The 56,665-nt window shown below is 64.6% G+C and carries 53 protein-coding genes, 1 tRNA gene and 4 pseudogenes (1 of these 58 cut by a window edge); 31 read left to right on the top strand and 27 right to left on the bottom strand.

Translation table 11 applies throughout. The annotated features are described in order from the left end of the window. Window positions 1-52 carry the 5' portion of an amidohydrolase gene (locus tag WS69_RS00260; RefSeq protein WP_059468847.1) on the bottom strand. The gene continues 1,847 nt to the left of window position 1, outside the view, so only the first 52 of its 1,899 coding nucleotides appear in the window; the start codon lies at window positions 50-52; its stop codon lies beyond the left edge, outside the window. Further along, a pseudogene (locus WS69_RS34395) lies at window positions 45-293 on the bottom strand (DUF1427 family protein); the annotation flags it as partial. The gene WS69_RS00260 and the pseudogene WS69_RS34395, both read right to left, overlap by 8 nt. Here WS69_RS34395 and WS69_RS34390 point away from each other — a divergent pair. Next, window positions 253-1,413 carry an FAD binding domain-containing protein gene (locus WS69_RS34390; protein ID WP_059468846.1) on the top strand — a complete coding sequence of 387 codons (1,161 nt, stop codon included), beginning with the start codon at window positions 253-255 and terminating at the stop codon, window positions 1,411-1,413. The pseudogene WS69_RS34395 and the gene WS69_RS34390 sit on opposite strands and share 41 nt — an antisense overlap. Before the next feature lie 314 nt (window positions 1,414-1,727). Here the strand turns inward: WS69_RS34390 and WS69_RS00245 are convergent, their stop codons facing one another. Then, window positions 1,728-2,840, bottom strand: coding sequence for an alkene reductase (locus WS69_RS00245; protein WP_059468845.1), 1,113 nt, complete (start codon window positions 2,838-2,840; stop codon window positions 1,728-1,730). A gap of 402 nt (window positions 2,841-3,242) precedes the next feature. On the opposite strand from WS69_RS00245, the gene WS69_RS00240 reads away from it, so the two are divergent. Continuing rightward, entirely contained in the window at window positions 3,243-4,445 is a 1,203-nt protein-coding gene (locus WS69_RS00240; RefSeq protein ID WP_059468844.1) for an MFS transporter, read from the top strand. A gap of 526 nt (window positions 4,446-4,971) precedes the next feature. Next, window positions 4,972-5,874, top strand: a complete 903-nt coding sequence (locus tag WS69_RS00235; protein WP_059468843.1) for a helix-turn-helix domain-containing protein — start codon at window positions 4,972-4,974, stop codon at window positions 5,872-5,874. Window positions 5,875-5,925: 51 nt separating this feature from the next. On the opposite strand, the gene WS69_RS00230 is transcribed toward WS69_RS00235, so the two are convergent. Next, a complete protein-coding gene (locus WS69_RS00230) occupies window positions 5,926-6,831 on the bottom strand; it encodes a helix-turn-helix domain-containing protein (protein WP_059468842.1) in 906 nt (301 codons plus the stop codon). A gap of 337 nt (window positions 6,832-7,168) precedes the next feature. On the opposite strand from WS69_RS00230, the gene WS69_RS00225 reads away from it, so the two are divergent. Next, on the top strand, window positions 7,169-8,221 hold the full coding sequence (locus WS69_RS00225; protein WP_059468841.1) for a cyclic nucleotide-binding domain-containing protein: 1,053 nt from the start codon (window positions 7,169-7,171) through the stop codon (window positions 8,219-8,221). Between the two features lie 29 nt (window positions 8,222-8,250). On the opposite strand, the gene WS69_RS00220 is transcribed toward WS69_RS00225, so the two are convergent. Both WS69_RS00220 and WS69_RS00215 read right to left on the bottom strand, forming a co-directional pair. Beyond that, the gene (locus tag WS69_RS00220; protein ID WP_059468881.1) at window positions 8,251-8,931 is read right to left on the bottom strand and encodes a YoaK family protein; all 681 of its coding nucleotides are present in this window, start codon (window positions 8,929-8,931) and stop codon (window positions 8,251-8,253) included. A gap of 161 nt (window positions 8,932-9,092) precedes the next feature. Continuing rightward, a complete protein-coding gene (locus WS69_RS00215; RefSeq protein ID WP_059468840.1) occupies window positions 9,093-9,818 on the bottom strand; it encodes a pirin family protein in 726 nt (241 codons plus the stop codon). A 129-nt stretch (window positions 9,819-9,947) separates the two neighbouring features. On the opposite strand from WS69_RS00215, the gene WS69_RS00210 reads away from it, so the two are divergent. The 5 genes from WS69_RS00210 to WS69_RS00190 all read left to right on the top strand — a co-directional run bounded on the left by WS69_RS00210 (window position 9,948) and on the right by WS69_RS00190 (window position 18,915). Then, the gene (locus WS69_RS00210; RefSeq protein ID WP_059468839.1) at window positions 9,948-10,838 is read left to right on the top strand and encodes a LysR family transcriptional regulator; all 891 of its coding nucleotides are present in this window, start codon (window positions 9,948-9,950) and stop codon (window positions 10,836-10,838) included. Window positions 10,839-11,498: 660 nt separating this feature from the next. Next, complete coding sequence (locus tag WS69_RS00205; RefSeq protein ID WP_059468838.1) at window positions 11,499-13,643, top strand: hydantoinase/oxoprolinase family protein; 2,145 nt, start codon at window positions 11,499-11,501, stop codon at window positions 13,641-13,643. An 11-nt stretch (window positions 13,644-13,654) separates the two neighbouring features. After that, window positions 13,655-15,979 carry a hydantoinase B/oxoprolinase family protein gene (locus tag WS69_RS00200; protein WP_059468837.1) on the top strand — a complete coding sequence of 775 codons (2,325 nt, stop codon included), beginning with the start codon at window positions 13,655-13,657 and terminating at the stop codon, window positions 15,977-15,979. 40 nt (window positions 15,980-16,019) lie between these two features. Continuing rightward, entirely contained in the window at window positions 16,020-16,526 is a 507-nt protein-coding gene (locus tag WS69_RS00195) for an acetone carboxylase subunit gamma (protein WP_059468836.1), read from the top strand. A 355-nt stretch (window positions 16,527-16,881) separates the two neighbouring features. Continuing rightward, complete coding sequence (locus WS69_RS00190) at window positions 16,882-18,915, top strand: sigma-54-dependent Fis family transcriptional regulator (protein ID WP_231747039.1); 2,034 nt, start codon at window positions 16,882-16,884, stop codon at window positions 18,913-18,915. Window positions 18,916-19,051: 136 nt separating this feature from the next. On the opposite strand, the gene WS69_RS00185 is transcribed toward WS69_RS00190, so the two are convergent. Both WS69_RS00185 and plcR read right to left on the bottom strand, forming a co-directional pair. Continuing rightward, window positions 19,052-20,428 carry a pectin acetylesterase-family hydrolase gene (locus WS69_RS00185; RefSeq protein ID WP_059468834.1) on the bottom strand — a complete coding sequence of 459 codons (1,377 nt, stop codon included), beginning with the start codon at window positions 20,426-20,428 and terminating at the stop codon, window positions 19,052-19,054. 67 nt (window positions 20,429-20,495) lie between these two features. Further along, complete coding sequence (gene plcR / locus WS69_RS00180; RefSeq protein ID WP_162498994.1) at window positions 20,496-21,215, bottom strand: phospholipase C accessory protein PlcR; 720 nt, start codon at window positions 21,213-21,215, stop codon at window positions 20,496-20,498. A 328-nt stretch (window positions 21,216-21,543) separates the two neighbouring features. On the opposite strand from plcR, the pseudogene WS69_RS29690 reads away from it, so the two are divergent. After that, a pseudogene (locus WS69_RS29690) lies at window positions 21,544-22,175 on the top strand (LysR family transcriptional regulator); the annotation flags it as partial. An 18-nt stretch (window positions 22,176-22,193) separates the two neighbouring features. On the opposite strand, the gene WS69_RS00175 reads toward WS69_RS29690, so the two are convergent. Next, window positions 22,194-22,655, bottom strand: a complete 462-nt coding sequence (locus tag WS69_RS00175) for an SRPBCC family protein (RefSeq protein WP_059468832.1) — start codon at window positions 22,653-22,655, stop codon at window positions 22,194-22,196. 253 nt (window positions 22,656-22,908) lie between these two features. Between WS69_RS00175 and WS69_RS00170 the strand changes: the two genes are divergently transcribed. Then, a complete protein-coding gene (locus tag WS69_RS00170) occupies window positions 22,909-23,508 on the top strand; it encodes a recombinase family protein (RefSeq protein WP_059468831.1) in 600 nt (199 codons plus the stop codon). 93 nt (window positions 23,509-23,601) lie between these two features. Here the strand turns inward: WS69_RS00170 and WS69_RS00165 are convergent, their stop codons facing one another. From WS69_RS00165 to acs, 6 genes are all read right to left on the bottom strand, one after another. Then, window positions 23,602-24,258: a hypothetical protein gene (locus tag WS69_RS00165; RefSeq protein ID WP_059468830.1), complete on the bottom strand. Its 657-nt coding sequence runs from the start codon at window positions 24,256-24,258 to the stop codon at window positions 23,602-23,604. An 89-nt stretch (window positions 24,259-24,347) separates the two neighbouring features. Continuing rightward, window positions 24,348-25,826: a site-specific integrase gene (locus WS69_RS00160; RefSeq protein ID WP_059468829.1), complete on the bottom strand. Its 1,479-nt coding sequence runs from the start codon at window positions 25,824-25,826 to the stop codon at window positions 24,348-24,350. Between the two features lie 55 nt (window positions 25,827-25,881). Beyond that, window positions 25,882-25,972: transfer RNA gene (locus WS69_RS00155), tRNA-Ser, on the bottom strand. 62 nt (window positions 25,973-26,034) lie between these two features. Continuing rightward, a complete protein-coding gene (locus WS69_RS00150) occupies window positions 26,035-28,050 on the bottom strand; it encodes a sodium:solute symporter family protein (protein WP_059468828.1) in 2,016 nt (671 codons plus the stop codon). After that, complete coding sequence (locus WS69_RS00145) at window positions 28,044-28,364, bottom strand: DUF4212 domain-containing protein (RefSeq protein WP_197419186.1); 321 nt, start codon at window positions 28,362-28,364, stop codon at window positions 28,044-28,046. The genes WS69_RS00150 and WS69_RS00145 overlap by 7 nt, the downstream gene beginning before the upstream one ends. A gap of 149 nt (window positions 28,365-28,513) precedes the next feature. Continuing rightward, on the bottom strand, window positions 28,514-30,496 hold the full coding sequence (gene acs / locus WS69_RS00140) for an acetate--CoA ligase (protein ID WP_059468826.1): 1,983 nt from the start codon (window positions 30,494-30,496) through the stop codon (window positions 28,514-28,516). Window positions 30,497-30,785: 289 nt separating this feature from the next. Here acs and WS69_RS00135 point away from each other — a divergent pair, with 289 nt between their 5' ends. The 9 genes from WS69_RS00135 to WS69_RS00095 all read left to right on the top strand — a co-directional run bounded on the left by WS69_RS00135 (window position 30,786) and on the right by WS69_RS00095 (window position 38,124). Continuing rightward, window positions 30,786-31,688, top strand: a complete 903-nt coding sequence (locus WS69_RS00135; RefSeq protein WP_059468825.1) for a DMT family transporter — start codon at window positions 30,786-30,788, stop codon at window positions 31,686-31,688. 157 nt (window positions 31,689-31,845) lie between these two features. After that, window positions 31,846-32,454: a TIGR00645 family protein gene (locus WS69_RS00130; protein ID WP_059468824.1), complete on the top strand. Its 609-nt coding sequence runs from the start codon at window positions 31,846-31,848 to the stop codon at window positions 32,452-32,454. 39 nt (window positions 32,455-32,493) lie between these two features. Then, window positions 32,494-34,017: a fumarate hydratase gene (locus WS69_RS00125; protein WP_059468823.1), complete on the top strand. Its 1,524-nt coding sequence runs from the start codon at window positions 32,494-32,496 to the stop codon at window positions 34,015-34,017. 154 nt (window positions 34,018-34,171) lie between these two features. Continuing rightward, window positions 34,172-34,648, top strand: a complete 477-nt coding sequence (gene bfr, locus WS69_RS00120; protein ID WP_059468822.1) for a bacterioferritin — start codon at window positions 34,172-34,174, stop codon at window positions 34,646-34,648. Between the two features lie 55 nt (window positions 34,649-34,703). Next, window positions 34,704-35,576 (top strand): glutamate racemase, encoded by an 873-nt coding sequence (gene murI / locus WS69_RS00115; RefSeq protein ID WP_059468821.1) that lies wholly within the window; start codon window positions 34,704-34,706, stop codon window positions 35,574-35,576. 134 nt (window positions 35,577-35,710) lie between these two features. After that, window positions 35,711-35,950 (top strand): (2Fe-2S)-binding protein, encoded by a 240-nt coding sequence (locus WS69_RS00110; protein ID WP_059468820.1) that lies wholly within the window; start codon window positions 35,711-35,713, stop codon window positions 35,948-35,950. A 222-nt stretch (window positions 35,951-36,172) separates the two neighbouring features. Continuing rightward, window positions 36,173-36,913, top strand: coding sequence for an energy transducer TonB (locus WS69_RS00105; RefSeq protein WP_059468819.1), 741 nt, complete (start codon window positions 36,173-36,175; stop codon window positions 36,911-36,913). Between the two features lie 37 nt (window positions 36,914-36,950). Next, window positions 36,951-37,682: a MotA/TolQ/ExbB proton channel family protein gene (locus WS69_RS00100; RefSeq protein ID WP_059468818.1), complete on the top strand. Its 732-nt coding sequence runs from the start codon at window positions 36,951-36,953 to the stop codon at window positions 37,680-37,682. Between the two features lie 13 nt (window positions 37,683-37,695). After that, a complete protein-coding gene (locus tag WS69_RS00095; RefSeq protein WP_059468817.1) occupies window positions 37,696-38,124 on the top strand; it encodes an ExbD/TolR family protein in 429 nt (142 codons plus the stop codon). Window positions 38,125-38,489: 365 nt separating this feature from the next. On the opposite strand, the gene WS69_RS00090 is transcribed toward WS69_RS00095, so the two are convergent. Continuing rightward, window positions 38,490-39,461 (bottom strand): LysR family transcriptional regulator, encoded by a 972-nt coding sequence (locus tag WS69_RS00090; RefSeq protein ID WP_059468816.1) that lies wholly within the window; start codon window positions 39,459-39,461, stop codon window positions 38,490-38,492. A gap of 122 nt (window positions 39,462-39,583) precedes the next feature. Here WS69_RS00090 and WS69_RS00085 point away from each other — a divergent pair, with 122 nt between their 5' ends. From WS69_RS00085 to hemP, 3 genes are all read left to right on the top strand, one after another. After that, a complete protein-coding gene (locus WS69_RS00085; RefSeq protein WP_059468815.1) occupies window positions 39,584-40,456 on the top strand; it encodes a pirin family protein in 873 nt (290 codons plus the stop codon). A gap of 123 nt (window positions 40,457-40,579) precedes the next feature. Further along, window positions 40,580-41,065 (top strand): SRPBCC family protein, encoded by a 486-nt coding sequence (locus WS69_RS00080; protein ID WP_059468814.1) that lies wholly within the window; start codon window positions 40,580-40,582, stop codon window positions 41,063-41,065. Window positions 41,066-41,208: 143 nt separating this feature from the next. After that, complete coding sequence (gene hemP, locus WS69_RS00075) at window positions 41,209-41,475, top strand: hemin uptake protein HemP (RefSeq protein ID WP_059468813.1); 267 nt, start codon at window positions 41,209-41,211, stop codon at window positions 41,473-41,475. A gap of 282 nt (window positions 41,476-41,757) precedes the next feature. On the opposite strand, the gene WS69_RS00070 is transcribed toward hemP, so the two are convergent. The 6 genes from WS69_RS00070 to uvrB all read right to left on the bottom strand — a co-directional run bounded on the left by WS69_RS00070 (window position 41,758) and on the right by uvrB (window position 47,775). Then, a complete protein-coding gene (locus tag WS69_RS00070; RefSeq protein WP_059468812.1) occupies window positions 41,758-42,168 on the bottom strand; it encodes a GlcG/HbpS family heme-binding protein in 411 nt (136 codons plus the stop codon). A gap of 59 nt (window positions 42,169-42,227) precedes the next feature. Continuing rightward, window positions 42,228-43,628 (bottom strand): 4Fe-4S binding protein, encoded by a 1,401-nt coding sequence (locus WS69_RS00065; protein WP_059468811.1) that lies wholly within the window; start codon window positions 43,626-43,628, stop codon window positions 42,228-42,230. Then, window positions 43,625-44,467 carry an FTR1 family iron permease gene (locus tag WS69_RS00060; protein WP_059468810.1) on the bottom strand — a complete coding sequence of 281 codons (843 nt, stop codon included), beginning with the start codon at window positions 44,465-44,467 and terminating at the stop codon, window positions 43,625-43,627. Before WS69_RS00060 ends, WS69_RS00065 begins: the two co-directional genes overlap by 4 nt. Window positions 44,468-44,522: 55 nt before the next feature. Beyond that, window positions 44,523-44,852: a cupredoxin domain-containing protein gene (locus WS69_RS00055; RefSeq protein ID WP_010107905.1), complete on the bottom strand. Its 330-nt coding sequence runs from the start codon at window positions 44,850-44,852 to the stop codon at window positions 44,523-44,525. A 59-nt stretch (window positions 44,853-44,911) separates the two neighbouring features. Beyond that, the gene (locus WS69_RS00050) at window positions 44,912-45,463 is read right to left on the bottom strand and encodes an iron transporter (RefSeq protein ID WP_059468809.1); all 552 of its coding nucleotides are present in this window, start codon (window positions 45,461-45,463) and stop codon (window positions 44,912-44,914) included. A 221-nt stretch (window positions 45,464-45,684) separates the two neighbouring features. Next, a complete protein-coding gene (gene uvrB / locus WS69_RS00045) occupies window positions 45,685-47,775 on the bottom strand; it encodes an excinuclease ABC subunit UvrB (protein ID WP_059468808.1) in 2,091 nt (696 codons plus the stop codon). Between the two features lie 291 nt (window positions 47,776-48,066). Between uvrB and WS69_RS00040 the strand changes: the two genes are divergently transcribed. Further along, entirely contained in the window at window positions 48,067-49,266 is a 1,200-nt protein-coding gene (locus WS69_RS00040; protein WP_059468807.1) for an amino acid aminotransferase, read from the top strand. Window positions 49,267-49,561: 295 nt separating this feature from the next. On the opposite strand, the gene WS69_RS00035 is transcribed toward WS69_RS00040, so the two are convergent. The 3 genes from WS69_RS00035 to WS69_RS35600 all read right to left on the bottom strand — a co-directional run bounded on the left by WS69_RS00035 (window position 49,562) and on the right by WS69_RS35600 (window position 51,118). Next, window positions 49,562-50,269 (bottom strand): ExeA family protein, encoded by a 708-nt coding sequence (locus WS69_RS00035; protein ID WP_059468806.1) that lies wholly within the window; start codon window positions 50,267-50,269, stop codon window positions 49,562-49,564. Between the two features lie 2 nt (window positions 50,270-50,271). Further along, window positions 50,272-50,442: a hypothetical protein gene (locus WS69_RS32795; protein ID WP_156437875.1), complete on the bottom strand. Its 171-nt coding sequence runs from the start codon at window positions 50,440-50,442 to the stop codon at window positions 50,272-50,274. A gap of 334 nt (window positions 50,443-50,776) precedes the next feature. Beyond that, window positions 50,777-51,118: a DUF6431 domain-containing protein gene (locus tag WS69_RS35600; RefSeq protein ID WP_226382967.1), complete on the bottom strand. Its 342-nt coding sequence runs from the start codon at window positions 51,116-51,118 to the stop codon at window positions 50,777-50,779. 232 nt (window positions 51,119-51,350) lie between these two features. Here WS69_RS35600 and WS69_RS35595 point away from each other — a divergent pair. From WS69_RS35595 to WS69_RS00015, 6 genes and pseudogenes are all read left to right on the top strand, one after another. Continuing rightward, a pseudogene (locus WS69_RS35595) lies at window positions 51,351-51,556 on the top strand (IS21 family transposase); the annotation flags it as partial. Between the two features lie 40 nt (window positions 51,557-51,596). Then, complete coding sequence (locus tag WS69_RS35590) at window positions 51,597-51,986, top strand: hypothetical protein (RefSeq protein ID WP_059468805.1); 390 nt, start codon at window positions 51,597-51,599, stop codon at window positions 51,984-51,986. Then, window positions 51,983-52,802, top strand: a pseudogene (gene istB, locus WS69_RS00025) (IS21-like element helper ATPase IstB). The gene WS69_RS35590 and the pseudogene istB overlap by 4 nt, the downstream one beginning before the upstream one ends. Before the next feature lie 366 nt (window positions 52,803-53,168). Then, window positions 53,169-53,573, top strand: a complete 405-nt coding sequence (cueR, locus tag WS69_RS00020) for a Cu(I)-responsive transcriptional regulator (protein ID WP_059468804.1) — start codon at window positions 53,169-53,171, stop codon at window positions 53,571-53,573. Between the two features lie 219 nt (window positions 53,574-53,792). Further along, window positions 53,793-53,939 carry a DUF3563 family protein gene (locus WS69_RS29660; protein WP_006028476.1) on the top strand — a complete coding sequence of 49 codons (147 nt, stop codon included), beginning with the start codon at window positions 53,793-53,795 and terminating at the stop codon, window positions 53,937-53,939. A gap of 155 nt (window positions 53,940-54,094) precedes the next feature. Continuing rightward, on the top strand, window positions 54,095-54,403 hold the full coding sequence (locus WS69_RS00015; RefSeq protein ID WP_231747038.1) for a hypothetical protein: 309 nt from the start codon (window positions 54,095-54,097) through the stop codon (window positions 54,401-54,403). Window positions 54,404-54,418: 15 nt separating this feature from the next. On the opposite strand, the gene WS69_RS00010 is transcribed toward WS69_RS00015, so the two are convergent. Further along, window positions 54,419-55,264 (bottom strand): 23S rRNA (adenine(2030)-N(6))-methyltransferase RlmJ, encoded by an 846-nt coding sequence (locus WS69_RS00010; protein ID WP_059468803.1) that lies wholly within the window; start codon window positions 55,262-55,264, stop codon window positions 54,419-54,421. A gap of 138 nt (window positions 55,265-55,402) precedes the next feature. Then, window positions 55,403-56,374, bottom strand: coding sequence for a potassium channel beta subunit family protein (locus tag WS69_RS00005; RefSeq protein WP_059468802.1), 972 nt, complete (start codon window positions 56,372-56,374; stop codon window positions 55,403-55,405). A gap of 187 nt (window positions 56,375-56,561) precedes the next feature. Between WS69_RS00005 and WS69_RS32790 the strand changes: the two genes are divergently transcribed. Then, window positions 56,562-56,665: SDR family NAD(P)-dependent oxidoreductase (locus WS69_RS32790; protein WP_151197763.1), on the top strand; the 104-nt coding region annotated here is incomplete at its 3' end.

Below are 56,665 nucleotides of genomic sequence, written 5' to 3'. Positions count from 1 at the left end.
GCCCGCGATGCAGGATCAGGTCGGGGGTCGGTTGTGCGGCAATGTCAGCCATGGCGCTGCTCTCCGGGTTGCGAATCGGGTTGACGGGCGGCCGCGGCCCGCGCGGGTGCGCTCGGCTCGTTCGGCGCCTTCGGGCAGGTCGGCAGTTGGCCGAACATGTGCGGTTTGACCTGGTGCTGATACCACGAGGCCGACGTCTCGGCGTTGCCCACCAGCCGCTTGACGAGCGGCGGCACCTGCTCGCCGGCGAGAATGCCGAGCAGGCCGACGAGTGCGATCACGGGAGGCGCCGGCGGGTCGCTCGGCGGCCTGTTCGCCGCGACGTCGCTCCGCTCGATCGGCTGGGACGTCGACGTCTTCGAACGCTCGCCGCACGACCTCGACAGCCGGGGCGGCGGGCTCGTCCTGCAGCCGGACGTGCTCGACGCGTTCCGGTTCGGCGGCATCGACTACGCCGGACCGCTCGGCGTACGAAGCGAATATCGTCAATTTGTCGACGCCCGCGGCGACATCGCGCAGCGCCAGCGAATGCCGCAGACGCAGACCGCGTGGAGCATGCTCTACGGCACGCTCAAGGCGAGTCTGCCCGCCGGGATGATCCGCTCGGGCGTCGCGTTGGCCGACATCGTCCGGGAAGACGCCGAAGTCCGTGCGCGCTTCTCGGACGGCGCGGACGTGCGGGCCGATCTGCTGATCGGCGCGGACGGCCCCGATTCGACGACGCGCCGTCTGCTGCTGCCGGGAAGCCTTCCCGCCTATGCCGGCTACGTCGCATGGCGCGGCCTCGTGCCCGAGCCGCGCCTCGACGCGGCAGCGGCCGCGCAACTGACGAACGCGTTCACGTTCCAGCAGGAAGCGGGGCATCAACTGCTCGCTTATCTGATTCCCGGCGAAGACGGCTCGACCGTGCCGGGCGAACGGCGCTGGAACTGGGTGTGGTATCGCCGGCTGCCCGCGGGCGACGCGCTGCGCGCCGCCCTCACCGATCGGCACGGCATCGTCCGCACGCACTCGATCCCGCCCGGCGCGATGAGCGACGCGCAGCGCCGCGGCCTGCTCGACGACGCCGGCATGCAACTCGCGCCCGCGCTCGCGGCGCTGGTCGCGGCAACCGACGCGCCGTTCATGCAGATCATCCAGGACTACCGGACGCCGCGCATGGTGTTCGGCCGCGCTGTGCTGCTCGGCGACGCGGCGTTCGTCGCGCGGCCGCACACGGGCGCAGGCACGGCGAAAGCGGCGACGAACACGGTGTCGCTCGCACGCGCGATCGATGCGTCCGGCGGCGACGTCGATCGCGCGCTCGCCGCCTGGCAATCGACGCAATGGCAATACGGCGTGCGGTTGACCGACTGGGGCATCGCGCTCGGCAAGCGGATCATGGGCGTCTTCGACGCCGCGCACGCGGCGTGACGCGAGCCGCGCGGCGTCGAAGACCGCGATCGCGGACCCCGCGTACCGGGCATCGCCCGCGCGGAATCGGCGTCCGTCACGATGGCGACACGCATCGATGGACGCGCCGCCGCCGCGACGCATGCATTTCGCGGCGGCGTCACGCGCGGCGCGCGGCCGTCCGTTCAGTGGTGAGCCGGGTTCGTCCGACGAAGCGCCGAAGCAATCGCCTCGACGCATTTCGTTTCAACTCGATTCGGCATGCGACGACGCGCCGCCGCCATCGAGACGGGGCGCGTCCCGCAGCGCCGGCGAACGGCGCCGCACAGCCATGATCAGGCAAGACTCGGATAATCGACGTAGCCGGCTTCGGCCCCGCCGAAGAACGTCTGCGGATCCGGCGCATTCAACGCATGCGCGCCGCGCAGCCGCGCCGGCAGATCCGGATTCGCGATGAATGCGCGGCCGAATGCGATCAGATCGGCGCGCCCGGTCGCGATCGCCTGCTCGGCGCTCGCCGCGTCGTAGCCGCCCGCGAGCATCAGCACGCCGCGATACGCGCGCCGCAGCGCGAGAATCAGCGCATCCCAGCGCGGATCGACCTGCTCCTCTTTCGTCGTGCCGACCACCGCCGGCTCGACCAGATGCAAATAGGCGAGCGGCCAGTCGTTCAGGCGCCGCGCGATGTAGCCGAACGTCTGCTCGGGCGTGTCGTCGCCCATGCCCATGAATCGCCCCATCGGCGTCAAGCGCACCGCGACGCGTTCCGCGCCGATTTCGTCCGACACCGCCGCGACGATCTCCAGCAGGAAGCGCGCGCGACGCTCGGCGCTGCCGCCATACGCATCGGTTCTGCGATTGCTGTTCGAATTGATGAACTGGTCGATCAGATAGCCATTGCCCGCATGAATCTCGACGCCGTCCATGCCCGCGGCGATCGCATTGCGCGCCGCCCGCCGGAAATCGTCGACGATCGCCTCGATCTCCGCGACCGTCAGCTCGCGCGGCACGGGCACGTCGGCCCATGCGCCCGCGCCGTCCGCATCGACGATGAATGTCTTTCCGGACGCCGCGATCGCGCTCGGCGCGACGGGCGGCACGCCGTCAGGCTGAAACACGGGATGCGATACGCGCCCGACATGCCACAACTGCAGGAAGATCGTGCCGCCGCTCGCATGAACCGCGCGGCTCACCGCGCGCCAGCCATCGATCTGCGCGTCGGTGTGGATGCCGGGCGTCCATGCGTAGCCCTGCCCCTGCTGGGAAATCTGCGTCGCCTCCGTGATGATCAGCGCGGCGCTCGCACGCTGGCGGTAATACTCGGCGTTCATCGGCGTCGGCACGTTGCCCGGCTGCCCGGCCCGCGAGCGGGTGAGCGGCGCCATTGCGATGCGATGCGGCAGCACGCGGGTGCCGACCTTGATCGGCTCGAAAAGATGGTCGTGCATGACCCTTCTCCGGTGTGTTTTCACGTTGCACACGTCGCCCGAATGGCGCGCGGCCTGACCGAAGCATAGGGGCCGCGACATGCCGCGGGAATGCGGCGCCGCTGCAATCCGGCGTTGCGTCTGCGGCAAAGACCGCATGCACCGGATACGCACGGCGGCGCGCCCGCCATGGCGGCGCCGGCGCGCGCGTTGCGCGCGGCGCAACGCCGGATTGCCGCCGCGCGCGATTCTCGATTCCGGTCGCGCCGAATAAGCTCAGTCCCACTCGACCACGCAACGACGAATGCAGGCAAGCATGCCCCGCCTTCGCCGATGCCAAGTCGCCCGGCGCCGCCTGCCGCCCGATTCGTCGTCCGGCACGGCGGTCGCGCCCAACCCGTTTCATTCACCAGCGAGCACACCATGAACACCAACCTTGCCTCTCCGGCCACCGCCGGAGCCATGCCGCAGATGGCGCGCAGCCTGATCCTGCTGTTCGCCTTCAGTTGCGGCGCGATCGTCGCCAATCTCTATTACGCGCAACCGATCATCGCGCTGATCGCGCCGGATCTTCACATGTCCACCGGCATGGCGAGCCTCATCGTGTCGCTCACGCAGATCGGCTATGCGGCCGGCCTGTTCTTTCTGGTGCCGCTCGGCGATCTGGTCGAGAACAAGAAGCTGATGATCGTCACCGCGCTGATGTCGATCGCGAGCCTCGCGCTCGCCGCCAGCGTCCGCGAGCCGGGCGTGTTCCTCGCCGTGTCGCTGATCGTCGGCTTCAGCTCGGTCGCGGTTCAGCTGCTGATCCCGCTCGCCGCGCATCTCGCGCCGAGCGAATCGCGCGGACGCGTCGTCGGCACGATCATGAGCGGGCTCTTGCTCGGCATCCTGCTGTCGCGTCCCGTCGCGAGCTTCGTCGCCGATCATTTCGGCTGGCGTGCCGTGTTCGCGTTCGGCGCGATCACGATGGCGATCGTGACCGCGCTGCTGATGCTGACGATCCCGAGCCGCCGGCCCGAGCACGAGGCAACGTACGCGCAACTGATCCGCTCGCTCGAAAGGCTCGTCGCGACGCAGCCCGTGCTGCGCGAGCGGTCGCTCTACCAGGGCTTGATGTTCGGCTCGTTCAGCCTGTTCTGGACGGCCGTGCCGGTCGAGCTGATGAACCACTACCATCTGTCGCAATCGGCGATTGCGCTGTTCTCGCTCGTCGGCGCGATGGGCGCGACGTCCGCTCCGATCGCCGGCCGCCTCGCCGACGCCGGCCACGCCGAGCGCGCGACCATCGTCGCGCTCGTGCTCGCGGCGGCGAGCTTCGTGCCGGCCCTGCTCGTTCCCGGCGCCGGCGTGGCGGGGCTCGTCGCGACCGGAATTCTGCTCGACTTCGCGGTGCAGATGAACATGGTGCTCGGCCAGCGGGAGATCTACGCGCTCGACGCGCACAGCCGCAATCGCCTGAACTCGATCTACATGACGAGCATCTTCGTCGGCGGCGCGATCGGCTCGGCGCTCGCGAGCGTTCTTTACGAGCACGGCGGCTGGACCTGGATCGCGATCGCCGGCGCGCTCTTTCCGCTCGCGGCGCTCGCACGTTTCATCGTGAAGTCGCGGTCGGAACAATGAAGCGATTCGCGCACACACGTCGCCGGCCCCGATCGCACGGCCACATGCAAATGGAGCGGATCGGACAGGCGCGCATTCCGCGATGGCCCGGCCGCTCGGCGGCGGCGCGCGCAGCGGGCTGGCCGCATCGACATCCGGGCGGGCGGCGAACACGCGCGGCGCGTCATATCCGACACAGCGCATCGCCCCCCATCGCCCGCCTGGCAGACTGGAACCGTTGCACGTACAATCCGCCCGTAACAACCGGTAAGATTCGGCGACGCGACGCAGCCTCGCCCGCCGGATCGCAGCCGGCATCGGCGATCGGCCGCATCGCGCGTTCGACCGCCACCGCCAATCGCCTGTCGTGCCGATACGCCGCGCAGCCCGCGCGTTCGCACGACGCTTGCGCACCGCAAACGGGCACGGTGCGGAATTCGCAATACGCCCCCCGCCGACCGGCCGGCACCGATGCAATACGCCATTGCACACCGGATGCGAACAGCCGCTCGCGACATGCACCGCTCACTGCTGCGGAAATCGCTCCATGAGTCCGCTTGCACGCCATTCGCCGCCGCAAACGACCGCGAAAGACTCGCTGGGCTGCACGTCGAGCGGCTTTCTGACGAACATCGAGCGTCAGACGGCGCTGTTCGGTTTCTACCGCAAGCACACGACCGGCTTGCGCCTCGAGCAGGTCTCGACGCCGGCCTCCGGACGCGGCATCCTGATCGGCATTTCGTTGTCCGACGGACATCGCCGAAAGATCATCCGCGGCAGCCGTTCGGCAACGCACGATTTCCGGGTCGATTCGATCTACGCGCGCGACTTCTCCGAAGACTATCGCGCGGACATGGTGTCCAATTTCAACTTCATGCTGATCGAGCTGTCGCCGATGTTCCTCGACGGCCTCGCCGACGGCAGCCGCCGCGCGGGCCTCGACGGCATCGCGCCGACGGTCGCGCACGACGACCGCCTGCTCGGCCAGCTCGGACGCGCACTGGCGCTGGCGCTGCAATCGAGCGACGCGGCCGATGCGATGCTCCTCGACCAATTGGGCATGGCGATCGGCACGCACGCGATGCACGCCTACGGCGGCGTGCCGTGCGACGAGCCGAAGCAGCGGCAACGCCTGTCCGCGCAGCTCGAGATGCGTGCGAAGGAGATGCTGACGACGGGCGCGATGTCGATCGACGAAATCGCGAATGCATGCCGCGTGTCGCGCAGCTACTTCATCAAGGCGTTCAGCGCGACGACAGGCAAGACGCCGCATCAGTGGCTCATCGAGCAGCGCATCGATACCGCGAAGCACCTGCTCGCGCACGGCGACTGGACGCTCGCGCGCATCGCCGAGCATTGCGGGTTCTCGAGCCAGAGCCATTTCACGCAGACGTTCACGAAGGTCGTCGGCTTGCCGCCCGGCGGATGGCGACGGCGCGCACGCGCCTGATCCGGCGCGCGCGACGCGCGCTTTCGGCTCGGCCGCGACGAAAGGCTTCGTCTATTTCCGGTTCATGCGCCGCCACGCGGCGGGCGGCGTGCCGATCATGCTGGTGAAGACGCGCGTCAGATGCGCCTGATCCGAGAAGCCGCACTGATGCGCGATGTCGGCGATCGGCTCGGACTTCGACAGCAGGCTGCGCTTGACGCGTTCGATCTTGTGCTCGAGCAGCCATCGATGCGGCGTCGTGCCGACCGTTTGCCGGAACGCCTTGATGAAGTAGCTGCGCGACAGACCGCATGCGGACGCGACCTGCGAAATCGGCACTTCGCCGGCGACGTTCTCGGTGAGGATCGCCTTCGCCCGCTCCAGTTGCCAGCCGGCCAACCCGCCCTTCGCGGACACGTTCGGCGCGACCACACCGTATTTCTGGACGACGTGGATCTGCATCGCGCGCGCGACATGGCCAGCGAGCAGCGGGCTGGGTGGCGAATTCGCCGCCGACGCGCTCAGCAGCACGCCGACGAGACACTGCAGCACCGCATCTTGGCTGTCGTCCGGACAAGCCAGCTCGCGAACGCCGCCCATCCGCATTTCGGCGGCCAGCTCGGCCAGCGTTCGGTGTGGCAACGCATGGAAGAGCATGTCGAACGGCTGATGCAGGTCGGCTCGAAACGGTTCGTCATCCTGCCGGATTCGCAAAGCGATGCGCGTATCGCGACACGGCGCGTCGTCGAGGCCCGATGACGCGCGTTGCGGGCGCGTCGACGGCGACATCAGCGACATGCCGATCAGGCAGCTATCGACGGGCGGCATGAACTCGACGACGCCGAAGCCGGGCTCCGGATGGCGCACGCGCGTCAGCGCGACGGGCGCATGGCCGTCGACGCGGACGTCGATCGTCTGCATCGTCGCGCCGCGAAACGCGTCGTGCAGGCCAATGGGGGCAAGATCGATGCAGTTCATCTCAGGCTCGGCAGGTGTGCTTGCTTCGGTGTCGGCAGATCGCCCCATGGCTATTCCTTCAGTCGGGTCAAGGATAGTGGCCGATTGCATCCGTCGATAGAACAAAGGTGTCTTTTTTACAAAAAAGTCGACGACGTTCAACTTTCGCCAGTTGTCATTCGCACGTCAAACGCGCATCATCTTCGCACTTCGCATCGCCGCCTCGCGCCGGCAACCGCCAGAGGACACGCTCCGCAACTTATACTCGAAAATCCGTCGGACACGCAGACGCCAGATTGGCGCGACGCTCACGCGAGCGCCCCTGATGCATCCCCCTCCTGGCAACGCGCACTCATTGATGAATCACCTCCGAAATCTACTGGGGCATCTGAAGCATACCGATGACTTCGCCGCGTACAGGCTGTCGCAAGACCTGGTCGAACGCGCGTCCCGGTATGGTTCGATCGTCGACGTCGACGGCGGCGCGGCGCTGTGCATCAGCGGAACGCGCAGCGATTACCTGTACATCGTGCTCGAAGGCGCGACCCGATGCGCGCCGCGCGCGCACCTGCCGATTCCGTCCGGCGTCGATCACGGGCCCGGCACCTTCACCGGCGAGCTCGATCTGCTCAATGACGTCGCATGCGAGGTCACGGTGATCGCATCGTCCGCATGCCGGCTCGTGCGGATCCATCGCGCGACGCTCAAGCATCTGATGCAGCGGGAGCCGGATCTACGCGACATCCTCGTCCGCCTCTTCCTGCTTCGCCGCATCTGCCTGCTCGCCGTCGATCTTCCGCTTCCTTCGCCCGCGCGACGCACGTCGTCCGCCCGCCATCGCGACGACGAGCATGAATTCGACGTGGCGATCGTCGGCGGCGGCCCGGCCGGCATGATCGCCGCCGCGCACGCCGCATCGCTGCGCCTGAACACCGTCGTCGTCGAAGGCCGGCTGCCGTTCGGGATCGACGACGAATTCGCGGCGCCCGACGCGGCGGCGCGCTGGCAATTCGGTCCTCATCTGACGATCCGCAACCACACCGTTCGCCTCGACTGCAATGCCTACCCGTTCGGCCTCGTCGCCCGAGACGGCGAACGCATTCATGCAAACGCCGTCGTGATCGCGTCGTCGCTGCGCCCGGAGTACAGCCCGCGGCTCGCGCGCGTCGTGCTTCGCGCGAACACTGAATGGCTCTGCGGCGCAGTCGACGTCGACGACAGCGGATTCGTCCGCACCGGACGCGCGGCGTCCGGCATGACCCTCGCCGCCGCGTTCGAAAGCTCGCAGCCCGGCGTGTTCGCGATCGGCGAAGTGCGCGCGGGACCGCGGCGCTCGGCCGTCGAGAACATGTCGGACGGCGCGGTCGTCGTCGATGCGATTCGCCGCTTCATCCGCGCCTATCCCGCTTGATCCGTGCGGCGCGGCATGCGCGCCGCCGCTCACAACGCCTTCTCCATCGCCTTTTCTTCGTCGACGAGCAGCGCGGCCGCGATCAGCACCGGCGGCAACGCGAACGCCCACGCACCGCCGATCAGATAGAGGCCCGCCGCCACCCCGCATCCGAGCGCGAACGTCACGACGGTCCACGCCATGTTCGCGAGCCGCGACGGTCCGCCCGTGCGCTGTGCATCGTCGCCGGCGACACGGTTCGACAGATGCAGCATCAGTTGCGTGACGGTGCCCGTCATCAGCGTCGTGGGCAGCGCGTCCGGCAAATGCAGCCGATGGACCGCGTTCTGGATCGCCATCGCCATCACGAGGATCATCCCGGTCACGATAGCCGGCCACCCATCGCCGTCCGTGAACGGGCCCATGCGGATCGCGAGCGCCGCGCCGACGGCGAGCAGCAGCCACTGCATGCCCAGCAGGATCTTCAGCGCCGGCGCGCGCGCGCGAAGCATCAAGCGGCGCGCCGCGCCCGCGGCGAGCACGACGATACAGAAAACCGGCAGCGCCAGGAGCTTCGCGATGGCGCCCGTGCTTCCGGAGACGAGCGTCGCGCCGAGCGTGACGAAGTTGCCCGTCACGTGCGCGGTGAACAGGCCTTGCAGCGCGAGAAAGCCCGCGGTATCGACATAACCGCCGTTGAACGTGAGCAGCGAAGGGAGGTTCGGTTTCATTGCATCGGGTTCCTGAAGAAAGGGACGAGCGCGAATGCGCATGCGATCCGCGCGACGTCTGCGCGCGCGGATCGCCGCGCGCAGTGGGCGGCCGAACGGCGCGCGCACGGCGTGCCCCGTGCCGCCGCCGTCCTCGCACGGCCACCCGAAGCTCGACGATGTCACGCCCACTCGGCGGTGACTTCGATCGGCCGCAGATCGAACAACAGGACCTCCGCCTGCTTGCCGTTCGCGATCTGCAGCGCCTGCTCATCGCGAATCCGCGCGCCGTCGCCCTCTTGCAGCGCGACGCCGTTGACCGTCACCGATCCGCGCGCGACGTGAACGTACGCGAAGCGTTCCGCCGGCAGCACGAACTGCTCACTCGCATCGCCGTCGAACAGGCCCGCGTAAACCCGCGTGTCCTGGCGAATCTTCAACGAGCCGTCCCGACCTTCGGGCGACACGATGAGGCGCAGCTTCCCGCGCTTTTCGTCGTCGCTCACGCTGGCCTGCTGATAGCGCGGCTCGACGCCCCGCACCGACGGCCCGATCCAGATCTGCAGGAAATGCACGGGCTCCGCCGCCGAATGGTTGAATTCGCTGTGCGCGATGCCCTTGCCCGCGCTCATCAGCTGCACGTCGCCCGGTACGATCACCGAGCCCGTGCCCATCGTGTCGCGGTGCTCGAGCGCGCCTTCGAGCACGTACGACAGGATCTCCATGTCGCGATGGGGATGCATGCCGAAACCGCGGCCGGGCGCGACGCGATCGTCATTGATCACCAGCAGGTCCGAAAACCCGACCTGCGCCGGATCGTAGTATTCGGCGAACGAGAACGTGTGACGCGATCTGAGCCAGCCGTGTTCGGCGCGGCCGCGTTGATTGGCTGCTCTGACTTCAATCATGATGACCTCCGTTGCATCGCGGGCGCTGCGGGTTGCGCGCCTCGTCGATCGGTGCTTGCAGCTTACGTCAACTAGATTGATACTTATATAAATGGAAAGATAATTACTGTCTCCGTTTAGTGGACAATCATGCAATTCGACGACCTTCGGATATTCGTCGCGACGGTGGAGGCGGGAAGCTTCACGGGCGCGGCAGACAAGCTCCTGCTGTCGAAGCAGTTCGTCAGCCGGCGGGTAATGGCGCTCGAGGCGTCGCTCGGCATCCGGCTGCTCGTGCGCAACACGCGCAAGCTCGCGGTGACGGAGCTCGGCCAGGAGTTCCACTCGCGCGCGACGCGCATCCTCGCCGAGATCGCGGACACCGAGGAGGCGATGTCCGCGCGCCGCCGCGACCTGCGCGGGACACTCAAGATCAGCGCGCCGATGTCGTTCGGCATCACGCACGTGTCGCCGCTGATCGCCGAGTTCCTCGTCCAGCACCCGGCCGTCCGGCTGCATCTCGAGCTCAGCGACCGCCACGTCGATCTGATCGGCGAAGGATTCGACCTCGCGCTGCGCATCGGCGCGCTGCCCGATTCGACGCTGATCGCGCGCCGCCTCGGCGAATTGCGGATGGTCGCGTGCTGCAGCCCTGCTTACCGGCGCAGCCGGGGCGCGCCGGCGACGCCCGCCGATCTGCATCGGCACACGTGCCTGCTGTACGGCCAGGAGGGGCGCACCGGCTGGGAGTTCGCAATCGACGGCGCGCGCCGTACGTTCGAAGTGCAGGGCGCGCTGCTCGCGAACAACGGCGACGTGATCCGCGACGCGGCCGTCGCGGGGCTCGGCGTCGCGCTGCTGCCGCACTTCATCGTCGCGCCCGCGCTGGATGCGGGCACGCTCGTGACCGTGCTCGAACCGTTCGCGCAGTCTCCGTTGCCGGTGAACGCCGTTTATCCGCAGCATCGGCAGGACATGGCGGCCTGCCGGGTGTTTCTCGGATTCATCGAAGAGCGGCTGCGCAAGCGCTTTGCCAAGTGAGCGGCAGCGGTTCGTTGTCGTCTGCCGTCTGCCGTCTGCCGTCTGTCGTCTGTCGTCTGCCCTTTGCCCCTTTGCCCTTGGCGCAGCGTGGCAGCACCGCGCCGGGAATCGCAGGACCTGCATCGATATCGCGGCGTGCGGCGAGACGGCCGTTGCCGGACATCGAAAAAACGCGCGACGCTCGGGCGCGACGAGCCAGCGCTCGGAGCCGACTGACTCGCGCCTGTTCACACGAACAACGTGCTTGATCTCGTCACGCGGTTGCCGAACGCTGCGCCCCTACAGCAGAAGCACACGCGGCGGGATTGTTCAACGGTGCTTCACGACACACTTCGGCGCAGGCCGTCTCGGCAGCGAACGATGCGCGGCCGGCGGTCGTGAGCATCGCCGCAATCGACGCTGACGCCCTCTCCCCGACCGGCATTCGAACGCGCCGCCAGTTCGAAATCCGGTCGTTTTACCGGCCTCGCGCGCGCGACGAGCTCTTCCCCACCAGCGCCATCGTCCGTCGCGCCTCGTTGCGCCGCGCATGCTCGCGCACCGCCCGCCACTGGCACGGCTATTGCAATGTCGTCTCCGAGCCTTCGCTTCCGATGCGTCGAACGCGTTCAATCGATCGCATCGCGGCTCACGACTACATCAATCACTGGAGACGAAAACATGGACGGGCTTTCGCAAGTCCAGGTGCTGGGCATCGACGCAGGCGGCACGATGACCGACACCTTCTTCGTGCGTGCGGACGGGCGGTTCGTCGTCGGCAAGGCGCAAAGCAATCCCGAAGACGAATCGCTCGCGATCCTCGATTCATCGCAGGACGCGCTCGCCCATTGGCAGCGCGACGTCGACGACGTGTATCCAGAACTGCTCACGTGCGTGTACTCCGGCACGGCGATGCTGAACCGCGTCGTGCAGCGCAAGGGGCTCGACGTCGGCCTGATCGTGAACAAGGGCTTCGAGCATATTCACTCGATGGGTCGCGCGATCCAGAGCTACCTCGGCTACGCGCTCGAAGAGCGGATCCATCTGAACACGCACCGCTACGACGAACCGCTCGTGCCGCTGTCGCGCACGCGCGGTGTCACCGAACGCACCGACGTGCAGGGCGGCGTCGTCATCCCGCTGCGCGAGGCGGAAGTGCGGCAGGCGACGCGCGAGCTCGTCGCCGCGGGCGCGAAGGCCATCGTCATCTGCCTGCTGCAGTCGCACAAGAACGCGATGAGCGAGCGGCGCGCGCGCGACGTCGCGCGCGACGAACTGACGGCGATCCGCGCGGACATCCCCGTCTTCGCGTCGATCGACTACTATCCGCAGCGCAAGGAAAGCCACCGGATGAACACGACCGTGCTCGAAGCGTACGCGGCCGAACCGTCCCGGCAAACGTTGAAGAAGGTCAGCGACCGCTTCCGCAAGCACGGCGCGAAGTTCGACCTGCGCGTGATGGCGACGCACGGCGGCACGATCAGCTGGAAAGCGAAGGAGCTCGCGCGCACCATCGTATCGGGGCCGATCGGCGGCGTGATCGGTTCGAAGCTCCTCGGCGAGACGCTCGGCTACGACAACATCGCGTGCTCGGACATCGGCGGCACGTCGTTCGACATGGCGCTCATCACGAAGGGCAACTTCGCGATCGCTTCGGATCCCGACATGGCGCGCCTCGTGCTGTCGCTGCCGCTCGTCACGATGGATTCGGTCGGCGCGGGCGCCGGCAGCTTCGTGCGGCTCGATCCGTACAGCGGCGCGATCAAGCTCGGCCCGGACAGCGCCGGCTATCGCGTCGGCACGTGCTGGCCCGACAGCGGCCTCGCGACGGTGTCCGTGTCCGACTGTCACGTAGTGCTCGGCTATCTGAATCCCGACAATTTCCTCGGCGGACAGATCAAGCTCGACGTGAACCGCGCGCGCGAGCACATCAAGGCGCAGGTCGCCGATCCGCTCGGCCTCTCGGTCGAGGGCGCGGCGGCTGGCGTGATCGAGCTGCTCGACCTGCAATTGCGCGAATACCTGCGTTCGAACGTCAGCGCGAAGGGCTACAACCCGACCGAGTTCGTCTGCTTCTCGTACGGCGGTGCCGGCCCAGTCCATACGTACGGGTACACCGAAGGGCTCGGCTTCAAGGACGTCATCGTGCCCGCATGGGCCGCGGGCTTCTCCGCATTCGGCTGCGCGTGCGCGGACTTCGAATACCGCTACGACAAGAGCGTCGATCTCGCGCTGCCGCAGCTCGCACCGGACGCCGACAAGACGCAGGCCGCGCAGACGATCCAGAAGGCATGGGCCGAGCTGGCCGCGAAGGTCGTCGAGGAATTCAGGATCAACGGCTTCGACGAGCGCGACGTGATTCTGCGCCCCGGCTTCCGGATGCAGTACATGGGACAACTGAACGATCTCGAAATCGAGTCGCCGATCGCGAGCGCGGCGAGCGCCGACGACTGGAACCGGATCGTCGCCGCGTTCGAGGACACCTACGGCCGCGTCTACGCAAGCTCGGCGCGCTCGCCCGAGCTGGGCTTCTCGGTCACGGGCGCGATCATGCGCGGCATGGTCGTCACGCAGAAGCCGGTTCTGCCGGAAGACCCTGAGGGCGGCGCGAAGCCGCCTGCGGACGCACGCATCGGCACGCGGCGGCTCTATCGCCACAAACAATGGCACGAGGCCGTGCTCTGGCGGATGGAGGCGCTCAAGCCGGGCAACGTGATCACCGGGCCTGCGATCGTCGAATCCGACGCAACGACGTTCGTCGTGCCCGACGGATTCGAAACGACGCTCGACAAGCACCGGCTCTTCCATCTCAAGGAAATCAAGTAAGGAGACACGCGATGAACATGATATCCAGCCAGGAAGTCGGCTTCGCTGATCTGCTCAAGAACGGCCAGACGCTGAAGCAGTTTCGCGACGGCATCCTCGGGCGCACCGCGCAGACCGGCCATTACAACGGTCTCCAGCGCCTCGAATTGCGCGAGAGCGACCCGATCCGCTACGAGAAGATGTTCTCGAAGCTGCGCGGCGGGCTCGTGCATGCGCGCGAAACCGCGAAGAAGATCGCCGCGAGCCCGATCGTCGAACAGGAAGGCGAACTGTGCTTCACGCTCTACAACGCGGCAGGCGACTGCGTGCTGACGTCGACGGGGATCATCATCCACGTCGGCACGATGGGCGCGGCGATCAAGTACATGATCGAAAACAACTGGGAGGCGAATCCCGGCATTCATCCGGGTGACATGTTCACCAACAACGATTGCTCGATCGGCAACGTCCATCCGTGCGATATCGCGACGATCGTGCCGATCTTCGCGCACGGCAGGCTCGTCGGCTGGGTCGGCGGCGTGACGCACGTGATCGATACGGGCGCGGTGACGCCGGGCTCGATGTCGACGGGACAGGTGCAGCGTTTCGGCGACGGCTACATGATCACGTGCCGCAAGACCGGCGTGAACGACACGCCGCTGCGCGACTGGCTGCACGAGAGCCAGCGCTCGGTTCGCACGCCGAAGTACTGGATTCTCGACGAGCGCACGCGCATCGCGGGCTGTCACATGATCCGCGGCCTGATCGAGGAAGTCATCGAGAAAGAAGGCCTCGACGCGTACGAGAAGTTCGCGTACGAAGTGATCGAGGAAGGCCGACGCGGCCTGCAGACCCGCATCAAGGCGATGACGCTGCCCGGCAAGTATCGGAAGGTCGCCTTCGTCGACGTGCCGTACAACCATCCGGACGTGCAGACGTCGTCCGCGTTCGCGAAGCTCGACTCGATCATGCACGCTCCCGTCGAGATGGAAATCCGCAAGGACGGCACCTGGCGTCTCGATTTCGAAGGCGCGAGCCGCTGGGGCTGGCACTCGTACAACGCGCATCAGGTCGCGTTCACGAGCGGCATCTGGGTGATGATGACGCAAACGCTCGTCCCCACGCAGCGCATCAACGACGGCGCGTATTTCGGCACCGAATTCCATCTGCCGAAGGGCGCGTGGATGAATCCGGACGATCGCCGCACGGGCCACGCGTATGCGTGGCACTTCCTCGTGTCGGGCTGGAGTGCGTTGTGGCGCGGCCTGTCGCAAGCCTACTTCAGCCGCGGCTATCTCGAGGAAGTCAACGCGGGCAACGCGAACACGTCGAACTGGCTGCAAGGCGGCGGGATCAACCAGGACGGCGACATCCATGCGGTCAACAGCTTCGAGGCGTCGTCGTGCGGCACCGGCGCGTGCGCGATCAAGGACGGCCTCAATCACGCCGCCGCGATCTGGAATCCCGAAGGCGACATGGGCGACATCGAAATCTGGGAGATGGCCGAACCGCTGCTCTATCTCGGCCGCAACGTGAAATCGAACTCCGGCGGCTACGGCAAGTACCGGGGCGGCTGCGGCTTCGAGACATTGCGCATGGTCTGGAAGGCGCAGGACTGGACGATGTTCTTCATGGGCAACGGCTACATGAACAGCGACTGGGGCCTGATGGGCGGCTATCCGGCAGCGACCGGCTATCGCTTCGAAGCGCACCGCACCGGCCTGAAGGAGCGCATCGAACTCGGCGAGAGCCTGCCGCTCGGCGGCGACGCGAATCCGGATCTTCCCGACTACGAGAATCACCTGAACGCGGGCGCAGTCGTCAAGCGCGACCAGCAATGCATGACGACGGAGGACTGCTACGGCAACCACGATCTCTATCTGAACTACCTGCGAGGCGGCCCCGGTTTCGGCGATCCGCTCGACCGAGAAATCGACGCGATCGAGCACGACCTGAACAATGCGCTGCTGTTGCCCGAGTATGCGCAGAAGGTCTACGGCGCGGTCGCGACCCGCGATGCGAACGGCGTCTGGACCGTCGACGCGAAGGCGACCACATTGCAGCGCGTCGAGATCCGCAACGCGCGCCTTGCCCGTTCGCAACCGACCCGCGAATGGATGAAGGGCGAACGCGAGCGGATCCTGGTGAAGCATGCGTCGACGCAGGTGCGGCACATGTTCGCGACGAGCTTCGGCCTGTCGATGCAGTTCGAGCAGCGGTTCCGCACGTTCTGGGACCTGCCGGATAGCTGGACGCTCACCGAAGACGAGCTCGACGTGCCGACCTACGGCTCGAAGTTCCGCATGGATCTGTCGAAGATGCCCGACGTCAACACCGTCGTGCTCGTCGAAGAGTGAGCCCGGCCGCCCGGCGCGCAACCATCGAAGAGGACTGGAGATGTCTACTTACACGAAGGAACAGATCAGGAACATGGTCGACGGCAAGCTCGACTGGGACACCACGCTGCGCATGCTGTCGATGCCGAAGGACGGCGAGCGGTTCAGCATGTATGTCGACGCCTTGCAGCACAAGCTCGGCTGGAAGGATCGCATCGTGTTGCCGCTCGGCCCGCACCTGTACATCGTGCAGCAGCGGGCGACGAAGCAATGGGTCACGCAGTGCGACTGCGGCCACGTGTTCTGCGATTACCGGGAGAACTGGAAGCTGCACGCGAACATCTTCGTGCGCGACGCCGAGGAAGCGATGGACGAAGTCTATCCACGGCTGATGGCACCCGACACGCAATGGCAGGTGTATCGCGAGTACTACTGCCCGACGTGCGGCGCGATGCACGACGTCGAAGCGCCGACGCCGTGGTATCCCGTCGTCCACGACTTCGAGCCCGACATCGACGCGTTCTATTCGGAATGGGTCGGCCTGCCGGTTCCGGCGCGCGCCGATTGATCTGACGATTGACTCGACTCGCGGCATCGGGCCGCGAGTCCGCTTCGCTTCCCGCCTCACGAACCCAACGTTCGATTTCCGGCCGTTCGATTTTCGGACGGCCGATCTATTTTCGGGCGACCGCGAACGCCGGTCGCCGACGCATATGCGGACGTTCCGGTTCGGTCATCGGTTGGCGCGGGCATTGCTTGTCCTGCATCGTCCGAACCGACGTCAAAGACGGTTCGGAGTACGATATCCGGCACGACCGCGCGGCGACTGCAAGCGCCGCGGCGTCGAACGTCGAACGTCGAGACAAAAGGCCGGACGGACGGCCATGCGGTTCGCCCCGCTTGCGAATCGTCAGGAGACAAGCATGCAGCAGACAGGCACGCCCATGGACTGGTTTCCCAGTCCTCAACATGACACGCGCATCATGGCCGCGTGGGAACACTTGGTGACGGGCGGCGAATGGCGCTCGACCAACGTACGCGGCGTCGTCGACGATTCGTGGCAACGCTGCCTCGTCGGCCACGTCGATCCCGGCGTCGACCGGGCGCCGCCGCCGCTCGACGACGAACGCCTCGATCAATGGCGCACGGGCCAAAGGCGCCTCATCGACGTCAGCCTGCCGCTGATGCAGCAGACTCGCGAGTTTCTGTCGCAGACGGGCACCGTGATGCTGCTCGCCGATTCGAGCGGCATGATCCTGCAGCAAGAAGGCGACATGCGGATACTCGAGCCCGCGAGCGAAGTCGGACTCGTTCCCGGCTGCGACTGGACCGAGCTCAACTGCGGCACCAATGCGATCGGCACCGCGCTCGCGCTGAAACAGCCCGTGCAGATCCATGGCGCTGAACATTTTTGCGCCGGCATCAAGCGCTGGACCTGTTCGGCGACGGTGATTCAGGACCCCGTCGACGGTCACGTGCTCGGCGTCATCGACGTGTCGGGTCTCGCGGATACCTACAGCCGCTACAGCCTCGCACTCGCCGTATCGCTCGCCGGACGCATCGAAGGCCGTCTCGCGAAAGACGCGATGGAGCGCCGGCTGCGCCTGCTCGATCGCTGCGCCCCCCGCCTCGGCGCGGCGAGTACCGAGGCGACGCTCGTCGTCGACGATCGCGGACGCCTCGTCAAGGCGAATCCGCAGGTCGTGCCGACGCTGCGCAGACGGGGATTCGACGTGCAGCTCGGCGCGGAGTTCTCGCTACCGGGACTGGACGCATGCAAGCGCGGCGGCGCGATCTCGAACGCGCCCGCATGGCTGCGCGGCAGCCACGTCGAAACGTTGAGCGAAGGCGCGGACGTGCTCGGCTACATGGTCGTGATACCGGGAAGCGGAACGCCACGCCGCACCGGTCCGATCGTCCGCGAGCCGGATCGGCATCGTTCGGCATCCAGCGCGTTCGAGCGCATCGTCGGAGACAGCGCCGCACTCCGTGCGGCCGTCGTCAAGGCGCGTCAGCTCGCGCCGTCGAAAGTGCCGGTGTTGCTGCTGGGCGAGACGGGCGTCGGCAAGGAGCTGTTCGCGCAAGGCATTCATCAGGCGAGCGAGCGCGCCGACGGCCCGTTCGTCGCGCTCAACTGCGGCGGACTATCGAGAGACCTGCTCGCGAGCGAGTTGTTCGGATACGCGGAAGGCGCGTTCACCGGCGCGCGTAAATCGGGCGCGGCGGGCAAGATCGAGGCGGCCGACGGCGGCACGCTGTTTCTCGACGAGATCGGCGAAATGCCGCTCGACATCCAGCCTCATCTGCTGCGCGTCCTCGAGGAGAACGAAATCTACCGGCTCGGCGAGAACGCGTCGCGCAAGGTGAACTTCCGGCTCGTCGCCGCGACGCACCGCGACCTGAAAGACGCGATCGCGAAGGGGATGTTCCGGATGGACCTCTTCTACCGAATCGCCGTCACGACCGTGTCGATACCGAATCTGCGCGAACGCGCCGAGGATTTACCGTCGCTCATCGCACATTGGCTCGCGCATTTGTGCGAATGCTACGGCTTGCCGCCGCGAACGTTCGACGACGATGCGTATGCGCGACTGATGGAATATCCGTGGCCGGGCAACGTGCGCGAGCTTCGCAATGCGATCGAGGGCTCGCTGCTGCTGTCCGACGGACCTGTCATCACGGCGGACAAGCTGCCGGCGGAAATCGGCGTGTCCGCCGACTCAGCGGCGCACATGGCGCCGTCGGCGAAGGACGCCCTCGAATCGGAGTCCGGTGGCAGCGCATCGCTGAAATGCGCCGAAGCCGAATACATTCGCCGCGCGCTCGATCGTCACGGCGGCAACCTGACGAAGACAGCCAACCAGCTCGACATCGCGAAAAGCACGCTGTACGAAAAGATCCGCAAGTACGACCTGCTCAAGGCCGTCAGCGATACGCGGCGGCGTGGGGCGCATTGACGCATGCGGTGCACCGGAAAGACAAAAGCAGCGCCTCGAATCCGCGACAGCGCAGTGCTTGCCTTGAGCCCCTTGCGGAGCCGCAAGCACGCGCCGATCGATCGAGTGAGGAAGGCGTGGCCCCCGGCTTGTGCTGTCAGGCCCGGTGTCCCGAAATCGGTCCGGCCTCCCCAGTGAAGTTGAAGATGCTGTCGATCCAGGCGAGGAAGGTCGAGAACGTGAAATCCGACCATTGCTCCGTTCGGTACGCTTTCATGACTGGCTCATCCGCCGGGTCCTTCTGGTTGAGCAGATCGCCGACGAACGTTCCGACATCCGCATCGATGCCGTTTTCATGGATGCCGGATCCGGTGAAGCTGACTGCGGTTACCTGGTGGTTGCCGATGAAATCGTCGCGTGCCCAAGGCATGAAGTAACCGAAGTTCGGCAACGGATTCAGCACCCGTTTCAGATTATCGAGCTCCTCGTCGAACATCGCGAGCGATAGTTTGTCCTTGGTCGCGTCGTCGGGCGCCGCGATCACCGCGGGCACGAAAGCGCGATAGTGGTAGGCAGCGATGACCTTGTCGCGTCGATACGTCGAAAAGCCGAAGCGGTCGCGTGGATAGGTCGCCGATAACGCTGCATAGGCGCTGCCCATATTGTCGGGATCGAAGTTTCGAGTCAGCCGGCTGTTTATCGTAATCATGCCGTCGGGCCCGGACATTCCCCATTCGGCGCGCACTCTGTCGTACAACCCGACGGACGGATACGTCGCCGGATCGGCGTCGAAGCGCGTATTGAAGACCGTGCCGGCATCGTCGAGCAGCGAGCTGTGCATTTGCGGCTGCAACGTGTTGCGCAGCGTCGCATAGTTGCCAAGCGTTCCATAGCCGCCCGCGCTCATCCCATACACCAGCAACCGGTTCGGCTTGCCGAATCCGTGGGCAACGAGCCATTGCGCGACCGTTCGGACGTTCTTCAGGCCGTTGTAGTGCTGGATCCGCCAATCGCCCGAGGGCGACGTGTAGTTGCGCACCGCGCTGCCCATGTGGATGTCGCCGGTGCAGTATGGAACGAACACCTGTGTCCATTCCTGTGTCTCCACCTTCGGCTCGCCGACGAGGATATGCGCGAGATCCATCCGCGTCATCAGCGGCGACAGGAACGACGATTTCAGGCTCTGCTGCGTGGTGCCGTTCACGTAGTTGTGCGGAATGCCATCGGGATTGAAAGCGCCGAGCCCCGCCTCCGCACCGGTCGCGGTTTCAGTGCAGGTACCGTGATCCCAACATGCGCCGCCGGGTTCCATCATGTAGAGCAGATCGCCCGATTGCGCGCGATTGATGTAGAAGCGCATCGGCGTGCCGTTGCCGCACGAAGCGCCGCTGCTTTCCGGCAGCGTGACTTCGTACCACGAATAATAGGGAATCGACGGATCAGGCATCGCCGCATCCGCGGCATGTCCATTGACGGCGACGCCGGTTAGCAGACCGGCGACGCAGAAGCACCTGAGCAATTTGGAAGCAGACATCTCTCCTCCATTTCAGTTGACCCGGTTTTCCGCCGCACTCACGCGCGACGACACGCATGCGGCGCGTTCAATGGGTTTCGTCGGTCGGAGCCGCTCGATCGAACAGCTGGACGCGCAGTGCTTGCAGGCGCTGCGCAATGACGATCTGCTGCTGTTCGGGATCGGATACGCTCGCTTGAACCTGCTGGACGATGTCTCGGCTCTGCCGCGCGTAGGTCGGATACCGTGGATCTTGTGCAGGCGACACCCCCACGGTCTGCTGGGCATATCCATCCCACTGTTGTCTCATTGCCTGGATGGCCGCGCTTCGCGTCGCGGGATTCGCCGCCGCGTCGGAAATCAGTGCTGCGCTGAGCGCCTCGGCCTGCACCGGGACTATTTCGTTGCGCGCGACGTGCTCGGGCAGTTCTGCCAGAATCTGACTGGCCAATATGGCCCTTTCCGTCTCGGGCATGCTGTTTCTACCGCTGCCATATGCAGCGACCCGATCGCGGAAACGCGCGAACGCGACGACGCGCTGCACTTCCTGTTCCGCATTCTCGCGACCTGCGAGACTCTTTCGCAGTACGACGAGATCGAGCCGACGCTCGGCGGAACCGGCCTTGGCAAGCGCATCCCCGGTTGACGCGCCGATTGGCGGCTCGCTCCGCTCACTGGCCATCGCGTTGGATCGTATGGGCCGGGTGGAAGCCGTCTGCGACAGCGTCATGCTTCGCCATGATGCAACAGTGACGCCGAGCATGACCAACAGCAGCACTGCCAGCCAACGCGCTTTCGGTTTTTTCACGCCGTCTCCCTATCGAGCCGTCGCGGCTTCGCATTGTTTGTTTTCGAGTACGTTCTATGTCGAAATACACGCATGGTCAAAGTCGGCACTAGAATGCATCCACGATTCCTCGAGAGGATTAGTGCACATTTATGTGGATAAACATGCAGCCGGACAAGCTGCGACCATCATCGAGCGAGGCCATTCCACACGTCTCTTTCGCAAGCATCGATGCTCGGCTCGCAGCCTCCGGCAACAAAATCGCGACGGGCTGGCTGATATGTTGCATGTCCCAAACGGCTTTGAAAAAAGCGAGGCGGCGTTCATCGGAGTTTCCGGATCGATGATTGCCCTCCTGCTGCGCGACGCGGCGGAACTGCATCTCACGCAAAGCGCAAGCAGCCGACAAATCGCGCAGATCGAGGCTCTCTTGGGCCGATCGCTGTTTGTGCGCGAACATCGCGCGTTCGCCTGACCATTGCTGGTGAACGTGACGGGAGGCACGTGCAGTGGTTGCTGGCGAACTGCGCGGAAGCAACGCTCGACGTCATGAAGCGCTGCGGCGATCAGAAACTGACGGTGGCATGCTCGTCGGGTGTGGCCGTGGTCAGCGGCAGTGGATGTCATGAGCCGAGTGGCTCAACCTGAATGGTGTGCAGATGCCGTGATCGCCGCAGACCGTCTGGTGAATCACTATCCCGAGTTCGTGAAAATGGCGATTCTCGGCGAGGGCGTGGTGCCCGGCTGGCGTCACATGATCGACGACTGCCTGGCCGAAGGATTGCTGGTCAGAGCCACACGCGAATCGGCCAGTCACGGCGGCGGTTGCTACGTCCTGTCGCCTGACGATCGAGCGCAGAACCGGGCCGCTCGCCTTTTTCACGATGGCTCTTCGAGCAGGCAGAGGCGCAGACGGCGACCAGACCGCCCTGGCGGCGAGGATATAACTCCGACAGATACAGAATCAAGGGCCATCGATGAACGGCGGAGGCTGCAGCCTTATTCGACGTAGGCCGCGAGATTGGTGAGCGACGAGCTCATGCCGATTTCATGATCCGCTTGCCCGATGCCGGGCGGGACGTTCTCGGCAGTGACGGTGACGATTGTGCCGTCCGCAGCAGCCGTCAGAACCCAAGTCATCGTCATCGTTCCGGCGAAGGCGGGATCGTCTGAGGCGAACTCGAAAATCTGGACGACGCGTTCCTGCGGGACGAGATCGACAAAGCGACCGACCACGACATCAGTGTTGACCGTCGACTTGCCGAGGGCAGTGGCGAAAGTGAGTGTCATCTGAAACCGCCCGCCGATGCGCGGCTCGAAGGTTTGGACCTCCATGGTCGCGCCCTGTGGCGGCAACCACGCCGACACAGCCTCGCGCTTCACGAAAGCATCGTAGATCGCCCGAGGCGATGCTTGGATCAGTCTTGACGCCGTGTCACGGCGATTCGCGAGATGGGCCATGGTTTTTCTCCAACGTTCGACGCGAGCCGATATTTGTACAACCCGTAATACGGACTGAGGGCGTACCGCGTGACATGCTGGCTCGATGACAAGCCGCACACGCATACCGTTGCGCGGCGATACCGCGAATTGCTGGCGAAAGGCTGGCCGGAATCCCTGCAATACTGGATCAGTAGGGTGTACCTTATTGAGCCATTCGTAAGCCATTGAAAATATAGCTCAATAGGATTGACCGTATGTGAGCTAGCGAGCCATGCGGAAACTCTACTACGGCCGCATTTCCACCACGGACGGACAATCAGCAGTCAGCCAATACGCCGACGCGAAAGCGCACGGGGTCAAGGAAAAAGATGTGTTCGTTGACGAAGGCGTGAGCGGGTATCACGTCGCGCCGGATCAACGCCAGCAATGGCAGCGCGTAGAACATGACTTGCGGCACGGCGGCGTGCTGATTGTCCGCTGGCTCGACCGAATCAGCCGCCGATACGACGAATTGCGCCGAACGATGCGCCGCTTGATGGATATGGGCGTTCGTGTCGAATGCACGTTGAATGGCATGGTATTCGATGGCGGCGCGATGGACCCGATTGAGAAGGCCACGCGAGACGCTGTACTGGCATTCATGGCCGCGCAGGGCGAAGCAGACGACAAGAACCGGGCCGAGATGCAGAGGCGAGGCGTAGCAATTGCCAAGGCCGAAGGGAAGTACACAGGCCGCCAGCGCGCCGCCGACTACGCCGAGATTAAAGGCTGGCGAGCCGAGAACGGCGCAACCATCGCGGCGACGGCGGAACACTTCGGCGTGAGCGCGGCGACGGTCAAGCGGGCTTGCGCGGAGCAATTGGCCGAATAGTATTTTGCACGCCCGGTGAGATGGATTCCGCTTTTGCAAGCACACCATCTACCAGTTCAGCCCGTGGGAACAGGCGCAGCATCACGCCCCCTCTTAGGCCCTATTCCGCACGACATACGGCCCATCCGCCTGGGCCAGTACCATTTTCGGCACTAGCGTACCTCGGGGTATCTCAGTTAGCCATACACCCGAGAATTGGGGCGTGCGAATAAATGCGACGTGTAGTTCGATAAGTCCGTGGGCGGCGTCTACCGTCTTGTCGATCATTTCGGGCAAGCCGGCATATGCATCCCCTGTGCTCCAAGGGTTACGGGCGTGCAGATGCTTACCAAGGCGATCATACACATCGATAAATTCGTCTTTGGTGAGGTAGCCCGATTCCTTGCGGTCGAAATGAAAGTGGTTATTAGGTGAATCCTGGGCAGCACTGTTCTTACCGAGCAAAACAGGCATCGGATAGAAATCGGGGTTGATCCTCCCTAGATCATTGAATACGCGCTTTGCATGATAATCCTTCGTAAAGTCCTTATTCTTGTCCGCCTTAGCACGGCACGCTGCGTATGCGGCTTGATTCGGAGCAATCGCGGCAAAGGCGACTGACTCTAGCGCCTTTCGCAATTGCAGTGCGGACGACTCAAGAAATGCCACACCGCCCCCGCTCTTGAATGATTCGAGGAACGTTGAGGCGGCGACGAGGCGGTTAGCCACTTCGCTAATCATCAAAGCATATATGTCCGCCGACTGTTGCATCAAATTCCCTACTCCTGTCGAAGCCCGTTAGGCTTGATTGGTAGCTCTAGGCCCTTGATTCTATACGCACTCATGGCTCGCACAAGAGGTCACAGCGGGTAGAACTCGCCGCCATAGTCGTCCGAGCTATCGCCGTCGTCATGTCCTTGCATGGCGTCCGCCAGTTCCTTGCCAATGTCGCAATCGCGGCAAATTTCCTTGAACGTGTGCCGGTACGAGTGAAACACGCGCTTGGGGTCGGTAATACCGCACGTGCCGCGCAGAAATCTTCCGTATGCCTTCGACCAGTCCTGTCCGAATTCGCCGTCCTTATTCGGCCCAAGATTGAAGATGCGCGGGCTGCTGCTGCGGGATTGTGCAAGCTCGATAAAGCCTTGATCGATCAATACAGGATGCACCGGAATACGCCGCACGCTGCTTGCCGTTTTGACCCGCTTTCCCTCGCCTTCGTTCGTGATGTAGATGCACCACGCGCGGGACTCATTCCCGTCCATATCGAAATAAGTCTCTTCGCGCACGTCAGTAGGGGTTAGCTGGCAAAGCTCACCAAGCCGCGCGCCCGTGTACAGGCCAAGGACCGGCAACCAAAAACCTTCTCTGTCCGCGTTCCGGTCGGGTAGCTTGGAAAAGATCGTCCGCAGATGATCTAGCGTGTATGGCAGGCGCTTAGACTTGTTCGGGCGGTTGTCCATGAGGCGAACACCCCGCGCCACGTTATCGCGAACCAGCTCGTTATCACGCCCGAAATTGAAGAGTGTACCGAGGCAATCAAGCGTGTGGTTCGTGGTCGGGATGCTGACACCCGATTCGCGCAGCTTGTCTTTGAACTCGACGATATGGCGGCGCGTGATTTGATCGGCGGGGAAACGCCCAACCAGATCATAGAAACGGCTAACGGCCAATTCGTACTTATCTTTTGTGCGTGCAGTTGGCTTGCGCTCGCTGGCCCACTTCTCGCACAACTGCGCCAAGCTGAGGGAATCCGGCGACCAACTCGGGGCGGCGGACAGCGACACGGCTGCATTAGCGTTATCGCGTCCTGTGGGGCCGCCGAAAGGCTTCACCGTGCGGGCCGAGGAGGCAGCCTTAGATTTGCTGGGCGCGTTAGCGGCCTGCTCTGGCGTCGGTCGATCGTCGAAAGCATAGCCTCCGGTTGCCTCCAAGTACGCCAATTGGGCCGCAGATGGCAAGTTAGAACCGGCAAGGATGCGATCTACGCTTTCGCGCGCCTCGCGTTGGCCCTTGCTGGCGGCGTCATGATGCGCCTTGTTGGCCCGATACTCCTGTTCACCTTCATCCGAATGCAGGATCGAATCCGCCAGCCACGCGTCCGTGCGCGTATGCTTGGCTACGAGAATCGCCCACTCCGCATCCGTCCGCACGGTATGGACTGCGGCCAATCGTTTGGCTTCGTGATAGTCGGAAGTGCCGAGCGCGTGAACGATCTCTTTCTTGCCGTAGTGCGCGTGAAGGGATGCGGGAATTTTTCGGCGGAAGTAGTAGCGCGCGCCGCGCCGCGTGAGGTGGTTTGTCATTTGTCCCGGTGTACCACCCACCTTGTCCACCATGCCTAAACCCTTCTTACGATTGGGAAATCGTGATTCTACAAGGGTTTGGAAGGACTGGCGGAGAGAGGGGGATTCGAACCCCCGATAGGCTATTAACCTATACACGCTTTCCAGGCGTGCGACTTAAACCACTCATCCATCTCTCCGGGAAGACGGCAAGTATAGCAAACTCCGGGGACGGGCCGCCACTCCCGGGAGAAACCCGACATCAAGGATGTCGGATATAGTCGACGAGCGCGTTCGTATACGCACCCGGCCGCCGATCCAGCAGGCTCGCGACGATCGCCATCGCGAACCCCGCCGGCACACCGAACACGCCGGAGCTGATCGGCTCGATGCCGAACCAGCTCGGCCCCGCGAAGCCCGTGATCTGCGTAAAGAACGGGTACGTCGACACGATGTAGTAGATGCACACGCCGAGCCCCGTCACCATCCCTGCGACCGCGCCGCGCGTCGTCGTGCGCTTCCAGAACACGCCAAGCACGAGCACCGGGAAGAAGCTCGAAGCCGCGAGCGAGAACGCCGCCCCGACGAGAAACAGGATCTTCCCGGTATTCAGCGACGCGACGTACGACGCGAACAACGCGACGCCGAGCAGCAGCACCTTCGAGATCGTCACGCGCCGCTGGCTCGACGCGCCGGGTGCAACCATGTGGTAATAGACGTCGTGCGACAGCGCGTTCGCGATCGTCAGCAGCAAGCCGTCCGCCGTCGACAGCGCCGCGGCGAGCGCGCCCGCCGCGATCAGCCCCGACACGACGTACGGCAGCCCCGCAATCTCCGGCGCCGCGAGCACGACGATGTCGGGCTGCATCTGGATCTCGGACCAATGAACAATGCCGTCACGGAGCTGGTCGACGACGCTGATGAGCCCCGGCTCGAATCTGTGCCACTGCGTGATCCACGCGGGCAGATCGGCGAACGGCCGCCCCACCAGGTTCGTCAGGATCTCGTACTTGATGAGCACCGCGAGCACCGGCACCGTCAAGTAGAACAGCGCGATGAAAAACAGCGTCCAGCCGACCGAGCGGCGTGCGGACGCAACCGACGTCGTCGTGTTGTAGCGCGTCAGAATGTGCGGCAGGCTCGCCGTGCCGAGCGACAGGCACAGCAGCAGCGCGAGGAAGTTCCGTTCGCGCGGCCGGCGTTCGTCGTCGCTCGCGGCCGGAAACGGCTCGTGCATCGGCACCGGATCGGCCGCGCGCGCGAGCAGATCGTCGCGCATCTGCTCCCACACGACCCGCGCCGCCGCGGGATCGCGCGGAAACTCGGCGAGCTCCCGCTCGCGCTGGTTGATCTCCCGCAGCGGCCCGTTGTGCCGGCGCAGCGCGGCGACTTCGTTCGCGAGCCTCGCATGCGCGTCCACGTACGAGGCCGGCAGCCGATCGAGCTGCAACTGGATCTCGGCCGCCTGTCGGCGATACGCGTCGCGCACCTGCCGTTCCTGCGGCGCGTCGCGCACCTGCGCCTCGAGCGTTTCGACGCGCGACATCAGGCGGCCGTAGTTGAACTGCGGCACGGGCCCGAGGCCGTTCTTCATCGCAATCAGCGAAACCGGCAGCAGGATCGCGATGATCAGGATGATGTACTGCGCGACCTGGGTCCACGTAACCGCGCGCATCCCGCCGAGAAACGAGCAGACGAGGATCCCCGCGAGCCCGCAGAAAATGCCGATCGAGAAGTCGACGCCGATGAAGCGCGTCGCGATGAGGCCGATGCCCTGTATCTGCGCGACGAGGTAGACGAACGAGCACAGGATCGCGGCGACCGCCGCGAGCGCCCTCACGAGCGTGCTCGAGAAGCGCGTGCCGAGAAAGTCGGGAATCGTATAGCGCGCGAGCTTGCGCACGTACGGCGCGAGCAGGAACGCGACGAGGCAGAAGCCGCCGGTCCAGCCCATCAGGTACGCGAGCGCGTCGTAGCCCGTCGCGTAGAGCGACCCTGCGAGGCCGATGAACGATGCGGCCGAGAGCCAGTCGGCGGCGGTCGCCATCCCGTTGAACGCGGACGGCACGCGCCGCCCGGCAACGTAGTATTCGACGAGATCCGACGTACGCGACAGCAATCCGATCACCGCATAGACCGCGATCGGCACGAACAGGAACACGTAGCCGATCCACACGCCAGGTCCGGTCGCGCGCTCGATCCACCAGAGCAGCAGCACGAATGCGGCGAAGCCGATCGTATACAGCGCGTACGCCCGAACCAGTCGATTCGTCAGCATGCGTCGGCGTCCGACGGAACGGCGTCGTTACGTTGCGCTTCGTCCGCGTAAGCTTCGTAGTCGCGCCGCAGGATCCGGTCCGCGCGCTGCATCAGCACGATGTAGACGGCGATCAGCGCAAGGTAGACGAGGATCGCGCCTTGCGCGCCGACGTAGAACGGCAGGCTGAAGCCGGCGAAGCGCAGATGCGCGAGCGCCGGTGCGAAGAGCGGCGCGACGAACGATACCGCGAAACCGATCGTCATCAGCATCGCGATCAGCGCGACGTTGAAACGCCAGTAGCGCGCATGCGCGCGCGCAAGCGTCGCCGGCACGGGCGGCGGTTCGGCGGCATGCGACGACGTCGAGGAAGATGGAGCGGCCATGCGCTTATGTAGCAAAAAGCCCCGGCGCGGGCAATCGGGATTGCCGCGCAGGGGCTCGAACGACGCGCGTTCGATCACGCGCCGTGCGTCGGACGCGCTCAGCGCACTTCGGCGAGCTGCTCGAGGATCGCGGGGTTCTCGAGCGTCGACGTATCCTGCGTGATCGCCTCGCCCTTCGCGAGCGAGCGCAGCAGGCGCCGCATGATCTTGCCCGAGCGCGTCTTCGGCAGGTTGTCGCCGAAGCGGATGTCCTTCGGCTTCGCGATCGGCCCGATTTCCTTGCCGACCCAGTCGCGCAGCACCTTCGCGAGCGCCGCCGCCTCTTCGCCTTCCGGACGCGAGCGCTTCAGCACGACGAAGGCGACAACCGCCTCGCCCGTCGTGTCGTCCGGCCGGCCGACGACCGCCGCTTCCGCGACGAGCTCGTGCGACACGAGCGCCGACTCGATCTCCATCGTGCCGAGCCGGTGTCCGGACACGTTCAGCACGTCGTCGATGCGGCCCATGATCGTGAAGTAGCCGGTTTCCTTGTCGCGCACGGTGCCGTCGCCCGCTAGATAGAGGCTGCCGCCGAGCTCTTCGGGGTAGTAGCTCTTCTTGAAGCGTTCCGGGTCGCCCCAGATCGTGCGCGCCATCGCCGGCCATGGACGCTTGACGACGAGAATGCCGCCCTGCCCGTTCGGCACGTCCTGGCCGGTCTCGTCGACGACCGCGGCCATGATGCCCGGCAGCGGCAGCGTGCACGAGCCCGGCACGGTCGACGTCGCGCCCGGCAGCGGCGTGATCATGTGGCCGCCCGTCTCGGTCTGCCACCAGGTATCGACGATCGGACAGCGCTCGCCGCCGACATTCTTGTGATACCAGATCCACGCTTCCGGATTGATCGGCTCGCCGACCGTGCCGATGATGCGCAGGCTCGACAGGTCGTAGCTCTTCGGATGCACGTGCTCGTCGGCCTCGGCCGCCTTGATCAGCGAACGGATCGCGGTCGGCGCGGTGTAGAACACGGAGACCCGGTGGTCACCGATCATCTTCCAGAAGCGGCCCGCGTTCGGATAGGTCGGCACGCCTTCGAACACGACCTGCGTCGCGCCGACGGCGAGCGGCCCGTACGTGATGTACGAATGGCCCGTGACCCAGCCGATGTCGGCCGTGCACCAGAACACGTCGGTCGGCTTCCAGTCGAACGTCCACTTCATCGTCTGCGCGGCCCACAGCAGATAGCCGCCCGTGCTGTGCTGGACGCCCTTCGGCTTGCCCGTCGAGCCGGACGTGTAGAGGATGAAGAGCGGATGCTCGGCGCTTACCCACTCGGGCTCGCATGTGTGGGATTCGTTTGCGACGGCCTCATGCATCCAGACGTCGCGGCCTGCGTGCCAGTCGACCTTGCCGCCCGTGCGGCGATAGACGAACACGCTCTTCACCGCGTCGCAGCCGCCCATCGCGAGCGCCTCGTCGGCGATGCTCTTGAGCGGCAGCGTCTTGCCGCCGCGCATCTGCTCGTCGGCAGTGACGAGCGCGGTCGCGCCGACGTCGACGATGCGCTCGTGCAGCGACTTCGACGAGAAGCCGCCGAACACGACCGAGTGCGTCGCACCGATCCGCGCGCACGCCTGCATCGCGACGATCCCTTCGACCGACATCGGGATGTAGATGACGACGCGATCGCCCCGGCCGATGCCGTGCTTCTTCAGCGCGTTCGCGAAGCGGGAGACGCGCGCGAGCAGATCGGCGTAGGTGACGCGCGTGACAGTGCCGTCGTCGGCCTCGAAGATCACCGCGACGCGCTCGCCGAGGCCGGCGGCGACGTGTCGGTCGAGGCAGTTGTACGACGCGTTCAGCTCGCCGTCCTCGAACCACTTGTAGAACGGCGCATTCGACTCGTCGAGCACCTTGCCGAACGGCTTGCGCCATTCGAGCGTCTCGCGCGCGAGCCGCGCCCAGAATCCTTCGTAATCGCGCTCGGCCTCTTCGACAAGCGTCCGATAAGCCGCCATGCCGGAAATCGCGGCCGCCTTTTCCACGGCGGCGGGCGGCGCAAACTGGCGGCGTTCGTGCAGAACCGATTCAATCGCAGACATCGACTACCCCTTGGTGAACTTGGAACCCACTACATGTCGGCGCGATCGGGCGCGCCGTGTCTAATTGGCGCGCGACGCGCCTGTCTCCCACCCTGCGCGCCGCATGCGGCTCATGCGACGCGCGATGCTGCATCGCACCACACGAACGGCCGCGGCAAAGCGATGCAGGTCTTTTCACGATAAGCGCCGGAACTTACCCGTCACTTACGCGACGAGCGTCTCTGCGTTGCTTTACGCTAGCTTTCACGCGCCCCTACAATGCTAACTAACTCGTCGCCTGGATTCCAGCTTGAATCGCTACGCTCTCTTTCTCATCGTGTCGATGTTGCTCGTCGGCAGCAACGTCGGCATCGGCAAATCGATCGTCGTCTTCGTTCCTGTCGCCATTCTCGCCACGCTGCGCTTCGTCATCGCGAACGCTGTGCTCTGGCCGCTCTTCAGCCCGGTCAAGATGCGCGCCGTCAAGCGCGGCGAATGGCTGAACCTGTTTCTGCAGGCGTTCTTCGGCACGTTCATGTTCACACTGCTGATGCTGAACGGCGTGCAGCGCACGAGCGCCGTCGCGGCAGGCGTCATCACGAGCACGATCCCGGCCGTCGTCGCGCTGTTCGCGTGGATCTTCCTGCGCGAGAAACCGAACGGGCGTGCGCTCGTGTCGATTGCGCTCGCGATCGTCGGCGTCGTGACGATCAATCTCGCGAACGGCACGGCGAGCGAAGGCGGCGGCGGGCACGCAAGCTCGCTCGCCGGCAACCTGCTGATGCTCGGCGCGGTCTGCTGCGAGTCGATCTACGTGATTCTGTCGCGGCGCCTCACGCAAACGCTCGCACCGATCGACATCTGCGCATACACCCATCTGTTCGGCCTGCTGCTAATGCTGCCGCTCGGCGCGAGCGCGCTCTGGCGTTTCGATTACGCGAGCGTGCCGGCGAGCATCTGGGCGCTCGTCGTTTGGTACGGCCTGTCCGCGAGCATCTTCTCGTTCTGGCTGTGGATGAAGGGCATCCGCCATGTGCCGGGCAGCCTCGCGGGCGTGTTCAGCGCGGTGCTGCCGATCTCGGCCGCGCTCTACGGGATCCTGTTCCTCGGCGAGCGGCCGACGCTCGCGCACGGCTTCGCGCTCGCGTGCGTCGTGACGGGGATCGTGCTCGCGAGCCTGCGCGTGCGGCGCGCGCCGCCCGTCTCGCCCTAAGCAATCGACGCGCCGGCGCGTCACCCCGCCCCTTTGCGACACGCGCGCCGCCGCGCCGCGATGCTGCGCCGCTGCAAGCGGCCCCACCGACGCGTTACAATGACGCGCTTTTTTTCAAAAACCGCTCCATTTCCCCGCGTCCCCGCTTCGCCCGACCATGTCCGCCGCCCCGACCGATCCGCGCGCCGCCCGCCCGGCCCGCCGCAAGATGCGCCCGCTGCCCGCCGTCATCTTCATGAGCCGCTGGCTGCAAGTCCCCCTTTATCTGGGTCTGATCGTTGCTCAGGCGATCTACGTGTTTCTGTTCCTGAAGGAAGTCTGGCACCTGCTGTCGCACGCGACCGGCCTCGACGAGACGAACATCATGCTCGCCGTGCTCGGCCTGATCGACGTGGTGATGATCTCGAACCTGCTCATCATGGTGATCGTCGGCGGATATGAAACCTTCGTATCGCGCCTGGGCGTCGAAGGCCACCCCGACGAACCGGAATGGCTCGACCACGTGAACGCGGGCGTGCTGAAGGTGAAGCTGTCGATGGCGCTCATCAGCATCTCGTCGATCCATCTGCTGAAGACCTTCATCAATCCGGACCAGCACACGGTGCACGCGATCATGTGGCAGGTGCTGATCCACGTCGCGTTCCTCGTGTCGGCGCTCGTGATGGCGTGGGTCGACCGCCTGACGACGCACACGCACCCCGAGCATCATCACGAAGCGCCGACGCCTCCGTCGGCGCCGCGCGAGCCGGCGCAACAGTCGGCCTGAGTCGATTCCCATACCCACAGTCCTCACAGAGTCTCAGCCATGACCGTCATCAAACAGGAAGACCTGATCCAGAGCATCGCGGATTCGCTGCAGTACATCAGCTACTACCACCCGCTCGACTATATCCAGGCGCTCGGCCGTGCATACGAGCTCGAAGAGAGCCCGGCCGCGAAGGACGCGATCGCGCAAATCCTGACGAACAGCCGCATGTGCGCGGAAGGCCGCCGCCCGATCTGTCAGGACACGGGGATCGTCACGATCTTCGTGAAGGTCGGCATGGACGTGCGCTGGGACGGCGCGACGATGGGCGTCACCGACATGATCAACGAAGGCGTGCGCCGCGGCTACACGCATCCGGACAACGTGCTGCGCGCGTCGATCGTCAATCCGCCCGATGGCGCGCGCAAGAACACGAAGGACAACACGCCGGCCGTGATCCACTACGAGATCGTGCCGGGCGACAAGGTCGACGTGCAGGTCGCGGCGAAGGGCGGCGGCTCGGAGAACAAGTCGAAGTTCGTGATGCTGAACCCGTCGGATTCGATCGTCGACTGGGTGCTGAAGACGGTCCCGACGATGGGCGCGGGCTGGTGCCCGCCGGGGATGCTCGGCATCGGCATCGGCGGCACCGCCGAGAAGGCGATGCTGATGGCGAAGGAATCGCTGATGGAGTCGATCGACATCCAGGAGATCATCGCGCGCGGCCCGAAAGACTGGGTCGAGGAGTTGCGCGTCGAGTTGCATGAGAAGGTCAACGCGCTCGGCATCGGCGCGCAGGGCCTCGGCGGCCTCGCCACCGTGCTCGACGTGAAGATCATGGCCGCGCCGACGCACGCGGCGAGCAAGCCCGTCGCGATGATCCCGAACTGCGCGGCGACGCGCCACGCGCACTTCGTGCTCGACGGCTCGGGCCCGGCCAAGCTTGAAGCGCCGTCGCTCGACGCCTGGCCGAAGGTCCACTGGGAACCGAACACCGAAGCCAGCAAGCGCGTCGACCTGAACACGCTGACGCCTGAAGAAGTCGCGAGCTGGAAGCCGGGCCAGACGCTGCTGCTGTCGGGCAAGATGCTGACGGGCCGCGACGCCGCGCACAAGCGCATCGCCGACATGCTCGCGAAGGGCGAAAAGCTGCCCGTCGACTTCACGAACCGCGTGATCTACTACGTCGGCCCGGTCGATCCGGTGCGCGACGAAGTGGTTGGCCCGGCAGGCCCGACGACGGCGACGCGGATGGACAAGTTCACCGAAATGATGCTTGCGCAGACAGGTCTCATCTCGATGGTCGGCAAGGCGGAACGCGGCCCGGTCGCAATCGACGCGATCAAGAAGCACAACGCCGCGTACCTGATGGCCGTCGGCGGCGCCGCATACCTCGTGTCGAAGGCGATCCGCCACGCGAAGGTGCTCGCGTTCGAGGATCTCGGCATGGAAGCGATCTACGAGTTCGACGTAGAGAACATGCCGGTGACCGTCGCGGTCGATTCGCAAGGCACGTCGGTCCATCAGACGGGGCCGAAGGAGTGGCAGGCGAAGATCGGCAAGATTTCCGTTGCGAACGTGTAAATACGAATGATTTTCAGGCCGGATTTCAATCCGGCCTTTTTGATGCCGCGGATCCATTCCACCATTCGGAGATCGAACGGATTCGCCCTTGGCTTTTCAGGAACAAGCGTTTATCGTTCAGAAATTCAAGCCCCACACGTCATAAGGAACGAACATGCAAGGCGATAAGAAAGTCATCGAATATCTGAATGCCCAGTTGAAGAACGAACTGACTGCGATCAATCAGTATTTCCTGCATGCGCGGATGTACAAGCACTGGGGCCTCGAGAAACTCGGCAAGCACGAATACGACGAGTCGATCGGCGAAATGAAGCACGCGGACTGGCTGATCGAACGCGTCTTCATGCTCGACGGTCTGCCGAACCTGCAGGATCTGCACAAGCTGCTGATCGGCGAGGAGACCGAAGAAATCCTGAAGTGCGACCTGAAGCTCGAACAGGTGTCGCAGGCGACGTGCAAGGAAGCGATCGCGTATTGCGAATCGGTGCGTGATTACGTGTCGCGCGAAATCTTCGAGAAGATCCTCGACGATACGGAAGAGCATATCGACTGGCTCGAAACGCAAATCGACCTGATCGGCAAGGTCGGCATCCAGAACTATCAGCAGTCGATGATGGGCTCATCGGAGTAATTCCAGTCATTCCGCTCTCGCTCGATCTTCATTCGATTCACGTTCGATCGCCCGCATGACGACGCCGCGCGCTTCCGACTCCCGCATATCGCCCGCCCGTGCGCCGATCGGTATCTTCGATTCGGGGCTCGGCGGCCTGTCGGTGCTGCGCGCGGTGCGCGAACGGCTGCCCGACGAGGCGCTCGTCTACGTCGCCGACTCCCGCCATGCACCGTACGGCCCGCGCGACGATGCGTTCATCGTCGAGCGCACGCTCGCGATCGGCGAATGGCTCGCCGCGCAGGGCGCGAAGGCGCTAGTCGTTGCGTGCAACACGGCCACCGCGCAATCGATCGCGGTCGTGCGCGAGCGTCTGTCGATTCCGCTCGTCGGCGTCGAGCCCGGCATCAAGCCGGCGGCGCTGCATTCGAAGACGCGCGTCGCGGGCGTGCTCGCGACGCAGGCGACGCTGCGCAGCGCGCGCTTCGAAGCGCTGATCGCGCGCTGCGCGAACGACTGCCGCTTCATCTGCCAGGCGGGGCACGGCCTCGTCGAGGCGGTCGAGCGCGGCGACACCGGCTCGCCCGAACTGCGCGCGCTGCTCGCGGGCTACCTGGAACCGATGATCGCGGCCGGCGCCGACACGCTCGTACTCGGCTGCACGCATTACCCGTTCCTCGACGCCGCGATCCGCGACATAACGTCCAACCGCCTGCATCTGATCGACACGGGCGATGCGATTGCCCGCCAGCTTTCGCGGATCCTGGACGAGCGCGGACTGCACGCGCCCGCCGCCGCACCGCCGGCGCCGCCGCCGCGCCTGTGCTCGACGAGCGACGGCCTGCACCTGCAGACGCTCGCGGCAACGCTGCTCGGGCTCGACGTCCCGGTCGAATCCGTCACCATTTCTTCGCCCCGCACGGCCGCCTCCTCCGCCCATCCGGCGTAGCCGCGCACCCGCGCCGTCGCCCGGAAACCCTTCCAAACACCTGGTTTTGTTACAAAAAACCCAGGACCACGCTTGCCAAGCCCAACAAATATAATGATAATAATTCGCATTAACGTTAGCTATCGCGCTCCATCATGATCGTCTGCGTGTGCAAGTCCGTTTCCGATCGGAAGATTCGCGCATCCCTCGCGGAAGGCGTGGACACTTTCGACGAACTCCAGTTCGAACTCGGGGTCGCCACTTGCTGCGGCAAGTGCGAGGAAACCGTGCGCAACCTCATGGCGGAACAGGGCGTTTGTGCGAGCCGCTGCGGTGTCGAGCACCCCGCGGCCGTGCCGGTTCCCGTCACGTTCTACGAACGCAAGGCGGCCTGACCGGCGTGCCAGGATCGCACGCGGCGCCGCGCGCCGCGCTCTCGTTGTACCAGCCCGTCAGCAAGCCTGCCCGCGCGAGCCAACGGCCTACCTGTAAAGGAGCCCGTAATGGAATTGCTGATCGGATTCGTGACTACCGTGTGCATCTCCTTGCTGATTTTCCGCAAGTGATGCAACACTTCGCGGCGAACGACACACGCGCCGCCGCGCTACGAAGCTAACATGCAGGTTTCGAATTCCTTGCCGGCCGCCTCTGTGCCGGCCCTCTCCCGTATGAATCCCCGCGTCGCCACCGCCGCCGTGACGGTTCTCGCCGGACACGCGATCCTGCTGACCGGCGCGCTGCTGATGCGCAACGACGTGCCGCCTCGCCCGCTCGAATCGAAGACGATCACCGCCCAGCTATTGAGCGCCCCCGTCGCCCAGCCTGTCGGCGTCCAATCGGCGCCGACGCCCGAGCCGCCGAAGCCCGTCCCGAAGATCAAGCCGAAGCCGACGCCCGCGCCCCGGCCAGTCGCGAAGCCGACCCCAACGCCGCTGCCGGTATCGCACGAACCCTCGCCGAACGCGATCACCGCGCCGGAACCCACACCGCCCGCCCCTGCGGCGCCCGCCGAGACGAACGCGAAGGCAGCGCCGCCCGCGGGCGCGCCGACGAGCCGCCCGACGATGGAAATCGTTGCACCAAAAGAAGGCGCGCACCTGACCTGCCAGATCGCGAAGGCCGCCTACCCGGCGCTGTCGAAGCGCCGCGGCGAAACGGGCGTCGTGAAGGTCCGCTTCGTCGTCGGCCTGACGGGCAGGATCGAGAGCGCGCAAGTCGTCCAGAGCAGCGGCTTCCCGCGCCTCGACGACGCGGCGCTCGACGCGATCCGCTCGTCGCCGTGCCAGCCGTATCTGCAGAACGGACAGCCGATGCGCGCCGCCTATACGCAGCCTTACGACTTCACTCTGACCGACTAATTTCAGCAACACCCGAAAGAAACAACAAGGAAAGGAAATGCAAAGCTACGGAATCGCGCACGTGTGGGCGCAAGGTGACTTCGTTACGCGCGCCATCGCGATCGCGCTCCTCGTGATGTCGATCCTGTCGTGGATGGTGATCGTCATCAAAGGCTGGAACGTGATTCGCCTGAAACGTCTGTCGAAAGACGCCGAACGATCGTTCTGGCATTCGGACGATTTCGAAGATGGCGTGAAGAAGCTCGGCCACGCATCGTCGTCGACGCAGGACAACCCGTTCCTCGCGCTCGCGCTGTCCGGCCAGGAAGCCGCGGACCATCATCATCAGACGCAGCCGCACCTGCACGACCGGATGGACGTGTCCGACTGGGTCACGCGCTGCCTGAAGGACACGATGGACGAAGGCATCGCGCGGATGCAGGGCGGCCTCGCGATCCTCGCGTCGATCGGCAGCACCGCGCCGTTCGTCGGCCTGTTCGGCACCGTGTGGGGCATCTATCACGCGCTGCTCGTGATCGGCGCGACGGGCCAGACGTCGATCGACCAGGTCGCGGGCCCCGTCGGCGAATCGCTGATCATGACCGCGTTCGGCCTGTTCGTCGCGATTCCCGCCGTACTCGGCTACAACGCGCTCACGCGCGCGAACAAGAGCATCGTGAGCCGCCTGCGCCGCTTCGCGCATGGCCTGCATGCCTACTTCGTGACGGGCGCGCGCCTCGCATCGTCGTCTCAGCGCGACGGGCTGCGCCTCGCCGCGCGCGCGAACTGAACGGAGGTTCGCGATGTCCATGAACACCAGTTTCGGCGACGATGACGACGATGGCCTGATGAACGAGATCAACATGACGCCGCTCGTCGACGTCATGCTTGTACTCCTGATCATTTTTCTCGTCACGATTCCTGCGATGCACCATGCGGTGAAGATCGATCTGCCGCGCGCGAGCAGCCAGCCGGTCGAAGTGAAGCCGCAGACGATCGACGTTGCGATTGAAGGCGACGGCACGGTCCTGTGGGACGACCATCCGGTCAACGCGACCGATCTGCAAACACGCATCGCGCAAGCCGCGCAGACGACGCCGCAGCCGGAACTGCATCTGCGCGCGGACCGCAAAGTCGCGTACGAGCGCGTTGCGGAAGTGATGTCGGCCGCGCAAGCAGGCGGCCTCACGAAGCTCGGCTTCGTCACCGAGCCGAAGTCGAACGCGAAGTAAATGCGCCGCGCGCCGCATGCGACAGGCGCACGCGGCACCACAAAGTAAAAGGCCTTCATCGCCAGATGAAGGCCTTTTTTCATGCGCACACGGGCGCCTTCGGGCGGCGGGCGCGACGGCCGAACTGCTGCACGTCGAGCAACGCGATGCGTCATGCCGTGGTCTGCACGGACTTGCGCAGTCTGCCCTATTTGGCTCGCAACATATGCGGCCACCTTGTTCCGCTTGGCACCTTCCCTCACGAAATTGGGATTCCAATATAGGCCGAGCCGCGCATGCATTCAAGCGACCGGCGATTGAAACTACCGATTGCGTGACGCGCGTCAAATGACAAAACCGATGCACATGCAATCGTTGCGATTTCGTCAGATCGAAATCGTCGTCTCCGCGCCCTTCGCGCCGCGCTCCGGACAGCTCTGCTCCTTGTAGTTTTCGTTGTCGAGCTTCTCGACGAGGTAATCGACAAACGCGCGCACCGCAGGCGGCATGCCCTGCCGCGACACGAACACCGCGTAGAGCTGCGGCACGGGCAGCGTCCAACCCGGCATCACGGGCGACAGCTGCCCTGCGCGCAAGGCGTTGCCGTACATCGATTCGGGCAGTGCGGCGATTCCGACCCCGTCGAGCACCGCTTCGCGGATCGTCATCAGATCGGCCGTTACGAGGCGCGGCTCATGCTCGTGCGCGTGGCGCGCGCCGTCCGGCGCAATCAGATTGAATACGTGGCGGCCGTCGCCCGACGGCGTATCGAGCGTGTCGAATCTCGACAGATCGGCTGGCACGAGGGGCGGCGCGTTCTGCTGCAGCAGGCCCGGCGCGCCGACGAGCATCTGCTCGGTGCGCCAGAGCGGCCGCACGACGATGTTCGCGTTCTGCGGCGGCTCGGACCGCACACGCAGCGCGACGTCGATTGAGTCTTCGAAGAGATCGATTACGCGATTCGTCACGCGAATCTGTACGCGCACTTCCGGATAGCGATGCAGGAATTCCGGCAGCAGACGCGACAGCATCGTCTGCGACAGCGTGACGGGCACGCTCATACGCACCGTGCCGCGCGGCGCCGAACGCAGTTGCTGTACCGCATTCATCGCGGCCTGCGCCTCGGACAACATTGCTTGGCAATGCTGATAGAAAAGCTGCCCAGCCTCGGTCAACGCGAGCTTGCGGGTCGAGCGCTGCAACAGGCGCACGCCGAGCGCCGCTTCGAGTTCGGTCAGCCGCCGCGACAGGCGCGACTTCGAGATCCCGAGCACGCGTTCCGCGGCCGAGAAGCCGCCATGCTCGACCACCTGAGAGAAGTACATCAAGTCGTTCAGGTTATGTGCATCGATAGTCATTTCATCGTTCCAATTTCACAACGATCCATTGCGAATCGAGCGGATTTAGCCGGCAATTCGCTCAATATAATAGCCTTACGTTGCAAAAATAACGTCACATCAGCCATTCCTAGAGCCCTCCCATGCCTATCGCCCGCTCGATCCAGCGCACCTATCCATCGCTTCGCACCACGGAAGGCGGCGGTTTCGTGGTTCACCGCCCGTTCCCGACCCGCCTGCTGACGGACTTCGATCCGTTTCTGCTGCTCGACGAGATGGGCCCCGTCGAATACACGCCGGGCGACGCGAAGGGTGCGCCCGATCATCCGCATCGCGGCTTCGAAACGGTCACGTACGTGCTCGACGGCTGGTTCCGCCATCGCGATTCGGCGGGCCACGCGGGCGCGCTCGGTCCGGGCGACGTCCAGTGGATGACGGCAGGCGCGGGCGTCGTCCACAGCGAGATGCCCGACCCCGAATTCGCGCGCCGGGGTGGCCGCGCGCATGCATTCCAGCTCTGGGTGAACCTGCCACGCCGCGACAAGATGATCGCGCCGCGCTACCAGGATATCCCGGCCGCACGCATCCCGACCGCGACGTCGCCCGACGGCCGCGTGAAGGTCCGCGTGATCGCCGGCGAGGCGTTCGGCGCGTGCGCAACGATCGAAACGCGCACCCCAATGCTCTATCAGCACTTCACGCTCTCCCCGGGCGCGAGTGTCGAGCAGCCGGTGCCGGCCGGATTTCGCGTGTTCGCTTATTCGATCGAAGGCAGCGGGTTCTATGGCGCGGACAAAACGGCGGTCGACGCGCGCCATATGGTCGTGTATGCGGAAGACGGCGGCTCCGTCGGGTTCGCCGCGGACGATACACCGCTCGACCTGCTGCTGATCGGCGGCGCGCCGCTCAACGAGCCGATCGTGCGCTACGGTCCGTTCGTGATGAACACCGAGGGCGAGATCCGCGAAGCAGTCGCCGATTATCAGACGGGCCGCATGGGCCGCATTCCCGCGTAAGCGTGAGCGGCGCGCATCGGCGGAACGGCGGCGGGCAAGCTCGGCCGCTGCGGCGGATTTGCGTCACAATATCTTCTCACGCCCGGCGAGGGCCGCACCGCACTACAGAAGGAATCCGCCGCTTTGAACTTCGAACATCTGATCCAGATTAACGCCGCCGACAATCCGGCCCTGCCGGTACTGACACGCGCGCAACTGTGGGAAGGCCTCGTGCTGCGCGCCGAGCAGCCGCAGCTTTTCGTGATCGGCCTCGACCGCTGCATCGTGCACGAACGCACGGAGACGACGCTCGAACGCGAGTTGCATTACGGCAATGCGACCGTCCGCGATCGCGTGACGTACACGCCGAACGAGCAGGTCCGCTACGACATCCATGCGGCCGACGGCGAGATCGGCGGTTCGCTGACGATGACGATCGAAGAGCGCGACGATCGGCAGCTGTTCCTGCGCTTCGAGTATCGGACGACGCTGCCCGTCGCCAATGACAGCGAAGACGCGCGCCAGACGCACGAGATCGTGAAGGAAGCCTACCGCGCATCCGACATCGATACCGTTCGTCTGATCCGCGAATATGCGCAGGGCCGCAAGGACCCGGCTCCGCTGCACTGACCGCCCCTGGCGGCGGTGCAGCCGTCGCCCTCTTTACTCTTGCCTATCGACATTCAGTTTTCGATCGATAAAGATACGTTGTAAATGGGAATAGTTATCATTTAGAATTCATTCCATCGAATCGCAACTCACCGATCGTCTGAATGACCGAATCTATGCGCTCTACTACGCTCACGTTGCGCCGCACAGGCGGCGCTGCATCCAGCGGCCGCCCCAAAACGGCAGCAGTAACGACGCCGGCGGAATCGGTGAAGTCCACGGCAAGGCCCACAGCAACCGCAAACGCCGGGCAGCGCGTCGTGAGCAGCGATGCGCTGTTGCAGGGCCAAAGCCACGTGAGCATCGCGCACAACGGCGAAACCTATCATTTGCGAGCCACTCGCCTGGGCAAGCTGATCCTGACGAAGTAACGAACCGAGTATTGTGGGGACCACCTCTACGAGAGGTGTTGGGCATTAGCCAGCCATAACGGCTTGCACGCGAGTCTAGACCCCTTCGTGCAAACATATTCAAGCAGCCGTTGTAGCAAGCCAAGCCGCTTTTTTTGGTTCTCACAGCGTGAAAAAGAAAGCGACGCGTCCGATGACGCGTCGCTTTTTGTTTTTGCGGCGCATGAAGCGTGAAACGCGACAGCGATCTCTACTCGCTCGAGCCGACGACGGGACGGATGTCGGCGAAACGCCGCTTTCGAGTCAGCCGGCGTCCGTCAATGCGGCGATGCCCGCGCGGGCGACGGCAGCATCCTGCTCGGACTTCACGCCCGACACGCCGATCGCGCCAACCGTCTCGCCTTCGACCATGATCGGCACACCGCCCTCGACGAGGCCGACGAGCGGTGCGCTCAGGAACGACACGCGCCCTTGCAGCACCATTTCCTCATAGACCTTGCTCTCGCGGCGACCGAGCGCCGCCGTGCGGCCCTTGCCGATCGCCATCTCGACGGTGCTCGGCGCGGCGCCGTCCATCCGGTGCAGATACAGCAGGTGTGCGCCATCGTCGAAGATCGCGACCGTCACGGGCCAGTGACTGGCGGCCGCAAACGACTCGGCGGCGGCCGCCATCCTCTTCACGTCCTCGCTCGTCAAAACAGGTTTGGTTTTCATCTCGGCGCTCCTTCGTGGTGAGAGCCCGTCGACGGCTGCATCATACCGCTCGAAGCGCGTCAGAATCCCCAGAACATCAGCCACCACGCACTGTCGATCACCGCAAGCGCGGCGCCGAACCAGAGCATCGCGAACAGCCGGCGCGCCCAGCCCGCATAGCGGCCGGTGACTTGCCACGCGAGCCATGCGCTCCACAGATTCGAACCGGCGAGAATCGCGATCCGCACGTCCGACGCCCAGCCGAGCGGCACGTGCTCGGCGCGCAGCAGCGACAGCGTCGTCGCCGACAGGCCGAGAAACACGCCCGCGCCCGCGAGCGGGATCAGCGCCTGCGCGAGATGATGCAGCCGTACACGCTCGAAGCGGCCGAGCATCGCGACAGCGCCGCCGAGCAGCACGGCAAGCGCCGTGCCGTACACGAGCCCTGTGCCCATGATGTACGCGATGACGAGCGAACCGTCGAGCCACGAAAATACGTCGTTGTGCTCGGGATAGTGCGTGAAGATGAACCACGGCGCGTTCGTGTCGAGCGGCCACATGATGTCGTGATCGATCAGCCAGCCCGCAAGCGATTGCTTGATCTGCACGAACCACGGACTCACCGTCCAATGGAATGCGCCGATCGCGATGCCGAGCAGGCCGTAGAGGATGAGCGCCGTGTCCCAGCCGCTCGCCTGCCTGTCGCCGAGCGCGACCACCTCTTCGGACGGCGAGCGCATCGTCAGCTCGATCGCGCCGCGGTGGCCGCTGCAGCGGCCGCACATGTGGCACGCCGCCGCGCCCTTCATGTTGCGAAGCGGCACGAGCGGCGCGCAGTTGATCGGAATCACGCGATGGCCGTCTTCGCCTTTCTTGTACGAACGGCGCCACGCGTCCTCGTCGACCTTGTAGCGCAGCGGCGCGAGACGCGCGAGCAGCGAGAAAACACCGTTCACGGGGCACAGATAGCGGCACCATACGCGCTTCTCGCGCCCGTACAGGAAACCGATCACGATCGCGGCGAGCGTCGACCCGCCGAGCACGAGCAGCACAGCGCGCGGATACTGATAGACACTGACCATCTGGCCGTAGATCGTCGTGAGACCGAACGCGACGAACGGCCAGCCGCCCCAGCGCATCCAGCGCGGAATCGCGCGGCCGCGGCCGAACTTGCTCGCGAACTCGCTTAACGCGCCCTCGGGACACAGCACGCCGCACCAGACTCGGCCGAGCATCACCATCGACAGCAGCACGAACGGCCACCAGATGCCCCAGAACACGAACTGCGCGGCAAGCGTCAGGTTGCTCCACAGATGCGCGGTATCGTCGGGCAGCGGCGTGAACGCCGGCACGAGGATCAGGAACGCGTAGACGAGGACGACGATCCACTGGATGCCGCGGATCAGCGCACCGTGGCGCTGCAACCATTGCCCTGCTTCCGCGACCAGGTTCGTGCGGCGGCGGCCGACGACGGCACTCATGCCGGCCGCCCCAGAGTCGCCGCCGGGTGTCTGGCGGCACGCTTGAGCAGCAGATAGACGACCGCCCAGTAGACCGCGTACGCGACGAGGTTCGTGAGCGACGGATGCGCGCGGTAGCCGGTCAGCGTCGCGACGAGCGAGCCGAGCGTGCCCGAATCGTCGAGGATCGCCGACGTATCCCACAGTTGCGCGATGCCGAGCGGCAGGATTTCCTTGTCGATCAGCTTGTCGATGCCCGCCTGGAACAGGCCCGCGCCGAGGAACAGCAGCATGATCTCGGTGACGCGGAAGAAGTGCCGCCACGAGAAGTACTTGCCGCCCAGTTGCAGCACGTAGAACGTCAGGAACGCGAGACCGAGGCCGATCAGCACGGCGAGCACCTGGCTGCCGTCGACGTGCCCCGACTGGCCGAAGCCGAGCCCGTACAGGAAGATCACCGTCTCGCTGCCTTCGCGCGCGATCGCGAGCGCGACGAGCACCGCGACGCCCCACCAGTTCGCGTCCTGCGTGCTCTTCTGCAGCGAGCGCTCCATGTCGCGCTTCAGCGTGCGCCCGTGCTGCTTCATCCATAGCACCATCTGCACGATCAGCACGCACGCGATCAGCACCATTGCGGTCTGAAAGTAGTCCTGCGCGTCGCCCGACAACACCTCGGTGAAGCCGACGAGTGCGGCGCCGAGCCCGACCGCCATCAGCAGGCCGGCACCCACGCCCGCCCACAGGTACGGCAAGCCGCGGCGCGCATCGTCGTCGCCGTTCTTCAGCCATGCATAGAGAATACCGACGACGAGCAGCGCCTCGACGCTCTCCCGCCAGACGATGAACAAGATCTGACCCATTGTTACCTCCCTGCGTCCGCCGCGCGGCTCGTCCGCGCGTCAAACGCGAAAACCGTTACTTCGCGACGATGACGCCCTGCGCCTGCTGGTGAAAATCGTCGAAAAACTTGTATTCGCCCGGCGACAGCGGCGCGATCACGACGAACGATTCGCCGCCCGGCGCGAGCACCTTCTCCTTGCGAAGCTGCACGCTCTCGAACTCGACGGCGCCCTTGCCCGTATTGCGAATCTGGATCTTGATGCGCTGGCCGGCCGGCACTTCGATGCGCGCCGGATTGAGCTTGCCGTCCGCCATCTCGAGCTTGAAGGTCGGCAGATCGGCCGCGTGCGCGGCGCCCGCGACGACGATCGCGGCGGCGAATGCGAATACTCTGGGGAATTTCATCGTATTTCTCTAAAAAGACAGCGCGCTCGTCGCGCGCCGTCCGTTTGCTGCCGTGACGATCAATACCCGCCCTTCTTGCCGATGCCGGCGAACGGGAAATCGTATTCGAGCGTGATCGGCTTGAACCACTGGCCGACGCCGGTTTCCTTGTCGACGTGGCGGCCGAACGCCATGTGGCCCGTCTGCATCGGCGGCTTCACGACGAGCGTCAGGTGATACTTGCCTGGGCCGTTCAGCTTCACGTTGTCGCCGTAGTGCGGACCGTCGCTCGCGACCATGCCCATCAGATCGCCTTCGGCCTTCCACTTCGCGTCGCCCTGCTTCGTCAGCTTGTACGCGACTTGCAGATACGGCATCCAGTCGCCTTCGGCGAAGCCGGTCGGATTGTTCTTGACCGCATGGATGTCAGCCTCGAGATGGACGTCCGAATCCGACGCCTTGCGCATCATGCCTTCCGGATCCATCGTGATCGGCTGCAAGTACACCGCGCCGATTTCCATCCCGCCTTGAATCTGGTGCTTGCCGATCGGGTATTCAGCCGCCGTCGCCGACAGCGCAGCGCACGCGGCCGCCAATGCGACACCGCTGCTAACAAAGGAAGAACGCGACATTGACACTCCTGTTTTTATCTCGTGACACACGTCTCGCCCGCGCGGACCCGAAACCCGGAGGAGAGACAAAAAAACGATGAAGAACGTTAATGCGAACTATTCTCAATACAGGCGCAAGTGTAGCACCGAACCGCTTCCGAAACAAATGGAGATGCCGCTAAATCCCTGATCTGACAAGGCTTACAGCGAGATTAACGGATGCGGCGGGGCGCCGCGGAACGTCATTGGACCCCGCTCACGTGATCGCCGACATTCGCGCCGAACACCCGCTCGCGCAGCAGCGCGAGCTGGTCGCGTGTCTGCGCGGCTTTTTCGAACTCGAGATTCTTCGCGTAATCGGCCATCTGCTTCTCGAGCCGCTTGATTTCCTTCGCAATCTGCTTCTCGGACATGTCCTCGAACTTCGCGCGCTGCTGCGCCTCTTTCAGCTCGGCGCGCGCTTCGTCGGCGTTGTAGACGCCGTCGATGATGTCCTTGATCCGCTTCACGACGCCGCGCGGCGTGATGCCCATCTGCTCGTTGAACGCGATCTGCTTCGCGCGGCGGCGCTCCGTCTCGTCGATCGCGCGGCGCATCGAATCGGTGATCCGGTCCGCGTACAGGATCGCCCTGCCGTTCACGTTGCGCGCCGCGCGGCCGATCGTCTGGATCAGCGAGCGCTCGGCGCGCAGGAAGCCTTCCTTGTCCGCATCGAGGATCGCGACGAGCGACACTTCCGGAATGTCGAGGCCCTCGCGCAGCAGGTTGATCCCGACCAGCACGTCGAACGTGCCGAGCCGCAGGTCGCGGATGATCTCGACCCGCTCGACCGTGTCGATGTCGCTGTGCAGATAGCGGACCTTGACCCCGTGGTCGGCGAGGAATTCGGTCAACTGCTCGGCCATCCGCTTCGTCAGCACGGTGATCAGCACGCGCTCGCCCGCCTTCACGCGCTCGGTGATCTCAGACAGCACGTCGTCGACCTGCGTGCTCGCCGGCCGCACCTCGATCGCCGGATCGACGAGCCCCGTCGGCCGCACGACCTGCTCGGCGGTCTGGCCGGACACGCGCTGCTCGTAATCGGCGGGCGTCGCCGACACGAACACCACCTGGCGCATCTTGCGCTCGAACTCGGGGAACTTGAGCGGACGGTTGTCGAGCGCCGACGGCAGCCGGAAACCGTAATCGACGAGATTCTCCTTGCGCGCGCGGTCGCCGTTGTACATCCCGTTCAACTGGCCGATCAGCACGTGCGATTCGTCGAGCAGCATCAGCGCGTCGGACGGCAGGTAGTCGACGAGCGTCGGCGGCGGTTCGCCCGGCGCTGCCCCGGAGAAGTGTCGCGAGTAGTTCTCGATGCCCTTGCAGAAGCCGAGCTCCTGCAGCATCTCGAGGTCGAAGCGGGTGCGCTGCTCGAGCCGCTGCGCCTCGACGAGCTTGCCCTCGCGATGAAAGAACTCGAGACGCTCGCGCAGTTCCTCCTTGATCGTCTCGACGGCACGCATCACAGTCTCGCGCGGCGTCACGTAGTGCGACGACGGATAGACGGTGAAGCGCGGGATCTTCTGCCGCACGCGGCCCGTCAGCGGATCGAACAGATGCAGAGAATCGACTTCGTCGTCGAACAGCTCGACGCGCACCGCCATCTCCGCGTGTTCGGCCGGGAAGATATCGATCGTGTCGCCTCGCACGCGGAACGCGCCGCGCTGGAAGTCCTGCTCATTGCGCGTGTACTGCATCGCGATCAGCCGCGCGATCACTTCGCGCTGGCCGATCTTGTCGCCCATGCGCAGCGTCAGGATCATCTGGTGATACTCGGACGGATTGCCGATACCGTAGATCGCCGACACCGTCGCGACGATCACGACGTCGCGGCGCTCCATCAGGCTCTTCGTCGCCGACAGCCGCATCTGCTCGATGTGCTCGTTGATCGACGAGTCCTTTTCGATGAACAGATCGCGCTGCGGCACGTACGCTTCCGGCTGGTAGTAGTCGTAGTACGACACGAAATACTCGACCGCGTTGCGCGGGAAGAATTCGCGAAATTCCGAGTAGAGCTGCGCGGCGAGCGTCTTGTTCGGTGCGAACACGATCGCCGGGCGGCCAAGCTGCGCAATCGTGTTCGCCATCGTGAAGGTCTTGCCCGAGCCCGTCACGCCGAGCAGCGTCTGGAACGAAAGTCCGTCCTCGACGCCTTCGACCAGCGTCGTGATCGCGGTCGGCTGGTCGCCCGCAGGCGGATACGGCTGATACAGCTGGAACGGCGATCCGTCGAACGTCACGAATTTCGATTCGTCGAGATCGTCGCGGGTGTCGGGGTGATGTTCGGACATGTGGATGCGAGGCGGCGAGCCGAAGCGGAGCAAAGGAGCATTCTAGCGCTTCGACGCTCGGCCGGCTCCGCCCCGCTCCGCTCGCGATTCTCCGGCCGAGTGCGCAAAAAAACCGCAGCCGGGGCCGAGACATTGGCCGAACGGAGACGGCGAATTCGCTACAATGACGAGTTGCTGCGCTTCGCTTTCCGCGCCGAGCCGCCGCCCTTTGCCGCGCTTCGCCTCACGGCCCGCCGGCCCGCATCGGCACTCCGAAGCTGACCCTCTTTTCACAACTGCTGCGAATCAATCATGTCGCTCTTCTCCGCTGTCGAACTTGCCCCCCGCGACCCGATCCTGGGTCTGAACGAAGCCTTCAACGCCGATGCGCGCCCGACCAAGGTGAATCTCGGCGTCGGCGTCTACACCAACGAGGACGGCAAGATTCCGCTGCTGCGCGCGGTGCGCGACGCGGAAAAGGCGCGGGTCGAAGCCGGCCTGCCGCGCGGCTACCTGCCGATCGACGGCATCGCCGCCTATGACGCCGCCGTGCAGAAGCTGCTGCTCGGCGACGATTCGCCGCTGATCGCGGCCGGCCGCGTCGTGACGGCGCAAGCGCTCGGCGGCACGGGCGCGCTGAAGATCGGCGCGGACTTCCTGCGCACGCTGAACCCGAAGGCAAAGGTCGCAATCAGCGATCCGAGCTGGGAGAACCACCGCGCGCTGTTCGAAACGGCCGGCTTCGAGGTCGTCGCGTACCCGTACTACGACGCAAAGACGAACGGTGTCAACTTCGACGGCATGCTGGCCGCGCTCGACAGCTACGAGCCGGGCACGATCGTCGTGCTGCATGCGTGCTGCCACAACCCGACGGGCGTCGACCTGAACGAAGCGCAGTGGGCGCAGGTCGTCGAAGTCGTGAAGGCGCGCAAGCTCGTGCCGTTCCTCGACATCGCTTATCAAGGCTTCGGCGAGAGCATCGAGGCCGACGCGGCCGCGGTGCGCCTCTTCGCGGCGGCGGATCTGAACGTGTTCGTGTCGTCGTCGTTCTCGAAGTCGTTCTCGCTGTACGGCGAGCGAGTCGGCGCGCTGTCGATCATCACCGACAGCAAGGACGAAGCCGCACGCGTGCTGTCGCAATTGAAGCGCGTGATCCGCACGAACTACTCGAACCCGCCGACGCATGGCGGCGCGATCGTCGCGGCGGTGCTCGCCTCGCCCGAACTGCGCGCCTCGTGGGTGCAGGAGCTCGGCGAAATGCGCGATCGCATCCGCGCGATGCGCAATGGCCTCGTCGAGCGCCTGACGGCCGCCGGCATCGAGCGCGACTTCAGCTTCATCAACGCGCAACGCGGCATGTTCTCGTACTCGGGCCTGACGTCGGCGCAAGTCGACCGTCTACGTGAAGAGTTCGGCATTTATGCGGTGAGCACCGGCCGGATCTGCGTCGCGGCGCTCAACACGCGCAATATCGACGTCGTGGCAAACGCGATCGCGGTCGTGCTGAAGTAAGCCGGACGCCGGCGCTGCGGCCTTTGAGCTGCCGCGGCGCTACGCTGCTGGAACAAGGACGCGCTCCGGATGGGGCGCGTTTTTTTATGTTCGTGCGCAGTATTACGTCGCACGCTGAATGAGATTCGGTATCGCGCGCTATTTGAGGTGAGACAGCGGAAGTTGTTACGCGCTCGGCGAGGAAGAAGTTCATCGTGGCGAGCGCGAGATGCGGCGGACTGGGTGACGGACGCCGTCGCGCGTTTGAGGTGCACAAACGCGGCGAGTCCGGCGAGATGGGCGCCGGGGCCGTCGTTCAGATGCGCCCGGCTTGCCGGGGCAGCCCGCGCGAGGCTTGGCGCAGCAACTCGAGCCCGGAGTCGGCCAGCAGCGTATGGGTACAGCCGGCAGCCTTCAGTGCGTGCGCGATGAGTTGCGCGAAGCGCTCGCGCTCGACGACGGGCTGCAGTTGCACGCGCGTCTGGATGCGGCTGTAGAGCGCGGCATAGGGCGTGCATTCGAGCATGCTGGCCTGCACCGGATGACCGACGAACCACACGGTGATGAGATCGCGGGCGTCGAAGGCGAAGTTCAGGAACGAGGGGAAGTCGCGGAAGAACTCGGGCGGCAGGTTCTGTGCCTCGTCGATGATCCACAGCGGCAGGACCTGCTTGCCGGTGGCGAGCTCGTTGATGCGCCGCTTCCGTTCGCGCCACAGATCCGCGCGCCGGTAGCTGGGCTCGAGCCCGAGCGCTCGCGCGAGCGAGCGGTACAGGTCGATGCGACCGAATTCGGTCTCGGCCAGATAGATCGTCAGGTAGCGATGGGGATTCAGGCCTCGCGTGAGATGGCGTAGCGCGGCGGTCTTGCACACGCCGGGTTCGCCGGTCAAGAGGCCCACGCCGGGGCTGGCGAGCAGCCACTGGAAGCGCTCGGCGAGGCGCGCGAGCGTGCCATCGTCCCCCAGGTCGGTCGAATCCTTGTCGAGCGGCGCGCAGCGCAGGCCGAAGTGTTGACGGTACATGCTCAGACCTCCAGTTGGTAGTGGTGCTGCTGGGTAAGCTCGATGAGGTTGGGTCCCGCGGCGGCTGGGGCGGTCGCCGGCTCGGCCGACGGTTTGCTGCGGCGACGTCGGCTGTTGGCGACGGCGTCGAGCAGCGTGGCGGCGCCCAGTGGCTGGCCAGTTTCGCTCTCCACGCGTACCACTCGACGAGCACGATGTGCTGGCCGGTGAGCTCGTAGGGGACCTCGAAGTAGCGGCCGGCGTACGAGACGGTGCCGTCGCGGCGCACACGGCGCGCGACGCGATGGAGGAACAGCTCATCCAGTTGCGGGGCGAGTGGTCCGAAGGCGCGGATGTGCGGCAGGTCTTGCTGGTAGCGCGAGAGTGGCGTTTGACCGCCGAGCCCGGTGTGCGGCTGGCGACGATAGACCTGCTCGACCCAGGCCACATGGGACAGCCAGGCCGTCGTGATCGAGCCACGCCATCGCTTCGCACAACGGCATCCGGTGCAAACAGGCCAGCCAGAAATCAGTGTGATCGGCGTGGCGCCCGAGCTCGGCAAAGCGGCTGCGTAGATGGAAGGCAAACGTCTCGTGGCTGGCTGACAGCGATCGCCACCAGCGACGCACGATGTGATAGCCGAGCGCAAAGATCGCCGCCGCGCGGCGCAACGACGCACCGGCGATCAGCAACTGCAAGCACCTGCTGCTGCAGCGCCCAGCCGTACCAACGGCGCGGGCAAATGCATAGCGGCAGGCGCGAACAGGTGCGCCGGCATGAAGGACAACGGAAGCGCGGCACCGAAACCGGATTGAGCTGGCCGTCGGCACTGCGGTCGGCCTTGCGGTCGTAGCAGCCATGTCCCCACAGGCAGCTGCAACCGCAGTGCGGGCGACGATCGGGGCGGTACGACTGAGGTGTGGAGACGACGGCGCGAAGATGTTATTCGAGGGAAAGGAAAGCGTGTACGATCCGTTGCATAGGCCGGGCTCTTATTGATTCGTGTGTTGGCGTGAGAACCGTCGCACGATATCAGAGGAGTACCGGCCTTCTTTATGCCCACCGTATCTCGCGTTGTTCGCGGTGAAGTTCAGAAAATCGCTCTCGCCGGCTGTATCACTTCGTGCTCGCGTTCTCGCACTGGGAGCACGCCGACGTCGTAGCAGGCGGCAAAGCTTCGAAGCCCTGTCCACCGGCCTGCAAAATGCGCTCTGGCAAGCCGGAGGCTGCCCGCGCGAGCACCGCACCGACAGCCTGTCGGCTGCGTTCAAGAACCTGCAGGAGAAAGAGGACTTTACGGTCCGCTATCTGTCAGGCGTGCTGGTGCACAGCGCCGCACGCGGGTCCCATGCAGCGGGGAGCCGCCGACGCGCGATCGACTCGGCACTTCGTCGACGAGCTCAAGCGCAAGCCCCAGGCGTTCAAGGGGCTGGCGTTCCGTGATGACCTGTTCCCGCGCGAGGCGTATCGCCTGACCTGGGAACAGCTCGAAGCCCGGATGTCGCAGCGCGACGCCTGCAAGACGATGGTCGGGTTGCTCGAGTTGGCTGCGAACCACGGCGTCGAAGCCACGCTCGCCGATCGGCTCGACGCCTTGCTGGCGGCAGGCGAGCTGCCCGATCTCGAGCAGTTGCGCGGCGAGTTCGCGCCGCGGGAGGCGCAGTGTCCGGAGGTCGTGGTCGAGATGCCGCCCGCGGCACTCTACGACACGCTGCTCGACGAGGAGGTGGCGGCATGAACGCGCCTGTAACCTACGATGCCTCGCGCCTGGGACTGATGCTCAACGAGCTGCGGCTGCCGACGATCGCGCGCCTGTGGCCTGAATTTGCACAGCGCTCCGACAAGGAAGGCTGGCAGGCCTCGCGACTGCTCGGCGCACTGCTCGAGCACGAACTGGCCGAGCGTGTGAAACGCCGTATCGAGCGTCACCGTGCTGAATCGCACCTGGACTCGACCAAGACACTCGACAGCTTCGACTTCGGCATGGTGCCGATGGTCTCGAAGGCGCACGTGATGGCGCTCGCGACCGGCGATTCGTGGCTCGAGAAAGGCGCGACGATCCTGCCGTTCGGGCCGCCGGGCGGCGGCAAGGCGCATCTCGGCTCCGGCATTGGCCATGCGCTGATCGACGCCGGCTACCGCGTGCTATTCACCCGCACCAGCGAACTCGTGCAGAAGCTGCAGGCGGCCCGCCAGAGCCTCCAGTTGCCGTCGATGCTCAGCAAGCTCGACCGCTCGACCTGATCATCCTCGACGACCTGTTGTACGTGCGCAAGGACCAAGCGGAGATCAGTGTGCTGTTCGAACGATCGCTGAGCGGTACGAGCGGCGCAGTCTTCTGATCACGGCCAACCAGCCGTTCTCCGGCTGGAACGACGTGTTCCCCGACCCGTCGATGACGGTGGCCGCCATCGACCGCCTGGTCCATCACTCGATGATCTTCGAGCTGAACGTCGAAAGCTACCGGCGTCGCAGCGCCAGCCACAACAAGCGCACGCGGCGACGTCAATTACCCGACACCGAACCGGAGGAAACGACAACTATGACCACCTGACGAGTGACAAAATTACCCCAGCCGACCGGCCATCATAGTTGTCGCTCGACCGGCCAAGATAGTTGACGATCTACAGTAGCTTCAGCCCCTCGTCGACACGGCATTCGTCGGATGCTTACTGCTGGCGTGGATCGACCGGTTGAAATCTGCCGTCGGGCATACGCCGATCCAACCCTCTTCTAATTCGCCAGATCTCTTCCGGAAAGATCACATTTATCCCGCCTCGAACCGGCAGCTCGCCTCAAGTACAGCTCCATGGGACGGCGCGCGGGCTTTAACTCGAGCCGTAGCCACCGATCGCCGGCCAAGTAGATATTCCGAAGAACGCGCTAACATTTCAATCTTCAATCCTATCTGGAGCAAACGGTGAACATCGGTGAAGTTGCCAAGGCATCGGGCGTCAGCGCGAAGATGATCCGTTACTACGAAAGCGTGGGCCTTCTCAATCCGGCGGAACGGACCGACTCAGGATATCGCGTCTACCACGACGAAGAAATCCACTTGCTACGTTTCATCCGCCAAGCGCGACGACTCGGATTTCTCGTCGACGACATTAGAAAGCTGCTCGCGCTCTGGCAAGATCGCTCGAGAGCGAGCGCCGAGGTCAAAGCGATTGCACTCGAGCACGTGGCCGAGCTTGACGGCCGGATCGCCGAGCTTACCGAGATGCGGAACACGCTTGCGAACCTCGCCGCCCATTGCAGCGGAGACGATCGTCCGGACTGCCCCATTTTGGAGCGATTGGCTGATCCTTGCTGCGATCCAAAATAGTGCGTGCAACTACGCGCTCGTGCACTGCACGTCACGCAAGTTGTCAGAAAAATCAGATGTTTAAGACGGAATTGTTTGATCTATTCCAAATTGGCATGCATCACATTCGAGCATTTCACTGGCAAGTTGGTGCAATCAGGCTATAATCGGGTTAACCCTATGAGGGATATCCCTGTTATCGATTCACCAGGGGATCTCAATCTTCCTTGGAGAGCCAATATGTTTGCCTACATCATCGAAAAGCTGAGCAACTGGTTTGAGGCTGCAGAACGCAACCGCCGTGAAGCCTATCTGGCTTCGTCGAGCGATATCGTCCAGCTCGAGCAGCGCATCCGCTCGCTGGAAACTAACGGCTACTCGCTGTAAATCGGAGCGGCAAGACGTCGCACCGAGCGCCCAAGTGCGCAAGCAAAGAAGCCCCGTATTGACGGGGCTTTGTCTTTTCGTAAGCTGGAAACGTTGACCGCCGGACATTGTGGGCGGTCAACGTACAATCAAGCGTCGTTCGAAACGGGGGCCTGATGAGAGTCGTCAATCGCTTCTTCTGCTTCGCGACGAGTTGCGTCGCACTATGCGGTACCACGGTGCCTGCGCTCGCTGGGACAAACGGCGCGCCGTTGATCCTGGATACGCAAAGCGGGATTCACGACGGCAAGGGCGGCATCGTGCTGCAAAATGCGTCACTCTCACGTGCCCCGATCGCTGCGCCGGCGCAACCTGCTCCGATGACGGGGCTGCCGCCCGGTTCGATTGCGCCGATGGTCGTCGTCCCATACATCGAGGTGCCCAATCCGGCTGTGCCGCTGAAGGCGCCCCAGCCGCGTCAATAGGCCGCGACGCCGGTGTCAGCTGCCGCGATGCTCGATCGCGAACTTCGTGCTGCTGTCCTGGCCGAGTGTTTCGACGAGGTACGGGAGCGTATCTTTCATTGCGTCGATCAGCGTATACGGCGGATTCAGGATGAACATCCCGCTGCCGAAGAGTCCATAACCATCCGATGGAGGCCGGCTTACGGTCAAGCTCAGATGCAGCCAGTTGTTCGGTTGCAGCCCTTTTAGATGATCCGGGAATTTCTGCGACTCGGGGCGGCTCACCTGCGGATACCAAATTGCATAGCATCCCGTTGCAAATCGTTTCAGGCTTTCTTCGACGCAGGTGAGCGTTTTGGCGTAATCGCGCTTGTCCTCGTATGACGGATCGATCAATACGAGCGCACGCCGCGGCGGCGGAGGCAGCAGCGCCTTGATGCCTTCGAATCCATCGCCCGTATAGATCATCACGCGCCGTCCTGCATCGCGAAAATTATGGCGCAGCACATCGATTTCAGTGCTGTGAAGCTCGAACAGGCGCATCCGATCCTGCTCGCGCATCAGCCGCCATGCGAGATAAGGGGAGCCCGGGTAGTAGCGCAATTCGCCGTCGCTGTTCAGCGCCCTGACTTCGTCGACATAGTCGGAAAGCGCCTCGGGTAGATCTGTCGCGTCCCAGATTTTCTCGATCCCCGTGCCGAATTCGCCGGTTTTTGCCGCATATCCGTCGAACAGCGAGTAGACGCCAGCACCAGCGTGCGTATCGATGTACCAATACGACTTGTCTTTCTTGTTCAAATGACGCAGCAACTGCACGACGACGGCGTGCTTGAGGACGTCCGCATGATTGCCGGCGTGAAAGCCGTGACGATAGCTGAGCATGGCGAGAGAAATACGGGAGCGATACGTGGAAATCGGTCGAGCGCCAACACGTGCGAGCCATGCTGCCGGATTCGCGGGCATGGCCGGCCGATGTGGTCGCGTATTGTACGCGAGTATGCGATGTAGCCTGCCGCCCGGCTACTGATAGACATCGCCGACGATCTGCTCGATCCGCTGCTTCACGTCCGGTGCGAGCTTCGCCGCAACGTCGAGCGAGCGCATGTTTTCGACGATCTGCTCGACGCGCGACGCGCCCGTGATTACCGTGCTGACGCGCGGGTTCTTCAGCACCCAGGCGAGCGCGAGCTGGCCTACGGTGCAACCGAGCTCGTTCGCGATGTCACCGAGCTCATCGACGATGTTGTTCTTAGCCGGGTCCGTCAATTGCTCGCGTAGCCAGTCATAGCCGTGGATTTCCGCCCGGCTGCCAGCGGGAACGCCGTGCCGGTACTTCCCGGTCAACAGCCCCGATGCGAGTGGACTCCAGGTCGTGAGTCCCATTCCGAAATCGTCATAGAGGCGCTTGTATTCCTGCTCGACGCGCTTGCGATGAAATAGATTGTATTGCGGCTGTTCCATCGCTGGTTTGCGCAGATGATGCCGTTCAGCGATTTCGTATGCGGCGCGGATCTCGTCGGCGCTCCATTCCGACGTGCCCCAGTAGAGCGCCTTGCCGCGCGCGATGATGTCGCTCATCGCCCATACGGTTTCCTCGATCGGCGTGCTCGGGTCGGGACGATGGCAGAACACGAGGTCAACGTAGTCGAGCTGCAGACGCTGCAGCGAGGCGTCGATCGCGTGCAGCAGGTATTTGCGGTTGAGGGTGTGGTATTGATTCGGCGCTTCCGCGAGCCCCCAGAAGAACTTCGTCGAAACCACATAGCTGATGCGCGGCCAGCCAAGCGATTTCAGCGCATGCCCCATAATTTCCTCGGATTTGCCGCCTGCATATACTTCGGCGTTGTCGAAGAAATTGACGCCGGCATCATGCGCTGCGGCCAGCGATTCGCGAGCGGCGCGGCGATCGACCTGGTTGCCGTAGGTGACCCACGACCCGATCGACAGTTCGCTGACCTGCAATCCAGAACGTCCTAGCCTCCGGTAGTTCATATCGTCTCCGATCGAGCGTGACCGACAACAAGCTTAGCCTGTTTGACCGCGGTGCGCGATCTCGTTCATGCACAATAGCAATGTCGGCCGCGGCGCGACAGCCGGCCATTCGGCCTATGCCGTCCGGCTGAGTGGGCAGATGCCGGACGCGATGCTTTCATTGACTTAACTGATGGAGACTTGGGGAATGACTTCGAATTTGAACGGGAAAGCGGCGGTCGTGACAGGCGCAGCAAGCGGCATCGGCAAGGAAATCGCGCTGGAGCTCGCGCGCGCGGGCGCGGCGGTCGC

Source organism: Burkholderia sp. BDU5 (genome assembly GCF_001522845.1).
Taxonomy (GTDB): domain Bacteria; phylum Pseudomonadota; class Gammaproteobacteria; order Burkholderiales; family Burkholderiaceae; genus Burkholderia; species Burkholderia mayonis.
The sequence above is the reverse complement of the archived record's forward strand: the minus strand, read 5'-3'. Positions and strand labels throughout refer to the sequence as shown.

Excerpts from the sequence above, each read along its gene's own strand:
- WS69_RS00125 (WP_059468823.1), top strand. The coding sequence starts at position 32,494 with ATGACCGTCATCAAACAGGAAGACCTGATCCAGAGCATCGCGGATTCG.
- WS69_RS00230 (WP_059468842.1), bottom strand. The coding sequence starts at position 6,831 with ATGAACTGCATCGATCTTGCCCCCATTGGCCTGCACGACGCGTTTCGC.
- WS69_RS00005 (WP_059468802.1), bottom strand. The coding sequence starts at position 56,374 with ATGAACTACCGGAGGCTAGGACGTTCTGGATTGCAGGTCAGCGAACTG.
- bfr (WP_059468822.1), top strand. The coding sequence starts at position 34,172 with ATGCAAGGCGATAAGAAAGTCATCGAATATCTGAATGCCCAGTTGAAG.
- WS69_RS00190 (WP_231747039.1), top strand. The coding sequence starts at position 16,882 with ATGCAGCAGACAGGCACGCCCATGGACTGGTTTCCCAGTCCTCAACAT.
- WS69_RS00040 (WP_059468807.1), top strand. The coding sequence starts at position 48,067 with ATGTCGCTCTTCTCCGCTGTCGAACTTGCCCCCCGCGACCCGATCCTG.
- WS69_RS00070 (WP_059468812.1), bottom strand. The coding sequence starts at position 42,168 with ATGAAAACCAAACCTGTTTTGACGAGCGAGGACGTGAAGAGGATGGCG.
- WS69_RS00215 (WP_059468840.1), bottom strand. The coding sequence starts at position 9,818 with ATGATTGAAGTCAGAGCAGCCAATCAACGCGGCCGCGCCGAACACGGC.
- uvrB (WP_059468808.1), bottom strand. The coding sequence starts at position 47,775 with ATGTCCGAACATCACCCCGACACCCGCGACGATCTCGACGAATCGAAA.
- acs (WP_059468826.1), bottom strand. The coding sequence starts at position 30,496 with ATGTCTGCGATTGAATCGGTTCTGCACGAACGCCGCCAGTTTGCGCCG.
- WS69_RS00170 (WP_059468831.1), top strand. The coding sequence starts at position 22,909 with ATGCGGAAACTCTACTACGGCCGCATTTCCACCACGGACGGACAATCA.
- WS69_RS00205 (WP_059468838.1), top strand. The coding sequence starts at position 11,499 with ATGGACGGGCTTTCGCAAGTCCAGGTGCTGGGCATCGACGCAGGCGGC.
- WS69_RS00050 (WP_059468809.1), bottom strand. The coding sequence starts at position 45,463 with ATGTCGCGTTCTTCCTTTGTTAGCAGCGGTGTCGCATTGGCGGCCGCG.
- WS69_RS00015 (WP_231747038.1), top strand. The coding sequence starts at position 54,095 with ATGAGAGTCGTCAATCGCTTCTTCTGCTTCGCGACGAGTTGCGTCGCA.
- WS69_RS00225 (WP_059468841.1), top strand. The coding sequence starts at position 7,169 with ATGAATCACCTCCGAAATCTACTGGGGCATCTGAAGCATACCGATGAC.
- WS69_RS34390 (WP_059468846.1), top strand. The coding sequence starts at position 253 with ATGCCGAGCAGGCCGACGAGTGCGATCACGGGAGGCGCCGGCGGGTCG.
- WS69_RS00220 (WP_059468881.1), bottom strand. The coding sequence starts at position 8,931 with ATGAAACCGAACCTCCCTTCGCTGCTCACGTTCAACGGCGGTTATGTC.
- WS69_RS00195 (WP_059468836.1), top strand. The coding sequence starts at position 16,020 with ATGTCTACTTACACGAAGGAACAGATCAGGAACATGGTCGACGGCAAG.
- WS69_RS00010 (WP_059468803.1), bottom strand. The coding sequence starts at position 55,264 with ATGCTCAGCTATCGTCACGGCTTTCACGCCGGCAATCATGCGGACGTC.
- WS69_RS00200 (WP_059468837.1), top strand. The coding sequence starts at position 13,655 with ATGAACATGATATCCAGCCAGGAAGTCGGCTTCGCTGATCTGCTCAAG.
- WS69_RS00085 (WP_059468815.1), top strand. The coding sequence starts at position 39,584 with ATGCCTATCGCCCGCTCGATCCAGCGCACCTATCCATCGCTTCGCACC.
- WS69_RS00055 (WP_010107905.1), bottom strand. The coding sequence starts at position 44,852 with ATGAAATTCCCCAGAGTATTCGCATTCGCCGCCGCGATCGTCGTCGCG.
- hemP (WP_059468813.1), top strand. The coding sequence starts at position 41,209 with ATGACCGAATCTATGCGCTCTACTACGCTCACGTTGCGCCGCACAGGC.
- WS69_RS00095 (WP_059468817.1), top strand. The coding sequence starts at position 37,696 with ATGTCCATGAACACCAGTTTCGGCGACGATGACGACGATGGCCTGATG.
- WS69_RS00100 (WP_059468818.1), top strand. The coding sequence starts at position 36,951 with ATGCAAAGCTACGGAATCGCGCACGTGTGGGCGCAAGGTGACTTCGTT.
- WS69_RS00090 (WP_059468816.1), bottom strand. The coding sequence starts at position 39,461 with ATGACTATCGATGCACATAACCTGAACGACTTGATGTACTTCTCTCAG.
- WS69_RS00235 (WP_059468843.1), top strand. The coding sequence starts at position 4,972 with ATGAGTCCGCTTGCACGCCATTCGCCGCCGCAAACGACCGCGAAAGAC.
- WS69_RS00175 (WP_059468832.1), bottom strand. The coding sequence starts at position 22,655 with ATGGCCCATCTCGCGAATCGCCGTGACACGGCGTCAAGACTGATCCAA.
- WS69_RS00110 (WP_059468820.1), top strand. The coding sequence starts at position 35,711 with ATGATCGTCTGCGTGTGCAAGTCCGTTTCCGATCGGAAGATTCGCGCA.
- murI (WP_059468821.1), top strand. The coding sequence starts at position 34,704 with ATGACGACGCCGCGCGCTTCCGACTCCCGCATATCGCCCGCCCGTGCG.
- WS69_RS29660 (WP_006028476.1), top strand. The coding sequence starts at position 53,793 with ATGTTTGCCTACATCATCGAAAAGCTGAGCAACTGGTTTGAGGCTGCA.
- WS69_RS00240 (WP_059468844.1), top strand. The coding sequence starts at position 3,243 with ATGAACACCAACCTTGCCTCTCCGGCCACCGCCGGAGCCATGCCGCAG.
- WS69_RS00065 (WP_059468811.1), bottom strand. The coding sequence starts at position 43,628 with ATGAGTGCCGTCGTCGGCCGCCGCCGCACGAACCTGGTCGCGGAAGCA.
- WS69_RS00165 (WP_059468830.1), bottom strand. The coding sequence starts at position 24,258 with ATGCAACAGTCGGCGGACATATATGCTTTGATGATTAGCGAAGTGGCT.
- WS69_RS00060 (WP_059468810.1), bottom strand. The coding sequence starts at position 44,467 with ATGGGTCAGATCTTGTTCATCGTCTGGCGGGAGAGCGTCGAGGCGCTG.
- WS69_RS00150 (WP_059468828.1), bottom strand. The coding sequence starts at position 28,050 with ATGCTGACGAATCGACTGGTTCGGGCGTACGCGCTGTATACGATCGGC.
- WS69_RS35590 (WP_059468805.1), top strand. The coding sequence starts at position 51,597 with ATGCAGCGGGGAGCCGCCGACGCGCGATCGACTCGGCACTTCGTCGAC.
- WS69_RS00035 (WP_059468806.1), bottom strand. The coding sequence starts at position 50,269 with ATGTACCGTCAACACTTCGGCCTGCGCTGCGCGCCGCTCGACAAGGAT.
- WS69_RS00210 (WP_059468839.1), top strand. The coding sequence starts at position 9,948 with ATGCAATTCGACGACCTTCGGATATTCGTCGCGACGGTGGAGGCGGGA.
- WS69_RS00105 (WP_059468819.1), top strand. The coding sequence starts at position 36,173 with ATGCAGGTTTCGAATTCCTTGCCGGCCGCCTCTGTGCCGGCCCTCTCC.
- WS69_RS00130 (WP_059468824.1), top strand. The coding sequence starts at position 31,846 with ATGTCCGCCGCCCCGACCGATCCGCGCGCCGCCCGCCCGGCCCGCCGC.
- WS69_RS00245 (WP_059468845.1), bottom strand. The coding sequence starts at position 2,840 with ATGCACGACCATCTTTTCGAGCCGATCAAGGTCGGCACCCGCGTGCTG.
- WS69_RS00185 (WP_059468834.1), bottom strand. The coding sequence starts at position 20,428 with ATGTCTGCTTCCAAATTGCTCAGGTGCTTCTGCGTCGCCGGTCTGCTA.
- WS69_RS00160 (WP_059468829.1), bottom strand. The coding sequence starts at position 25,826 with ATGGTGGACAAGGTGGGTGGTACACCGGGACAAATGACAAACCACCTC.